The organism is Gordonibacter sp. 28C (assembly GCF_003339845.1).
Classification (GTDB): domain Bacteria; phylum Actinomycetota; class Coriobacteriia; order Coriobacteriales; family Eggerthellaceae; genus Gordonibacter.
Genome location: NZ_PPTR01000003.1, coordinates 113,002 through 170,672, shown reverse-complemented (window position 1 = coordinate 170,672; position 57,671 = coordinate 113,002). Strand labels below are relative to the sequence as shown.

Annotated in this window: 41 protein-coding genes and 1 pseudogene (2 of these 42 only partly in view); 39 read left to right on the top strand and 3 right to left on the bottom strand. The window is 67.2% G+C overall.

Features of this window, described 5'->3' with window-relative positions:
• Positions 1–1,813: the 3' portion of a molybdopterin-dependent oxidoreductase gene (locus C1878_RS04945; protein ID WP_114600588.1), read on the top strand. It extends 578 nt beyond the left edge of the window; only the last 1,813 of its 2,391 coding nucleotides appear in the window; its start codon lies beyond the left edge, outside the window; the stop codon is at positions 1,811–1,813.
• A gap of 9 nt (positions 1,814–1,822) precedes the next feature.
• Positions 1,823–2,152: a hypothetical protein gene (locus tag C1878_RS04940; RefSeq protein WP_114600587.1), complete on the top strand. Its 330-nt coding sequence runs from the start codon at positions 1,823–1,825 to the stop codon at positions 2,150–2,152.
• 83 nt (positions 2,153–2,235) lie between these two features.
• Here the strand turns inward: C1878_RS04940 and C1878_RS04935 are convergent, their stop codons facing one another.
• The gene (locus C1878_RS04935) at positions 2,236–3,192 is read right to left on the bottom strand and encodes a LysR family transcriptional regulator (protein WP_158539722.1); all 957 of its coding nucleotides are present in this window, start codon (positions 3,190–3,192) and stop codon (positions 2,236–2,238) included.
• Positions 3,193–3,615: 423 nt separating this feature from the next.
• On the opposite strand from C1878_RS04935, the gene gatC reads away from it, so the two are divergent.
• The 6 genes and pseudogenes from gatC to C1878_RS04905 all read left to right on the top strand — a co-directional run bounded on the left by gatC (position 3,616) and on the right by C1878_RS04905 (position 10,145).
• Positions 3,616–3,927 (top strand): Asp-tRNA(Asn)/Glu-tRNA(Gln) amidotransferase subunit GatC, encoded by a 312-nt coding sequence (gene gatC / locus C1878_RS04930; RefSeq protein WP_114600585.1) that lies wholly within the window; start codon positions 3,616–3,618, stop codon positions 3,925–3,927.
• Positions 3,927–5,426, top strand: coding sequence for an Asp-tRNA(Asn)/Glu-tRNA(Gln) amidotransferase subunit GatA (gene gatA, locus C1878_RS04925; RefSeq protein WP_114600584.1), 1,500 nt, complete (start codon positions 3,927–3,929; stop codon positions 5,424–5,426). Before gatC ends, gatA begins: the two co-directional genes overlap by 1 nt.
• 2 nt (positions 5,427–5,428) lie before the next feature.
• On the top strand, positions 5,429–7,006 hold the full coding sequence (gene gatB / locus C1878_RS04920) for an Asp-tRNA(Asn)/Glu-tRNA(Gln) amidotransferase subunit GatB (RefSeq protein ID WP_114600583.1): 1,578 nt from the start codon (positions 5,429–5,431) through the stop codon (positions 7,004–7,006).
• A gap of 210 nt (positions 7,007–7,216) precedes the next feature.
• Positions 7,217–8,731: pseudogene (locus tag C1878_RS04915) on the top strand (alanine/glycine:cation symporter family protein).
• Positions 8,732–8,814: 83 nt separating this feature from the next.
• Positions 8,815–9,087: a DUF2427 domain-containing protein gene (locus C1878_RS04910; RefSeq protein WP_114600582.1), complete on the top strand. Its 273-nt coding sequence runs from the start codon at positions 8,815–8,817 to the stop codon at positions 9,085–9,087.
• A 137-nt stretch (positions 9,088–9,224) separates the two neighbouring features.
• Positions 9,225–10,145, top strand: a complete 921-nt coding sequence (locus C1878_RS04905) for a DUF2797 domain-containing protein (protein WP_241963611.1) — start codon at positions 9,225–9,227, stop codon at positions 10,143–10,145.
• A gap of 41 nt (positions 10,146–10,186) precedes the next feature.
• Here C1878_RS04905 and C1878_RS04900 read toward each other — a convergent pair whose 3' ends face one another.
• Positions 10,187–11,770 (bottom strand): LuxR C-terminal-related transcriptional regulator, encoded by a 1,584-nt coding sequence (locus tag C1878_RS04900; RefSeq protein WP_114600581.1) that lies wholly within the window; start codon positions 11,768–11,770, stop codon positions 10,187–10,189.
• A 341-nt stretch (positions 11,771–12,111) separates the two neighbouring features.
• On the opposite strand from C1878_RS04900, the gene C1878_RS04895 reads away from it, so the two are divergent.
• The 18 genes from C1878_RS04895 to C1878_RS04810 all read left to right on the top strand — a co-directional run bounded on the left by C1878_RS04895 (position 12,112) and on the right by C1878_RS04810 (position 33,677).
• Complete coding sequence (locus C1878_RS04895; protein WP_158539721.1) at positions 12,112–14,262, top strand: molybdopterin-dependent oxidoreductase; 2,151 nt, start codon at positions 12,112–12,114, stop codon at positions 14,260–14,262.
• Positions 14,263–14,266: 4 nt separating this feature from the next.
• Positions 14,267–14,809, top strand: a complete 543-nt coding sequence (locus C1878_RS04890) for a 4Fe-4S dicluster domain-containing protein (RefSeq protein ID WP_114600579.1) — start codon at positions 14,267–14,269, stop codon at positions 14,807–14,809.
• 7 nt (positions 14,810–14,816) lie between these two features.
• Positions 14,817–15,698: an NrfD/PsrC family molybdoenzyme membrane anchor subunit gene (gene nrfD / locus C1878_RS04885; protein ID WP_114600578.1), complete on the top strand. Its 882-nt coding sequence runs from the start codon at positions 14,817–14,819 to the stop codon at positions 15,696–15,698.
• 1,259 nt (positions 15,699–16,957) lie between these two features.
• Positions 16,958–18,694 carry an ATP phosphoribosyltransferase regulatory subunit gene (gene hisZ, locus C1878_RS04880; protein ID WP_114600577.1) on the top strand — a complete coding sequence of 579 codons (1,737 nt, stop codon included), beginning with the start codon at positions 16,958–16,960 and terminating at the stop codon, positions 18,692–18,694.
• Between the two features lie 3 nt (positions 18,695–18,697).
• Positions 18,698–20,029 carry a histidinol dehydrogenase gene (hisD, locus tag C1878_RS04875; protein ID WP_114600576.1) on the top strand — a complete coding sequence of 444 codons (1,332 nt, stop codon included), beginning with the start codon at positions 18,698–18,700 and terminating at the stop codon, positions 20,027–20,029.
• Positions 20,022–21,098: a histidinol-phosphate transaminase gene (gene hisC / locus C1878_RS04870; RefSeq protein WP_114600575.1), complete on the top strand. Its 1,077-nt coding sequence runs from the start codon at positions 20,022–20,024 to the stop codon at positions 21,096–21,098. Before hisD ends, hisC begins: the two co-directional genes overlap by 8 nt.
• Before the next feature lie 155 nt (positions 21,099–21,253).
• Positions 21,254–21,847, top strand: coding sequence for an imidazoleglycerol-phosphate dehydratase HisB (gene hisB, locus C1878_RS04865; RefSeq protein ID WP_114600574.1), 594 nt, complete (start codon positions 21,254–21,256; stop codon positions 21,845–21,847).
• A gap of 184 nt (positions 21,848–22,031) precedes the next feature.
• Positions 22,032–22,865: an imidazole glycerol phosphate synthase subunit HisH gene (locus C1878_RS04860; RefSeq protein WP_114600573.1), complete on the top strand. Its 834-nt coding sequence runs from the start codon at positions 22,032–22,034 to the stop codon at positions 22,863–22,865.
• 5 nt (positions 22,866–22,870) lie between these two features.
• The gene (hisA, locus tag C1878_RS04855) at positions 22,871–23,659 is read left to right on the top strand and encodes a 1-(5-phosphoribosyl)-5-[(5-phosphoribosylamino)methylideneamino]imidazole-4-carboxamide isomerase (protein ID WP_114600775.1); all 789 of its coding nucleotides are present in this window, start codon (positions 22,871–22,873) and stop codon (positions 23,657–23,659) included.
• Positions 23,653–24,417, top strand: a complete 765-nt coding sequence (hisF, locus tag C1878_RS04850) for an imidazole glycerol phosphate synthase subunit HisF (RefSeq protein WP_114600572.1) — start codon at positions 23,653–23,655, stop codon at positions 24,415–24,417. Before hisA ends, hisF begins: the two co-directional genes overlap by 7 nt.
• Before the next feature lie 147 nt (positions 24,418–24,564).
• Complete coding sequence (locus tag C1878_RS04845) at positions 24,565–25,560, top strand: YhcG family protein (protein WP_114600571.1); 996 nt, start codon at positions 24,565–24,567, stop codon at positions 25,558–25,560.
• A gap of 47 nt (positions 25,561–25,607) precedes the next feature.
• Positions 25,608–25,925, top strand: a complete 318-nt coding sequence (gene hisI / locus C1878_RS04840) for a phosphoribosyl-AMP cyclohydrolase (protein ID WP_114600570.1) — start codon at positions 25,608–25,610, stop codon at positions 25,923–25,925.
• A 257-nt stretch (positions 25,926–26,182) separates the two neighbouring features.
• The gene (gene fsa, locus C1878_RS04835; protein ID WP_114600569.1) at positions 26,183–26,845 is read left to right on the top strand and encodes a fructose-6-phosphate aldolase; all 663 of its coding nucleotides are present in this window, start codon (positions 26,183–26,185) and stop codon (positions 26,843–26,845) included.
• Positions 26,842–28,557, top strand: coding sequence for a transcription termination factor Rho (gene rho, locus C1878_RS04830; RefSeq protein WP_114600568.1), 1,716 nt, complete (start codon positions 26,842–26,844; stop codon positions 28,555–28,557). Before fsa ends, rho begins: the two co-directional genes overlap by 4 nt.
• A 145-nt stretch (positions 28,558–28,702) precedes the next feature.
• Positions 28,703–29,758 carry a signal peptide peptidase SppA gene (gene sppA, locus C1878_RS04825; RefSeq protein WP_114600567.1) on the top strand — a complete coding sequence of 352 codons (1,056 nt, stop codon included), beginning with the start codon at positions 28,703–28,705 and terminating at the stop codon, positions 29,756–29,758.
• Positions 29,739–31,793 carry a methionine--tRNA ligase gene (locus C1878_RS04820; protein ID WP_114600566.1) on the top strand — a complete coding sequence of 685 codons (2,055 nt, stop codon included), beginning with the start codon at positions 29,739–29,741 and terminating at the stop codon, positions 31,791–31,793. The genes sppA and C1878_RS04820 overlap by 20 nt, the downstream gene beginning before the upstream one ends.
• 48 nt (positions 31,794–31,841) lie before the next feature.
• Positions 31,842–32,318, top strand: coding sequence for a ribonuclease HI (gene rnhA, locus C1878_RS04815; RefSeq protein WP_114600565.1), 477 nt, complete (start codon positions 31,842–31,844; stop codon positions 32,316–32,318).
• A gap of 228 nt (positions 32,319–32,546) precedes the next feature.
• On the top strand, positions 32,547–33,677 hold the full coding sequence (locus tag C1878_RS04810) for an NlpC/P60 family protein (RefSeq protein ID WP_114600564.1): 1,131 nt from the start codon (positions 32,547–32,549) through the stop codon (positions 33,675–33,677).
• 426 nt (positions 33,678–34,103) lie between these two features.
• Here C1878_RS04810 and yihA read toward each other — a convergent pair whose 3' ends face one another.
• Positions 34,104–34,685: a ribosome biogenesis GTP-binding protein YihA/YsxC gene (gene yihA / locus C1878_RS04805; RefSeq protein ID WP_114600563.1), complete on the bottom strand. Its 582-nt coding sequence runs from the start codon at positions 34,683–34,685 to the stop codon at positions 34,104–34,106.
• Between the two features lie 242 nt (positions 34,686–34,927).
• On the opposite strand from yihA, the gene C1878_RS04800 reads away from it, so the two are divergent.
• From C1878_RS04800 to lgt, 13 genes are all read left to right on the top strand, one after another.
• The gene (locus C1878_RS04800; protein WP_241963610.1) at positions 34,928–35,554 is read left to right on the top strand and encodes a YbaN family protein; all 627 of its coding nucleotides are present in this window, start codon (positions 34,928–34,930) and stop codon (positions 35,552–35,554) included.
• Between the two features lie 7 nt (positions 35,555–35,561).
• Positions 35,562–39,092, top strand: coding sequence for a thiol reductant ABC exporter subunit CydC (cydC, locus tag C1878_RS04795; protein WP_114600562.1), 3,531 nt, complete (start codon positions 35,562–35,564; stop codon positions 39,090–39,092).
• Between the two features lie 481 nt (positions 39,093–39,573).
• A complete protein-coding gene (rpsB, locus tag C1878_RS04785) occupies positions 39,574–40,374 on the top strand; it encodes a 30S ribosomal protein S2 (RefSeq protein WP_114600560.1) in 801 nt (266 codons plus the stop codon).
• 138 nt (positions 40,375–40,512) lie between these two features.
• Positions 40,513–41,373, top strand: coding sequence for a translation elongation factor Ts (tsf, locus tag C1878_RS04780; protein ID WP_114600559.1), 861 nt, complete (start codon positions 40,513–40,515; stop codon positions 41,371–41,373).
• 387 nt (positions 41,374–41,760) lie between these two features.
• Positions 41,761–43,050 carry a UDP-N-acetylglucosamine 1-carboxyvinyltransferase gene (gene murA, locus C1878_RS04775; protein WP_114600558.1) on the top strand — a complete coding sequence of 430 codons (1,290 nt, stop codon included), beginning with the start codon at positions 41,761–41,763 and terminating at the stop codon, positions 43,048–43,050.
• A 99-nt stretch (positions 43,051–43,149) separates the two neighbouring features.
• Positions 43,150–44,565 (top strand): LCP family protein, encoded by a 1,416-nt coding sequence (locus C1878_RS04770; protein ID WP_241963609.1) that lies wholly within the window; start codon positions 43,150–43,152, stop codon positions 44,563–44,565.
• A gap of 130 nt (positions 44,566–44,695) precedes the next feature.
• Positions 44,696–44,932, top strand: coding sequence for a NifU family protein (locus C1878_RS04765; protein WP_114600556.1), 237 nt, complete (start codon positions 44,696–44,698; stop codon positions 44,930–44,932).
• A gap of 15 nt (positions 44,933–44,947) precedes the next feature.
• Positions 44,948–45,238, top strand: a complete 291-nt coding sequence (locus C1878_RS04760; RefSeq protein WP_114600555.1) for a hypothetical protein — start codon at positions 44,948–44,950, stop codon at positions 45,236–45,238.
• Between the two features lie 154 nt (positions 45,239–45,392).
• Entirely contained in the window at positions 45,393–46,283 is an 891-nt protein-coding gene (gene pdxS / locus C1878_RS04755) for a pyridoxal 5'-phosphate synthase lyase subunit PdxS (protein WP_114600554.1), read from the top strand.
• 10 nt (positions 46,284–46,293) lie between these two features.
• On the top strand, positions 46,294–46,884 hold the full coding sequence (gene pdxT, locus C1878_RS04750) for a pyridoxal 5'-phosphate synthase glutaminase subunit PdxT (protein WP_114600553.1): 591 nt from the start codon (positions 46,294–46,296) through the stop codon (positions 46,882–46,884).
• Positions 46,885–47,172: 288 nt separating this feature from the next.
• The gene (locus tag C1878_RS04745; RefSeq protein ID WP_114600552.1) at positions 47,173–56,472 is read left to right on the top strand and encodes a YDG domain-containing protein; all 9,300 of its coding nucleotides are present in this window, start codon (positions 47,173–47,175) and stop codon (positions 56,470–56,472) included.
• A 233-nt stretch (positions 56,473–56,705) separates the two neighbouring features.
• Positions 56,706–56,927, top strand: coding sequence for a UDP-N-acetylmuramoylalanyl-D-glutamate--2,6-diaminopimelate ligase (locus C1878_RS04740; protein ID WP_114600551.1), 222 nt, complete (start codon positions 56,706–56,708; stop codon positions 56,925–56,927).
• An 83-nt stretch (positions 56,928–57,010) separates the two neighbouring features.
• A protein-coding gene (gene lgt / locus C1878_RS04735; protein WP_114600550.1) for a prolipoprotein diacylglyceryl transferase crosses the window boundary here: on the top strand, positions 57,011–57,671 show its 5' portion. The gene runs 179 nt beyond the window's last position; only the first 661 of its 840 coding nucleotides appear in the window; its start codon is at positions 57,011–57,013; its stop codon lies beyond the right edge, outside the window.

Below are 57,671 nucleotides of genomic sequence, written 5' to 3'. Positions count from 1 at the left end.
CAAGCTTATCGTGGTAGATCCGGTGTTTCGGGATATAGCTTCCAAGGCCGACGTGTTTCTGCAGATACGCCCCGGCACCGATTCGGCGCTCGCCCTGTGCCTGAGCAACCTCGTTATCCAGAACAAGGAGTACGGCGAAGAGCTGCTGACCGAATGGACGAACGCGCCCTTCCTCGTGAACCCTGACGAGGATCGCCTGCTGCGCGATTTCGACCTGGATGCGTCCGCCGACGAAGCGGCCGACCATTACGTGGTTTGGGACACCGCGAGCAACGACGTGGCCGTGTGGCGCCCCGAGACGAAGTCCTATGACAGGGAGAACGTTCGGCCGGCGCTCGAAGGCTCCTTCGCGGTCACCATGGCCGATGGCTCCCAGCGCACGTGCCGCACCGCGTTTCAGGAGTACGCCGATTACCTGAGGGAGTTCACACCGGAGTTCACCGCGAAGATCACCTGGATTCCGGAAGAGCGCATCCGCGAAGCCTACGACATCATCGTCAGCAACAAGCCGTGCATCCTCTCACCTTATCTGGGTGCGTGCATGATGAGCAGCAACGCCCTGCAAAGCGGGCGCGCCATCACCATTCTCCAGATACTGCTCGATCCTCCGGTCGATTTGCCGGGAGGCATCTTCTTCAACCCCATCTGGGACGTCACGTTCGATCCGAAGATCACCATGGCCGATCAGGTTCCGGGAAACCATTTGCGGCTCGGCTACGACAAGTATCCCATGTACACGCAGGTGTACGCGAGCTCGAACTGGCCCGCTTCGGTATGGGAGGCCATAGAAACCGAGAAGCCGTGGCCGGTGAAGGGCATCTTCTGCGTCGCAACCGATCTTCTGGGATGCTACGAGGACCCTCAGAGAATACGAGAGGCGCTGCTCAACGACAACCTGGAGATGCTCACCGTCATGGACTACTGGATGACGCCCACCGCCCAGCTGGCCGACATCGTGCTGCCTGCGGCGCATTGGTCGGAACGCGACATGGGCGACGAAGAAGTGATCCCGGATCCCTGCATCGTGACCATCCCCCAGATTGCCGTCGATCCGCCGGGCGAGGCGAAAGACGACTGGTTCTTCTGGCGAGAGGTGGGCAAGCGCTTGAAGCCGGAGTGGTGGCCGTGGGATTCAACGGAAGAGATGTACCTTGAGCGCCTGAAGTGGTTCTACGATTGGCCCGAGGACGGAACGTGGGAGGAGGCCGTCGAGCGAGCCTACATCCAGCCGAAGAACGCGGGTGAGAGCCGCATCTACGAACAGCACAAGAAGGGGCTCATCGAGTTCAAAACCGCCTCGAAAAAGATAGAGATATACTCCGAAGCCATGCCGGTGTACGGCTACAACGCCCCGTACCCGACCTATGCGGAGCCGGAGGAGGGACCCGTCTCGACGCCTGAAGTCTACCAGGAGTACCCCTTCGTGCTGACCACCGGTTGTCGCGACTACCCGTTCTACCACAGCGCCTGGACGAACATCGCCCGCCAGCGCGTGCTGGAGCCGTGGCCCTACGTCGAGATGAACGACCTTGACGCGCGCGAGCTCCAGATATCCGAGGGGGAGTGGGTGTACGTGGAGTCGCCACGGGGGCGCATGAAGGCAAAGGCTCGACCGAGCAAGGCGGTGCTCAAAGGCGTGCTCAGCCTTCCGCGGCAAAACTACAAGGACGAATGCAAGGAGCTCAACCTGCCGGGCTTCGATTGGGACCAGGCGAATCCGAACGTGCTGATACCTGCCGACGGGTCCGATCCGGGGTTCGGGTGCACGCCGATGCGCGGCACGCTCGCTCGTGTTGTCAAGGCAACGGTATAGGAGGTCATCATGGGAAAAACTATCGGCATGCTCGTCGACCTCGACTTTTGCGTCGGGTGCTACGCCTGTCAGAGCGCTTGCAGCGATCATTGGGACCTGCCTGTGGGGAGCTCCTACCTCAAGGTGATGAACTGTAAGCCCGAGGAGGTGGATGGCCGTCTCAAAATGTTCCTCTGTCCGATTCCCTACAGCTTGGACCGCTGCGCCCAGTGCGTCGAGTTCGGGGAGGGCGCCTCGTGCGCCAAGATATGCATCGGCAAGGCGCTGGCCGTAGGGGAGGCGGGCGAGCTGGCCGAGCGGGCGGCTTCGCTCGGACGCCGCACCTGCCTGTTCCGGTAACCTTCGAACCTGCATAGAGACCTTAGGCCGCGACGCGATGGTTGCGGCCTTTTCGCGTGTCGGCCGCTTTCGCCGGGTGCCGTCTAGGAGTCGTCTTCCTGCTTGTAGCGAACGAGGGGGAAGTCGAGCTCCACGGTCTTCAGCAGGAAGTCCTTTATTTTCAGGATTTCCGACGAATCGTCGGTCGCCGCCTTGTTGTAGACGAAGTAGATGGGCGTGCGGATGCTTTTCTCGAGCGGGAGGATGGCTATGTCGGGGGTGCGGTTGTAGTGGAAGCAGAACGTGTTCGAGAATCCTATGGCGTTGAACTGCTTCAGGCCGTCGGCCATGATGTCGTAGCTGTTCGTGCGAAGCAAGGTGCTTTCAAGCTCGTCGCTGTTGCTTCCCGTCAAAAACAGCAACATCTTCTCCAAAACAGGATCGTCGTGCATGACGAGGGGCGCTTGCTGAAGATCGCGCGCCGACACCGTTTCGCGTTGAGCGTAGGCGGAGTTCTTGCCCACCTTCGCCATGAGCCGCACGTCCATGATGGGCTCCATTTCGAGTGGAAGGGCGGAGAACGTGCCCTTGATCGTCTCCGGTATGCTCATCAGGGCGAAGGTGCTCTCGGACGGATAAAGGCACAGCTTCGAGGCTATCTGGTCGTGATGGAGCTCTTGGATCGAGAAGAGGCTGTTGGGAAACGCTTGCTGCAGGTTCTTGCTGAGCGGCGGCCAGACGTTGAAGGCCACGTTCAGCGTCATGAGGATGTTGATGCGGCAATCCCATGCCGTGCGTTTCGGCGCGTAGCAGGATATGCTTTCCTGCAGATGGTTGTGTGCGGCGATGACCCCCTCGGCTTCTTCGAGGAACACCTCCCCCGCCTTCGTCAAGCTGATAGAGTTCCCCTTGCGCTCGAAAAGGGCGATCCCGTACCCGTTCTCGATGCATTGGATGGCCCGGCTGAGCCCTTGCTGGGATATGTTGTAACTGTGAGCGGCGCCGGATATCGATCCCTGCCTGGCTGCTTCGGCGAAGTAGTAGAGATACTCGATGTTCATTGACGTCCCCCCAGACGTTTCCCCTTGCGCGGGTGCTCGCATGCTCCAAGCGCTTTGAAAGAGGATCGATCGGATGCTCGCCGTTCTTTATGCTCGGGGAGGTCGTTGCGAGCAGCGACGTTCCTCGAGTCTCGGGTTCGGATAACCATGATCGAAAGGATAAGGAAGGTGCGCATCTGCTCGACGTTCTTGATCATAGCATTCTCGAAGCGTGCAGCCAACCGTCAATGCCATAGTTTTGGAATACGTTTCCGCGAGCGCCCCGCTCGCCCGTAAGCGCGTTTTCTATCATGCCCGGCGCAGGGCGGAGACGGCGCCGGACGCCGCTGTTGTGTCCGCGAAGATGGCCGGTTTCATCCTTTTTCGGTTCTTTCGGATGGTACCATAGGCGCTGTCGGAAAACGGAGAAGAAAGAGCCACCCCATGACCCAACACGTAACCGAGCACGATGTGCGCGATATCGCCGAGTACACGCGCATCGGCCTCACGGACGAGGAGGTCGCGCGGATGACGGGCGACCTGAACGCCATCATCGACAGCCTGAGTCCCATCACCGAATACGACCTGGAGGGCGTGGAGCCCACGTTCCACCCCATCGGCGGCCTGTCCAACGTCATGCGCGAGGACGCGGAGGAGCCCTCCTTCACGCAGGGGGTCGCGCTCGAGAACGCGCCGAAGCAGCAGGACGGCTGCTTCCTCATCCCATCGATCCTGGGCGAAGGAGGCGATCGTTGATGGCCGCCTCTCCAGCGTTCGGCACGATGGGCGCCCGCGTCATCCGCGCCGGCCTCGCCGCCAAGGAGTTCTCCGCCCGCGAGATCGCGGAATCCTCGCTCGCGCGCATCGACGTCGCGAACAAGGACCTGCACGCCTTCCTCGAAACCACCGAGCAGCTGGCGCTCGAGCAGGCCGCCAAGGTCGACGCGGCCGTGGCCGCCGGCGAGCTGGACGCGTGCGGCCCCCTGGCCGGCGTGCCCGTGGCGTTCAAGGACAACATGAACCTGGAGGGCACGCACACCACGTGCTCGTCGAAGATGCTCGAGAACTACGTGTCGCCGTTCACGGCCACGTGCGTGGCCCGCACCATCGAGGCGGGCGGCATCCCGCTCGGCAAGCTCAACATGGACGAGTTCGCGTTCGGTTCCTCCACGGAGACGAGCGCCTTCGGCCCCACGAAGAACCCGTGGGACCTCTCCCGCGTGCCCGGCGGCTCGTCGGGCGGCAGCGCCGCGGCGGTGGCCGCCGGCCTGGCCACGGTCACGCTCGGCAGCGACACGGGCGGTTCCATCCGCCAGCCCGGCAGCTTCTGCGGCACGGTGGCCGTGAAACCCACCTACGGCGTTGTCAGCCGTTACGGCGTGGTGGCGTTCGGCAGCTCGCTCGACCAGGTGGGCCCGTTCACGCGCTCGGTGGAGGACGCGGCGCTGGCCATGAACGCCATCGCCGGCCGCGACGTGCTCGACTGCACGAGCCAGAACGTCGACACCGACTTCACGGCGAACCTGGCCGAGGGCGTGCGCGGCATGCGCATCGGCGTCGTGCCCGCGTTCATGGAGGCCCAGGGCCTCACGCCCGAGGTGAAGGCCAAGGTGGAGGAGGCCGCCGAGCACCTGCGCGCGCTGGGCGCCGAGCTCGTGGAGGTGGACCTGCCCAACGCGCAGGCCGCCATGAGCGCCTACTACGTGCTGGGCCCATGCGAGGCGTTCAGCAACCTGGCCCGCTTCGATTCCGTGCGCTACGGCTACTGCGATCCGGGCCACAAGGACCTGGGAAGCCAGTACGAGGCCAGCCGCGCCGCGGGTTTCGGCCCCGAGACGCGCCGCCGCGTGATGCTCGGCAGCTACCTGTTGTCCGCCGGCGTGTACGACAAGTACTACTACCCGGCGCAGCAGGTGCGCACGCTCATCACGCAGGACTACGCGCGCGCCTACGAGCAGGTGGACTGCATCCTGGCCCCCGTGTCGCCGCGCACGTCGTTCAGGTTCGGCGAGGTGAGCGACCCCACGGACATGTACCTGTCGGACATGTTCACCATCTCCATCAACATCGCGGGCAACGGCGGCATGAGCCTGCCGGTGGGCCTGGGCGCCGACACGCACCTGCCGGTGGGCGTGCAGCTCATCTCGCCGGCGTTCAAGGACGAGAACATGCTGCGCGCTGCCGCCGCGTTGGAAACGGTGTACGGCCCGGCTCCGATCGCCCCCGCCTACGCCGACGGAAAGGCAGGTGAGTAGCCATGCGGAAGCTCGAAGAGGTGCTCAAGGATTGGGAGGCCGTCATCGGCCTGGAGATCCACGCCGAGCTCACCACGCTCGACACCAAGATGTTCTGCGGCTGCAAGCTGGAGTTCGGCGCCGAGCCGAACACGCACACGTGCCCCGTGTGCCTCGGCATGCCCGGCGCGCTGCCCGTGCCCAACCGCGCGGCCATCGAGTCCATCGTGCTGGCGGGCCTGGCCACGAACTGCGACATCGAGAAGCACTCGATGTTCTACCGCAAGACCTACATGTACCCCGACATGTCGAAGAACTACCAGACCACGCAGGGCCCCGTGGCGTTCTGCATGCGCGGCCACCTCGACCTCGACGTGGACGGCGCGGCCGCCAAGGAGCGCATCGACCTGGACGGCCTGGACGTGGGCGAGAGCCGGGGCAACGCCACGCGCACCGAGACCGGCTACACCGCGCACGTGGGCATCACGCGCATCCACATGGAGGAGGACGCGGGCAAGATGGTGCACATCGGCGGCGGCGAGGGCCGCATCGCCGGCGCCACGCACTCGCTGGTGGACTACAACCGCGCGGGCACCCCGCTCACCGAGCTGGTCACCGATCCCGACCTACGCACGCCCGAGGAGGCGCGCCTGTTCATGCAGAAGCTGCGCCAGATCTACCTGGCGCTCGGCATCTCCGACTGTTCGATGGAGGAAGGCTCCATGCGCTGCGACGGCAACGTGAGCCTGCGCCGCCGCGGCGCCAAGGAGTTCGGCGTGAAGACCGAGCTCAAGAACATGAACAGCTTCAAGAACCTCCACGACGGCCTGGCCTACGAGATCTGCCGCCAGGCGGAGGTGCTCGAGGAGGGCGGCCAGATCTTCCAGGAGACGAGGCACTGGGACCCCTCGGCCAAGCGCACCATCGTGATGCGCGTGAAGGAGACGGCCGACGACTACCGCCTGTTCCCCGACCCCGACCTCGCGCCCTACGACCTCACCGACGAGTGGATCGAATCCGTGCGCGCGAAGCTCCCCGAGCTGCCCGACCAGAAGGCGGCCCGCTTCGAGGACGCGTTCGGCCTCACGCCCTACGACGCGCGCCACTTGGTCGAGCATCGCGCGACCGCCGACTTCTTCGAGGCGTGCATGGAGCTGGCCGGCGCCGACGCGGCCAAGCTGGCGAAGCCCGTGGCGAACCTCGTCATCAACGACGTGACCGCCTACCTCAACGCGCACGAGGGCGCCCAGCTGGCGGACACGCCGCTCACGCCCGCGCGCGCCGTGGCGCTCGTGCGCCTGACGGCGGCCGACGCCATCTCGTCCAAGCAGGCCAAGGAGGTGTTCGCGGCCATCCTCGACGAGGACAAGGACCCGGACGCCATCGTGCGCGAGCGCGGCATGGAGCAGGTGTCCGACACCGGCGCCATCGAGGCCGTGGTCGACGCCGTGCTGGCCGCCAACCCCGACAAGGTGGAGCAGTACCGGGGCGGCAAGACGGGCCTCATCGGGTTCTTCGTGGGCCAGTGCATGAAGGAGATGCGCGGCCAAGGCAACCCGAAGGTCATAAACGAGCTTCTGGCGAGCAAGCTGTCGTCCTAGACGAAACGCAAGCCTCGGCTGTCATCCTGGGCGAAACGCAAGCTCTCGGTTGTCATCCTGAGCGAGCGTAAGCGAGTCGAAGGATCCCGCGCGGCGTCAGCCGTGACGTTCCCGGCTGACGCCGCGCGGGATCCTTCGACTCCGGCGGCTCCGCCGCCTGCGCTCAGGATGACAGACGGATGGCGGGGGAACAAGAACGGAAAGGGATCAATGGACTTCAACGCAACGCTCATCGCTGTCACCGGCGAGGTCGACGGCTTTCTGTACACGTACATCCTGCTGCTGTTGCTGGTGATCGTGGGCGTGCACTTCACCGTGCGCACGAAGGCCGTGCAGCTGCGCTACCTCAAGGACATGTTCTCGCAGCTCACCGAGAAGAAGCACGTGCAGGGCGAGCGCTCCATCTCGTCGTTCCAGGCGCTCATGGTGTCCACGGCCTCGCGCGTGGGCACGGGCAACATCGCGGGCGTGGCAACCGCCATCGCCACGGGCGGCCCGGGCGCGGTGTTCTGGATGGGGCTCATGGCCATCGTCGGCGCGGCGTCGGCGTTCGTCGAGTCCACGCTCGCGTAGATCTGGAAGGTGCGCGGCAAAGAAGGGGAGTTCCGCGGAGGACCAGCGTACTACATCCAGCAGGCGTTGGGGAAGCGCTGGCTGGGCATTTTGTTCGCCGTGCTGCTCATCCTGTGCTTCGCGTTCGGGTTCAACGGGCTTCAGGCATTCAACGCGGCATCGTCGCTCGAGTACTACATTCCCGATTACGCCACGAACGGTGCGGCCGTGGCCTGCGGTATCGTGCTGGCCGTCATGACCGCGTTCGTCATCTTCGGCGGTGCGAAGCGCATCAGCGTCATCACGTCCATCATCGTGCCCGTCATGGCCTTCGCCTACATCGCCATCGCGGTGTGGACCACCGTCACCAACATCGCCGAGCTGCCCGCGGTGTTCTCGATGGTGTTCGCGTCGGCGTTCGACTTCCCGTCGATCTTCGGTGGGTTCGCGGGCTCGGTGGTCATGCTGGGCATCAAACGCGGCCTGTACTCCAACGAGGCCGGCATGGGCTCGGCGCCGAACGCCGCCGCCACGGCGTCGGTGTCGCATCCCTGCAAGCAGGGCCTCGTGCAGAGCTTGTCCGTGTACATCGACACGCTGCTCATCTGCACGTGCTCGGCCATGATGGTGCTCGTGTTCTACGTGCAGGATCCGCAGGCGGCCGCGGCGCTCAACGGCATGCCGCTCGTTCAGATGGCCGTGAACAACTCGGTAGGCGAGGTCGGCATCCACTTCATCACGTTCGCCATCTTCGCCTTCGCGTTCTCCAGCCTCATCGGCAACTACTTTTACGCCGAGAACAACCTGCGCTTCATCAAGGGCGACAGCAAGGCGCTTTTGCTGGCGTTTCGCCTGGTGTGCCTCGCGGTCGTCTTCTACGGCGCGGTGAACAGCTTCGATTTGGCGTGGAACCTGGCCGACATATTCATGGGCCTTATGGCCATCGTGAACCTCGTCGCCATCGTGCTCCTGGGCAAGTGGGCGCTCAAGGTGCTCGACGACTACACGGCGCAGCGCAAAGCCGGGAAGGACCCGGTGTTCGTGGCCGCTAGCATCGAGGGGTTGCCCCCTACCGAGTGCTGGCATCTCGAGCATCTCGAGGAGTACGGCAGGGCGCCGGTGCAGGAGTACCTCGACGACCAGATCGACGTGGAGTACTCCGGGCTGCGGTAACGGCGTGACGGTTTGAGCCTGCGGACCGCAGGCGTGGTACGATAGGGGAAACAAAGGCGATTCGCTCGACGAAAGGAAGCGGCATGGCCGACGACAACCGACGCCCGGGGGACTGGCAGCGCAGGGACCTGCGCCAGGACGCGAACGATCTGATGGAGGAGCCCAACCAGAAGAAGTGGTACAAGCAGACGTTTTGGATCATCTTCTTCCTGGTGGTCTTCTGGCCGGTTGGCATCGTGCTGGCGTGGAGGAGCGATTGGCATATCGCGGCGAAGATCGCCGCGAGCGTGTTCGTGGTCGTGGCCGTGTACTTCTCCTACAACATGTCGATGGCCGTGCAGGCGATGGGGCGCTAGCTCCGAGAACTCCCCCGGTTTGCACCTCCTGTGGGATTTCCGGCTTTTCGCCCGGAGCCCCTCGCGTATATGCCCCTTGTGCGCTATCATTCGCTTCGAAAAAATGACGAGGCGTATGAGAGTAAAACGAGGATAACATGATGACGAATTCGAACGACGTGCGCGCAGCCGTGCTCGCGGGGCACGGCTGTGATGAAAAGGGCCCCTACCTGCTGGTGAACGACCGCGTGCGCAACGTGCAGGAGCGCTTCGACGTGCGCGGGCGCACGTTCTCGCTGCGCCGCCTGCCCACGCGCCGCTGCGTGGGACGCCACGACCTGGAGACGCACCAGAAGGTGCCGTGCCCGCTCGACGTGGAGCTCCTGCCCGACGCGAAGGACACGGTCTGCCCGGCGTGCCAGGAGGCCACGGGCTTCAATCCCTCGTTCTACAACACGGATTTCATCTCGCCCCAGCAGCGCGCCTACAACGCCGAGCCGCACATCGCGTACCTGGCGTACTTCTCGCCAGGGCACGTGAAGGCCGGCATCACGGGCGCCTCGCGCGGCATCCGCCGCCTGTTGGAGCAGGGCGCGCGGGCCGGGCGCATCGTCGGCCGGTTCGACGACGCCTACGCGGCACGCGAGCTGGAGGCGGCGCTGTGCGCGCAGCCCGGCATCGCCGAGACCATGCGCGCGGCGAAGAAGACCGACCTGCTGGCGAACGAGCGCTACGACGCGGCCGAGGCGTTCGCCGTGCTCGAACGCGAAGCTGCCCGCCTGGCGCAGGTGGAGGCCGTGGCTCGCGCCGGATTTGCGCCCGAGCCGTCGCAGGACTTCTCGCCCTTCTACTTCGGCGGCCCGTCGCCCTCGTGCGACGACCTGCAGCAGCCGGACGGCCCGGACGACGTGTGCGGCGGCAGGTGCGTCGGCATGGTGGGCAGCGCCATCGTGTTCGAGCAGGGCGGCACGAACTTCGCGGTGTGTCTGAAGGACTGGGAGTCCCACGAGATCGAGCTCTTGGAGAACGAAGTGGCCTGCGCCTACGACTTCGCCCCCCAGCAGATGTCGCTGCTGTAGCGGCGGCGGTCGCGCGCGATCGGAAGCTCGCCGGGTCCCGCTCAGCCGACGTAGCGCTCGATGTAGTTGAGGATGGCCTGGCGAGAGTGCAGGTCGGTCTTGCTGTAGATGCGCATGACGTACGTGTGCACGGTGCCGGGCGAGAGCAAGAGTTCGCCCGCGATCTTGTCCTGCGTGTGCCCGAGTGCGTAAAGCGCCAGCACCTCCGCCTCGCGGTCGGACAGCAGGAACTGCTCCTGCATGCGGCTCGCGTGGCTTTGCATGATGGCCAGCCGCATGGCCGTGGAGGTGTCCGCCGGCTCCTCGAGGCCGAATGCGCGCTGTACCGCGTGGCTCAAAGAGCGCTCGCGGTCCTCGGGCCGCGGCGCCGGGGCGCGCAGATGCGGCAGGCGCAGGAACAGGAACTGGGCGCACAGCAACAGCAGCGCCGCCGCGATGGCGGTGGTCGCCGCGGCCTGGTTTATGGCGCCGAGCAGGATCGGCATGCCCACGTTCGTCAGCGCGCGCGGCAGCAGAAACGCGATCAGGCCGCCGCCCACGTAGTAGTACGGATCCCGCTGCCCGAAGTTCATGAAAGCGAGCGCCACGTACCAGGTGTAGGCCAAAAGCAGCACGTCCAACACGTAGGTGAAGCTCAGCCCGATATCAAGGTTGCCGGGGAAGAAGCTGCACGCCAACAGCGCGAGCACGGCCAGGTTCTGCATGACCAGCCAGATTCCCGCCGTCATGACATCGCTGTTCTCGTCGAGCGCCACGTACAGCAGCACCGCCGCCACTATTATGGTCAGCACGAAGTACACGCCCAGCGTGGCCGGCGTGTAGGGGATGGGCACTCCCAGGGGAAACACGCGGATGACGGCTTTTGCCAGCGCGAGTATCCAGATTCCCACGGCGGTGACGATGAGAAGGCGCTTGTCGTCCGCCATCGACCGGGCGAGGCCGAAGTACCCGGTGGAGCCCGTGTCGGAATCCGCCTGCCCCTCCCCGCCGCGCCGCATCCGCGGCAGGGCGAGACGAAGCGCCTCCTGGTCCGGGGGGCGCCGTTGGAGGCGGTGCAGGCAGAGCGCCTGCGCACCGCCCACGGCGGCCAGAAGCGCGTAGGTCGCGCCGCTCGGCAAGAACGCCGCGGCGCAGATGAGCGGCTCGCTGACGATGACGGCTCCGAACACGACGACCGCCGCCGCGGCGGCCGACAGCCCGCGGGCGCCGCGCAGCCAAAAACCCAGGGCGCCGAGGGACGCGGCCTCCAAGACCGTGACCGCGACGAGGCGCGCCGCGGTCACGTCGACGAGCGCGGCCTCGAGCAGGCCGAGCGCGACGGCCGCGAGCGCCTGCGCCACGATGCACCAGACAGCACCCAAACGCACGGTCGAGGAGCGCAGGTGCTCGCTCCGCCGCGCAAGGAGCAGCATGCACAACGCCATGGCCGCGACGGCCGCGAACACCGGCCCGTTCGAGGCGAGCGGGCCGGACAGGCTCAGCGCGCTCTCGTTCACCGCCACGTTGAAGCAGGTGTTGGCGAGCGCGAGCCCTATCGTAACCGGCAGCGTCGCCCGCGCGATGCTCGCGAGCTTGGCGACCCTTCGCTCGGAAGCGTCGCGTTCGAGCGGTGCAGCGTCTGTCATGGTGTACCCTCCCTGCCGGCCCGCACGCGCGACAGCCGCGCGCCGAGCTTGCGGGCCGGGCGTGCGCTCCCGCGCAGAATGGAAGCGGAAGTCCCAGTATACAAGCTTGCCCTCCCCTCGAACCCCCTTTGTTTTTTATACCGCACCGCCTGCGGGCCTTGTACCCGTTTTGAGGGTAACTTTGCGGTTCGCGCCCAAGCTACCGGCAAACAGGGTACGCCCCCTTCCTTCGCCGCCGTATGCTCGGCCGTGCGCGGTTGCCGTGCAAGGGATCGGTCGGCGCGCCGCTTGGCGGCGATCGCCGGGGCGGATCTTGTTCAAGAAGGGAAGGGAGAATCGGTATGGCGATGACGGTTTCAAGGCGAAGCTTCCTCGCTGCGGGCGCGGGCGCGGTGGCGCTCGCCTCTGCGGGAGGGCTTGCGGGAACGGGGCCCGCTTTTGCGGCGGAGGGTTCCAAGGACGGTGCCGCCAACGACGAGCGCGTCACCACGTTGTGCGCCGGTTGCGGGAACAAGTGCGGCATGGCCGCGTACGTGAGGGACGGGAAACTCAGACGGGTGGAGGGCCTCGCGTCCCATCCGTTCACGGGAGGTTACCTCTGCGGGCGCGGCCAAGGGTACCCCGACGTCGCCTACGCGCAGGATCGCGTGCAGACCCCGCTCAAAGCCGACGGGGCGGGTGGGTTCGATCCGGTGTCGTGGGACGAGGCGGTGGCCGACATAGCCCGGCATATGAAGGACGCGGGTCCGCAGAAGGCCGGCTGGTTCCAAGACGGCCGCGGCACGGACAAGTACTACACCCAGCGTCTCATGACCGCGTTCGGCTCGGCCAACTTCTACGACGAGGGCGCGCTTTCCGACGTGGACATATCCACGGTCATCATGGCGGTGCTAGGCGCGTTCCCGGCGCCGAGCGCGGCGGAGTCGAAGTTCATCGTGCTCTTGGACAAGTCGTCCTACGAGGGCGTTCGTCCGGGCGAGATCGAGGAGATCATCAAGGCCCGCGACAACGGCGCGAAGGTGTACGCGGTCGATCCGCGCCTGTGCTCCTTCGGCTCGCTCGCGAGCGAGTGGGTGCCGGTGAAGCCGGGTTCCGAGCTGGCTTTCCTGCTGGGCGTTTCGTCCTTCCTCGTGCAGAACGACCTGTACGACCGCGCGTTCGTGGAGGCGAACGGCCACGGGTTCGAAGACTACGCCCGCGCCCTCGAGGCGTACCCGCTCTCGTGGGCGAGCGAGAAGACGGGCGTCGCGGCCGACAAGCTCGAAGAGGTGGCCCGCGCGCTGGCCGAAGCCGCGCCGCAGAGCTACGTCGACTTGCAGTGGGCGGGCACGCTGGGCACCGGCTACGCGAACAGCGCCGAGGAGATCCGCGCCCTGCTTTTGCTGAACGCGCTGCTGGGCAACTTCAACCAGCCGGGCGGGCTCGTGTTTCCCGTGTCGCCCTGGCTCGGCCCCGACGCCCTCGACGCGTCGGTGTTCGTGCCCACGGCCAAGGTGACGACCCCTCCGGCAGGCGAGGGCGACTTCTCCCTGACGCACGCCACCAGCTGCCAAGCGGGCCTGCGGGCCGGGCTCGAGGCCGCGGTGTTCTGCGAATGCGACCCGCTCACCGACTGGCCCGATTCCGAAGGCACGGCGGCGGCGCTCGAAGCCATCCCGTTCAAGGCCGCCATCGCCACTGCGATGACGCCCACGGCGAAGGCGTCGGACTACGTGCTGCCCGCGCTCACGTACCTCGAGCGTCCCGGCATCGTGGACACGGCCACGGCGGTGACTTCGGTGGCCACGCTGCGCAACAAGGTGATCGAACCGGCAGTGCCCGAGGCGAAGGCGGTGTACGAGATCGTGGTCGCCCTGGCCAAGCCGCTGGGACTCGATACGTATTTCTCGTTCTCGCTCGACGACTACAACGAGGCGCTGTGCAAGGCCTACGGCGTGTCGTACGACGCCCTGCGCAAGGAGAGCGTGGCCGAGATGCCCAAGTGCACGCTCGCGTACGGCACGATGCCGTTCATGATGTCGGCTTCGAAGAAGATCGAGTTCTCCTGCGACGCGTTCGCGGCCGCCGGGCGCAGCGCCACCCCCGCGTGGGTGGAGCCCGCCGTGCAGCCGAGCGGCGACAGGGTGCGCCTCATCACGGGCGACCAGTTCACCCAGGTGCGCTCCTACACGCTCGGGTCCGACCAGCTGCGCCAAGACGCGCTCGACAACGGCATGGACCGTTTGTGGGTGAACCCCGCGGTTGCCGACAAGGCCGGCATCGCCGACGGCGACCGCGTCAAGGTGACGTCCGAGACGGGCCAGACCGTGGCCACGGCGAAGGTGACGGAGAAGGTGCACCCCGAAGCCGTGTACCTGCCGCCTCACTACGGACGCGCCGACCTCGGGTTCGGCGCGAGCCTGCAGAACCTCGTTCCGTGCCAGTACGAACCCGGCACCGGCGCGGCCATGCTCAACGAAGTGCTCGTGACTTTGCAAAAGGAAGGTGCGTGATCCTATGACGCGATACGGAATGCTGGTCGACACCCGGAAATGCGTGGGCTGCCATGCGTGCCGCATGGCCTGCCAGCACCAGAACAACCTGCCGGCCGACGTGTCGTTCATCACGTTCCACGATCGGGAGAGCGGGGCGTTCCCCTCGGTGCGCACCGAGACGGTGCCCACCCAGTGCATGCAGTGCGACGACGCGCCCTGCGCGGCGGTGTGCCCCACCAAAGCGACGTACGTCGACGAGAACCAGACGGTCCGCGTGGACCGCGACCGCTGCATCGGCTGCCGGTACTGCATCGCGGCCTGCCCTTACGGGGCGCGATCGGTCGACCCCGCCACGGGCGTCGTCGACAAGTGCCGGCTGTGCGTGGCCAAGGCCGATCCGGCGAAGCACCCCACCAACTGCGTGAACGCGTGCCCGGCGGGCGTGCGCGTCTTCGGCGATCTGGACGATCCGAGCTCCGAGGTGTCGAAAGCCATCGCCGCTGCGAACGCCCAGCCGCTCGCGAGCAATCTGCTGTCCCATGCCAAGTTCTATTTCGTGAGGTGATGATGACATGTCGTTCGAACCTGTATGGGGCGCCCCCATTATCTGGTACCTGTTCCTTGCCGGCCTCGGCGCCGGGGCCTTCGTGACGGCCGCGTTCTTGGCGTGGCGCCACCCCGACGCGCCCAACATGCGGCGCGTGGCGTACCTTATCGCGCCCATCGCGGTTGCCGTGGGGCTCGTGCTGCTCATGTTCGACGCGGAGGCCGGTCTGCACGACCCGCTGCGCTTCGCGTTGCTGCTGTCAAACGGCGTTTCCGTCATGACCTGGGGCGTGGTGTTCCTGTCCGTGTTCATGGCCGTGTCCGTCGTCGCGCTCGTGCTCAACGTGGCGAAGCGCGCGGTGCCGGCATGGCTCAACGTCGCGGGCGTGGTCGTGAGCGTGTGCGTGGCGGTGTACACCGGCGCGCTCTTGGGCGTGTGCCGCCCGTTCCCCCTGTGGAACAACGCGCTGCTGCCCGTGCTGTTCTTGGTGTCCGCGCTGTCCAGCGGCGCGGCGTCGGTGCTGCTCGTGTCGGTGTTCCTCCACGCCGAGGAGTTCAACCGCGTGGGGGTGCTGAAGAAGTTCCACTTCTGCCTGCCCGTCATCGAGCTGGTGCTGGTGGCGTCGCTTCTGTTCGTGACCAGCTACAACTCCGATGCGGGGTGGATGTCGGCCGCGTCGCTTTTGGCCGGCTCCTACGCGCTGCCGTTCTGGCTCGGGCTCGTGGCCGTGGGCCTGGTGCTGCCGACGGCGCTCGAGACGTGGCTTCTGTTCTTCAGCCCGAAGGAGTTCGAGGAGAGCCGCGGGGCCCACTACATCAGCGCCGCGTCGGACGTCGGCGTGGTGGTGGGCGGCTTCATGCTCCGCTTCCTCGTGGTGTCGGCGGCGCTGCCCATATTGTTCCTGTAGCGGGCGACGGCGCGGCTGCGTTCGACGCGGCCGCGCCCGCCTGCGAAACGCTCCCTGCCGAGCGGTGGGGGCGGAGTCCTCGTCCTACGAAAAGGGGCCGTGGCGGAAAACCCGCCACGGCCCCTTGCCCTTCTCGGCCGTATTTTGCCGCGCTTCGGAATTCTGCGTTAAACAGCATTGACATAGCCCAGGTCAGCTTGGCCCGCAAAGCTTCCGCCGACGCTTCGGAAGGCTCCTTCGCCCAATAAGAAGGCCTCCCATCTCGTCCGATCCCAAAAGACCGGATTCAAAACGTAGCGTTCGTCGGCACGTGCCAAGGGCGGTTTAACAGAGAACTTCGGAGTTTTGGCCGCTTTTCAGGATCTCGTCATTTCGGAGCGCTCGGAGCGCGCTCGCGCGACGTCTTCTCTCACTTTCTACGACCTCCCAGATTAAGGCAGCACGCGAGAAAGCGCGCGGCGAAGTGGGCTCGGAAGATGGCGAGTGTCTTGGGTAAATGGCCGAGGTCCGGCGCTTCCGCTGCTGGATCAAAATCGGCGCAAGCCCGTTCAAAGTCGCGAGGCGCCAGATCGCCATCGAGCGCTTTGCGGAGGCGCGTCGACGGTGGCTTAACGGCGGAGGTGGACCGTTTGGCACAGTAATGACGGATTCTCGCGTTCGGCCCGCCCTGCGAGGGACGCGCCCGTTCCGCCCGAGCACCGCGACCAGGGGAAACTCCCGGGGAAGGCGGGGCAAGGTGCTCCGTCGGCGTGCTTTCGCCTCCGAGCATGCAGAGAATCTGTCATTATTGTGCCACGGACCCGCCTCCGGACTCTTCGATTGGCGCGAGACCGCCGTTCGCCCTCGTCCCGAGCGCCCTCGTCCGCAAGCGCCCTCGTCCGCAAGCGCCCGAACATAGATGCGCGCCATCGGCAGCTGGACAGGGAGCTGGCGTTCGCAAAAGACGGCGTCGAAGAGGCGCGCTGCGAGGAAAGCAACCCGAGGGGACTCCGGGAGAAGTGGGGAAGGCGTGGAGGCGCGCGAACCTGATCGCGAAGTATTGCTTTATCACTCTACTGTGCTAAAGTATAGCGACGCGATGCGGAACGGCGCGCGAGCCGCCGCCGGAAGGCGGGGCGGTGCTATCATCGAATCGCGCGCATCGCACCCTGCGCGTGCGCGGCACTCTGCGCGCGCCGCAACGACACGCAACGTCGACGCGGCTCGCTGCCGCGGGGATCGCCGCGGAACAAGACCACGAGGGAAAGAAGCTCGAACCTATGAATTTCGTCACACCGGCCGGTTTTCGGGACGTGCTCACCGAAGAGGCGCAGCGGCGCGAACGCATCGTCCGCGCCGTGCAGGAGCGCTTCGCCGCGCGCGGCTACGCCCCCATCGAAACGCCCACGCTCGAGGTCATGGACGTGATGCGCGCGGGCGGCAGGCTGCCCGGCTCGGCGTTCAGGTTCTTCGACTCGCAAGGCGACCTTCTGGCCATGCGCCCGGACGTCACCTTGCAGGTGGCTCGCATGGTGGCCACGCGCCTGGCGGACCGTCCGGGGCCGTTCAGGTTCCGCTACATGCAGCGCGTGTTCCGCGAGGCCGAGGTGGAGATGCAGGCCAAGGCGCGCGAGCTCACGCAGATGGGCATCGAGTGCATCGGAGAGGAGGGCCCCGAGGCCGACGCCGAGGTCGTGGACCTTCTGGCGGAGGCCCTGGACGTGGCGGGCGCGCGCGGCTACACGCTGGCCCTGGCCACGGTGGGCGTGCTGCGGGCCTTGCTCGACGCGAGCGGCGCGCCCGCGTGGTGGAAGGAGCGCGTGCTCGACGCCTACCACGCGTCGAACTTCGTGGAGCTCGATCGCCTGACAGCCTCCGACGGCGCCGCGATCCTCGGCGACGCCTCCGACGACGTCCAAGGGGAGCGCGCCGCCGTGCCGCCCGTGTTCGCAACCGCCATCCGCGCGTTGCCGCGCATCCGCGGCGGCCGCGAAGCCATCGACGAGGTGCGTGCCCTCGTGGCGCCGCTCGGGTGCGAGGACGGTCTCGACGCGTTTGCGCGCACGTACGATTTGCTGGAAGAGGCGGGCCTCGGCGAGCGCATCCTGGTGGACTTCTCGGTCATGAGCTCGTTCGACTACTACACGGGCATCGTGTTCGAGGCGTACGCTCCCGGCCTGGGCACGCCGCTCGGCAGCGGCGGCCGCTACGACAACATGATCGCCGCCTACGGCACGAGCCGTCCCGCCGCCGGGTTCGCGTTCTTCTTGGAGCAGGCGATGGCGGCATCTTCCGTTCCGGCGGCTTGCCAGCCGCCGGAACGACTCGACGCTGCGGCTTCGGCCAGCCTGCGACCCCTGCGCATCGCGGTTCCCAAGGGCTCGCTCAACGGCGACACCATCGCGGCGCTCGCCGCGGCGGGGCTCGACGTGAGCGGCCTCGCCGATCCCGGCCGCCAGCTCATCATCAAGAACCCGGGCGTGGAATACGTCATCGTGCGGCCCACCGACGCGCCCGCGTTCGTGGCGCTGGGCGCGGCCGACTGCGGCATCTGCGGCAAGGACTCGCTCTTGGAGGCCGACCCGGACGTCGTGGAGCTGGTGGACCTGGGGTTCGGCGCGTGCCGCTTCGTCGTGGCCGAGCCGGCCGCCGCCGCCGGGGCCGCCGACGAACGCTACCGCGAGCTCGGCTCCATCCGCGTGGCCACGAAGTACCCCGGCATCACGCAGGCCCATTACGCGCGCAAGGGCATGCAGGTGGAGATCGTGAAACTCCACGGAAACATAGAGCTGGCACCATTGACGGGCATGGCCGAGCGCATCGTGGACATCACGGCCACCGGCACCACGCTGCGCGAGAACGACCTCGTGGTGGTCGAAGAGGTGCTGTCGTCGACCGCTCGGTTCTTCGCGAACGCCTGCGCGTTCCGCACCGACGCGCGTATCGTACAATTGACCCAGGCGCTCGCGCGGACCTCCCCGGTCGCGCAGGCGCAGGCGAGCAAGGATAAGGAGTAGCCCATGCGTCGTGTCATACTCGAGCCCGGCGAGGTTTTCTCGAACAAGCACCTCAAGCGCACCGGCGCGTTCAACGCCGCCGCGCTCACGGCGGCCACCGCCATCATCGAGGACGTGCGCGAGCGCGGCGACGCGGCCCTGCGCGAGTACACGGAGAAGTTCGACGGGGTGCGCCTCGATGACTTCCGCGTGCCGCAGCTGGCCGTCGACGAGGCCGCGGCCTACGTGGACGACAAGACGGCGAAGGCGCTGCGCCAGGCCGCCGACCAGATCCGCGACTTCCACGAGCGCCAGCGCCAGCAGAGCTGGTTCACCGTGCGCGAGGACGGCGCGCTCGTGGGCTCGAAAGTGGAGCCGCTGGAGTCCGTGGGCATCTACGTGCCCGGCGGACGCGCGCTCTACCCCTCCACCGTGCTCATGAACGCCCTGCCCGCCGCCGTGGCCGGCGTGCCGCGCATCGTGTGCGTGACGCCGCCCGCGAAGACGGGGAAGCTCGACCCGGCCATTCTCTACGCGTGCCGTTTGGCGGGCGTCACCGAGATCTACGCGGTGGGCGGCGCGCAGGCCGTGGCGGCGCTGGCCTACGGCACCGACACCGTCGAGCCCGTGGCGAAGATCACCGGACCCGGCAACGCCTACGTGGCGGCCGCGAAGAAAGTCGTGTCGGGCGATGTGGGCATCGACATGATAGCCGGTCCTTCCGAGGTGTGCGTCGTGGCCGACGCCACGGCCGATCCGGCGCTCGTGGCCATCGACCTCATGGCCCAAGCCGAGCACGACCCGCTGGCCTCCTGCTACTTGGTCACGTTCGACGCCGCCTACGCCGACGAGGTGGAGCGAGCTGTCGAGCGCCATCTGGAATCTTCCACCCGCGCCGAGATCACCGCCGCGTCGCTGGCCGACCAAGGGCTCGTCGTGGTGTGCGACAGCATCCCGCAAGCTCTCGAAGCCGTGAACGTGATCGCACCCGAGCACCTGGAGCTGCACCTCGACCACGCGTTCGACCTGCTGGGCGCCATCCGCAACGCGGGCGCCATCTTCCTGGGCGCCTGGACGCCGGAGGCCGTGGGCGATTACGTGGCCGGCCCGAACCACACGCTGCCCACGGGCGGCACGGCCCGTTACGCCTCGCCGCTTTCGGTGGACGAGTTCGTGAAGAAGTCGAGCGTCATCCAGTACTCGCCGGCCGCGCTCGCGCGCGACGCCGACGCCGTCACCACCATCGCGCGCCACGAGGGCCTGTGGGCCCACGCCATGAGCGTGGAGATGCGTCAGAACCTGCTGCGTACGGGCAACGTGTTCGGCGACGAGGGCGAAGGCGGTTCGAATGCGTAGCGTGTGCGCGCCGGCCCCCCAGCTGGCCGGCCTGGAGCCCTACGATCCGAAGTACCTGCCCGCAGACGCGTTCCTCTCGGCCAACGAGAACCCGCACGACGTGGACAAGGACGTGCGCCACGAGATCATGCGCGAGGTGAAGCGCGTGAACCTGAACCGCTACCCGGACCCGCTGGCCAACGACCTGCGCGATATGATAGCCGAGGCGAACGGGCTGGACCGCGACCAGGTGCTCGTGGGCAACGGCGGCGACGAGCTCTTGTTCGACCTGGCGCTCGCGTGGGGCGGGCCGGGCCGCACGTTTTTGAACATGCCCCCCACGTTCTCGGTGTATGAAGCCAACGCGCGCCTCACGAACACGACCGTGGCGAACGTGCCGCGCACCGCCGACTTCCGCATCGACGAGGAGGCCGTGCTCGCGCGCGCAGCCGAAGGCGGCATCGACTACCTTATAGTCACCAGCCCCAACAACCCCACGGGCGAGCTGGCGGGCGAGGAGTTCATTTGCAAGCTGCTCGACGCCACCGACGCGCTCGTCATGGTGGACGAGGCGTATTTCGAGTTCTCGCGCCTGACGATGCGCCCGTACCTGGCGCAGCACAAGAACCTGGTCATCCTGCGCACGTTCTCCAAGGCGTTCTCGCTCGCGGGCGTGCGCATGGGCTACATCCTGGGGGACGCCGAGGTGGTGCGCGAGTTCGTGAAGGTGCGCCAGCCGTACTCGGTCGACGCCGTGTCGCAGGCCGTCGCGCGCGTCGTGTACGCGAACCGCGCGAAGTTCGAGCCGGGCATACGCGCCATCATCGACGAGCGTGCGCGCGTCATCGACGGCCTGAAGCGCATCCCGGGCGTGAAGCCGTACCCGTCCGACGCGAACTACGTGCTGTTCCGCATGGAGAACGCGGGCCAGATATGGGAGATGCTCTACGGGCGCGGCGTGCTCGTGCGCGACTTTTCGCGCGCGCCGTACCTGGAGAACTGCCTGCGCGCGAGCATCGGCTCGGCCGAAGAGAACGACGCGTTCCTGCGCGCGCTGCGGGACGCGGTGATGGGCAAGTGCGACTTGTAGGTTGTCATCCTGAGCGAGCGAAGCGCCCAGGTTGTCATCCTGAGCGAAGGCGGCGCAGCCGCCGCAGTCGAAGGATCCCCCGCGGCGTCAGCCGGGAGGCTCCGGGAGGCAGCCTCGACGTTGCCGGACCTGTGGATATAGAAGAAAGGCAAGCCATGAACCAACGAACCGCCGATGTACGGCGCACGACGAACGAGACGGACATCGCGCTTTCCGTGAACCTCGACGGCACGGGCGAGGTGGACGTGGAGACGGGCATCGGGTTCTTCGACCACATGCTCGCGGCGTTCGCCCGCCACGGCCTGTTCGACCTGAAGGTGCGGGTGCAGGGCGACCTCGAAGTTGACGGGCACCACACGGTGGAGGACACCGGTATCGTGCTGGGGCAGGCGTTCGCGCAGGCGCTCGGCGACAAGCGCGGCATCCGGCGCTTCGGCTCGCTCGCGCTGCCCATGGACGAGGCGCTCGTGCTGGCCGCCTGCGACCTGTCGGGCCGCGGCCAGCTTCACTGGGCGCTCGACGTGCCGCCGGTGATGATAGGCGCGTTCGACGCGACGCTCGCCAAGGAGTTCTTCATCGCGTTCGCCGGATGCGCGGGCGCGACGCTGCATGTGCGCGGCTTGGCCGGCGAGAACGCGCATCACATCGTGGAGGCGTCGTTCAAGGCTGCAGCCCGCGCCCTGCGCGAGGCCGTGGAGCCCGACGCCCGCTTGGGCGACGCGCTGCCGTCCACGAAAGGCGCGCTGTAGGTTCCGTCCGCCTGACGGCGACCGGAACGGCTCGACGCTGCGAAGCGTCGATGCGCCCGATCTCGCGGCGATGCCGGGAGCTTGCGTGCAGAAGCACGCGGCGTCTCCGCCATCTCCGCGGTCTCGAGTACTTCGACGCTTCTCGCTGACTTTATTGGAAACGTAAGATGGGAATGTTTGCAAGATGATCGCCGTCGTGGACTATCACAAGGGCAACCTGAAGAGCGTGGAGCGCGGCTTGATTGCGGCCGGCGGGGACGCGTTCGTCACCGACGACGCGGCCGCCATCGCGCGCGCCGACGCCGTGGTGCTGCCGGGCGTGGGCGCCTTCGCCGACGCGTCCGCCACCATGCGCGATCTGGGGCAGATGGAGGCCGTGCGCGACCGCATCGCGGCCGGGGCGCCGTTTCTGGGCATCTGCCTGGGGATGCACCTTCTGTTCGAGGAGGGCACCGAGGGGGCGCCCGACGAGGACGACGAAACGTCCACACACAACGCCCCCGGCCTCGCCGTCCTCCCCGGCGTCGTGGCCGCCATGCCCCGCACCGACGCCGAGGGGCGCGCGTACAAGGTGCCCCACGTGGGATGGAACACCCTCGCCCCGCCGGCCTACCCCGCCGAAGGGTCGGTATCGGGCGCGCTGCCAGCTTCGGTGGGCAGCGGGGGGGCCGTCGACCTCCACCAAGCGAGTTCCGCACGAGCCGGACAGCCCTGTGGGCTGTCCGTGCGAGCAGGACTGCCCGAGCGACTGGAGGTCGACGGCCCCCCCGCGGTGCAGGTCGACTTCAACTGTCCGCTGTTCGCAGGCATTCCGGCGGGGGAGTACTTCTACTTCACTCACAGCTACATCGCGCCGTCCGGGCCGTTCGTCGTGGCGGAGACCGCGCACAGCGTGACGTTCCCCTGCGCCGTGCAGTACCGCGACACGGCGTTCGGCGTGCAGTTCCACCCCGAGAAGAGCTCCGACGCGGGCGCGGCCGTGCTGCGCAACTTCGTTTCCATCGTGAAAGGGGCGTGATCGCCGTGCATCTCCTGCCCGCCATCGACATCTTGGACGGAAAAGCCGTTCGCCTGGCCAAAGGCGACTACGATCGGGTGACGGTCTACCACGACGACCCCGCCGCCCAAGCGCAGCTGTTCGAAGAACAGGGCGCCACGTGGCTGCACGTGGTCGACCTGGACGGCGCGCGCTCGGGCAGCCCCGACAATATCGCCATCATCGAGCGTATCTTGGCGAAGACGCTGCTCAAGGTGGAGGTGGGCGGCGGCATCCGCTCCATGGACACCGTGCAGCGGCTCTACGACGCGGGCGTGTCGCGCGTCGTGCTGGGCACGAGCCTCGTGTCCGACCCTTCCTTCGCCGAGGCCGCCATCGCGCGCTTCAAGGATCTGCTGGTTGCCGGCATCGACGCCAAGGGCGGCGAGGTGGCCGTGGCCGGTTGGCGCGAAGGCTCGGGCGTGGCGGCCGAGGAGCTGGCGCGCCACGTGGCCGATCTGGGCTTCCGCCACCTCGTGTACACCGACATCGCGCGCGACGGCATGCAGACGGGCATCGACCCGGCGGCCTACGAGCGCATGGCGGCCGCGTTCGGCCATCCCGTCACCGCGTCGGGCGGCGTGGCGGGCCTGGCCGACATCGAGGCGCTCGGCCGGGTGGCCGACTGCATCGAGGGCGTCATCGCCGGTCGCGCCGTGTACGAGGGTGCGCTCTCGGTGGCCGACGGCGTGCGCGCCTGCGACGAGGCCACCCGCGCCGCCGACCGCGCCCGCGCGCAGGCCGACCCGTGCGGAAAGGGAGGCGCTCGATGCTAGCCAAACGAGTGATCCCCTGCATGGACGTCAAGGACGGGCGCGTGGTCAAGGGCGTCAACTTCGTGAACCTGCGCGACGCGGGCGATCCCATCGAGCTCGCCCAGCGCTACGACGAGGAGCGCGCCGACGAGGTCATCTTCCTGGACATCACGGCCACGAGCGACGACCGCGCCACCACGGTCGACCTGGCCAGTCGCGCGAGCGAGCAGCTGCACCTGCCGTACTGCGTGGGCGGCGGCTTCCGCAGCGTGGCCGACATCCGCACGATGATAGCCGCCGGTGCCGACAAGGTGTCGGTGAACTCGGCCGCCGTGGCGAATCCCGATCTCATCACGCAGGCAGCCGCCGCGTTCGGCACCCAGGCCATCCTCGTGGCCGTGGACGCCAAGCAGGTGGCGGGCAACCCGAACAAGTGGGAGGTTTACACCCACGGCGGTCGCACGGCCACCGGCATCGACGCCGTGGCGTGGGCCGCCGAGGCGGCCCGGCGCGGGGCGGGGGAGATCCTGCTCACCAGCATGGACCGCGACGGCAGCCGCGACGGCTTCGACTGCGCGCTCACCCGCGCCGTCGCGCGCACGGTGAACATCCCGGTCATCGCCTCGGGCGGCGTCGGCAAGCTGGAACATTTCGCCCAAGGCGTCATCGAGGGCGAGGCCGATGCCGTGTTGGCCGCCAGCGTGTTCCACTTCGGCGAGCTCACCGTCCGCCAAGTGAAGGAGCACATGCGCGCGCAGGGCATCCCGGTGCGGTTGTAGTGCCTCTCGTGTGCCTGTGAAAAAGGAACATTTGTTCTTGATTATGAAGCAGGAAGAATCTATACTATGTAGCAGGTTGGTGCATGCCTAACCGCTATTGGGACAGCCTCGTACCGTACTCGCACGCGAGAAAGAGGAGGCTGCATCATGCTTGCCAACAATGACGACTATAGGGATGCTTTTTGGCACATCAAGCAAGAAATCGCCGTATCCCAACAGCGCGCCGTCATGGGCGCCAACGCCGAGATGGTCCGCCTCTATTGGCGCGTCGGCTCGGTGTTGAATGATAATTCCCAGTACGGAAGAACGTTCATAGAATCTCTTGCAAAAGATTTACGACAGGCGTTTCCAGGAATCAAAGGTTTCTCTGCTCGCAGCATGTGGTACATGCAGAAATTCGCGAATGAAGTTGACGCGGAATTCTGCAGCAGCTGCTGCAGAATTCCCTGGGGACACGCAATGTACCTTCTCGACAAGACAAAACCGGGTGCCGAACGCGAATGGTACGTTCAAGCTACCATCGAAAGCGGTTGGAGCCGTGCGGTTCTCGTGCACCAAATCGAGACCAGGCTCTACGAGCGGCAAGTGCTTTCCGGAAAGGTGAGCAACTTCGAGAGGACGTTGCCGCCGCCGGAGAGCGAGCTTGCACAGCAGGTGCTCAAAGACCCCTATGTTTTCGACTTCATCACGGCAAGACGGGGGGCTGTCGAGCACGAGGTGGAAGAAAGGATGATGGAGAACCTCACCAAGCTCTTGCTTGAGCTTGGCACGGGGTTCGCGTTCGTCGGAAGACAGTACCATCTTGCGGTGGGCGAGCAGGATTTCTATATCGACCTGTTGTTCTACAACATCAAGCTGCGAAGCTACGTGGTCGTCGAATTGAAGAACGCCTCGTTCAAGCCCGAATACGCTGGCAAACTCAACTTCTACCTTTCGGCGGTTGACGATTTGCTGCGCACCGAGCACGACAACCACAGCATTGGATTGCTTTTGTGCAAGATGAAGGACAACGTGGTTGCCGAGTACGCTCTGCGCGACATCAACAAGCCGATGGGCGTCAGCGAGTATCGGCTTGCCGAGGTGCTGCCGGAGGACTTCGCCGATTTGCTGCCCTCGCCGGAAGACATCGAGAAACGGTTGTAAACTGAAATTCTGCAACGTCTGTTGCGCAATTGAGTGAGGAACAGCTTATGAACATACCCGACCTGACCTACAACGCCGACGGCCTCGTTCCCTGCATCGTGCAGGATGCGGACACGCTCGAGGTGCTCATGATGGCGTGGATGAACGCGGAATCGCTGGCGCTCACGCTCGAGCGCGGGGAGACGGTGTTCTGGAGCCGCAGCCGCCAGGAACTGTGGCACAAGGGCGCCACCTCGGGAAACGTGCAGAAACTCGTGGAGCTGCGCTACGACTGCGACGCCGACACGCTGCTCGCGCTTGTTCATCCGGCGGGCCCCGCCTGCCATACGGGCGAGAGGAGCTGTTTTTTTCGCACGGTGGGCTGAGGACGTCCCGCGCGGAAGGCCGGCCCTCTGTCGCGCGGGGCATCTGGCGACGAAGCGTGCTCCAACTTCCATCGCAAATCCACGATATGCGCCTTGATGTGCTTGAACGATCGAGGATCATGCGTTAACATGATCAAAGTTCTGAATATCTTACCCCGTTGGAAAGCCATCTAACATTCAGATTCCCACTTCAGGCATACACGCGTGCGTTCGCGCGCGTTTCAAAGCGATATATCCATAGGTATAAGGAGGACTAGGTGAAATTCTTTCTGGACACCGCCGATCTCGCCGAGATCGAGGAGGCGGCCAGCTGGGGCGTGCTCGCGGGCGTGACCACGAACCCGACGCTCTACGCGCGCACGGGCGGCAAGCTCGCCGATTTCCACAGCCACATCAAGCGCATCTGCGAGCTGGTGGACGGCCCCGTGTCCGCCGAGAGCGTGGCCATGACGCGCGAAGAGATGGTGCGCGACGGCCGCGAACTGGCCGCGCTCGCCGACAACGTGGTGGTGAAGCTGCCCACCACGATCGAGGGTTTGGCCGCCACGAAGCAGCTGGCAAGCGAAGGCGTTCCCGTGAACATGACGCTGTGCTTCAGCGTGCCGCAGGCCATCATGGCCGCCCGCGCCGGCGCCCGCTACATCAGCCCGTTCGTGGGTCGCTTCGACGACATCTCCGAAGACGGCCTGGGCCAGCTGAACGACGTCGTGACGGCTGTGAACAACTACGACTTCGGCCACGACGTCGAGATCATCGCGGCATCCGTGCGCAGCGCGAACCACGTGACGCAGGCCGCCCTCATGGGCGCCGACATCGCCACCGTGCCGTTTGCGGCGCTGAAGAAGTGCGTGCAGCATCCGCTCACCGACCGCGGCCTCGACGCCTTCATGAAGGACTGGGAGAAAGTGCAGAACGCATGAGCGATAACGAAACAGCTTCCATGACCGCCGAGGCTCCCGCGCCGGCGAGCAAGCCCACCCGCCGCCGCTCCACGAGCGTGAACGCGAAAGCCGCCGCGGCGAAGGAGCCGGCCGCCAAGATCTCCGAGACGCAGGCCGAAGGCGGCGCCCCTGCGACGCGGGCAGCCAGGACTCCGCGCAAGTCCGTGAAGGCGGGCGGCACGGCCGCCCCGCAGCAGGGCCCCGGCACCGCCAAGCGCCCGGGTCAGAACTCCAGCGGCCGCAACAACGCGGGCTCCAGCCAAAGCGGCGGCAACCGCCAAAAGCAGAACGGCAACCAGCGCCAAAACGCTTCCGGCGGCAAGCAGGGCAACAACAGCAACAACAATAACAACAACCGCCGCCAGCGTCGGCCGCACGACAACAACCGCGGCCCCCGCGAGGTGCAGCCCAGCGTGTCGCGCGACGACCTGACGAAGCTCAAGGTGGCCGAGCTGCGCGAGAAGGCGGCCGAACTGGGCGTGGACGCCGCGGGCCTGAAGAAGGCCGAGCTCGTGGAGGCCGTGTTCGAGGCCAGCGTGAAGGCCGAGGGCTTCATCGAGGTGTCGGGCATCCTTGACATCCTGGCCGACGGCTACGGCTTTCTGCGCACGCAGGGCTACCTGCCCAGCGAGTCGGACTGCTACGTGGGACTTTCCACCATACGCCGCAACGGTCTGCGCAAGGGCGACCTTGTAACCGGCCAGACGCGCCCCGCGCGCGAGAACGAGAAGTACGCCGCCATCCAGAAGGTCACGGCCGTGAACGGCACGCCCATCGAAGAGTGCGGCAACCGCGTGCGCTTCGGCGACCTCACGCCGGTGTACCCCGACGAGTGCTTCCATATGGAGCACGGCAAGAGCACCGTCACGGCGCGCGTCATCGACCTGGTTTCGCCCATCGGCAAGGGCCAGCGCGGCCTGATCGTGAGCCCCCCGAAGGCCGGCAAGACCACCGTGCTGAAGGACATCGCGGCGGCCATCAGCGCGAACAACCCCGAGGTGCACCTCATGTGCCTGCTCGTGGACGAGCGTCCCGAGGAGGTCACCGACATGGAGCGCTCCATCAAGGGCGAGGTCGTGTCCTCCACGTTCGACATGCCCACGGAGAACCACATCGCCGTGGCCGAGCTCGTCATCGAGCGCGCGAAGCGGCTCGTTGAATGCGGCAAGGACGTCGTCGTGCTGCTGGACTCTCTCACGCGCCTCGCGCGCGCCTACAACCTGGCGCAGCCCGCGTCGGGCCGCATCCTGTCCGGCGGCGTGGACTCCACGGCGCTCTATCCGCCGAAGCGCTTTCTGGGCGCCGCACGCAACATCGAGCACGGCGGCAGCCTCACCATCCTCGCCTCGGCTCTCATCGACACCGGCTCCAAAATGGACGAGGTCATCTTCGAGGAGTTCAAGGGCACGGGCAACATGGAGCTCAAGCTCGACCGCAACCTGGCCGATCGCCGCATCTTCCCGGCCATCGACCCGGTGGCGTCCGGCACCCGCAAGGAGGAGCTGCTGCTCGACCCGCAGGAGGCCCCGCTCATCTGGGCCGTGCGCCGCATCCTGTCGAACACGAACAACACCGAGCGCGCCATGGACATGCTCATCAAGTCGCTCAAGCAGACCGACACGAACCAGGAGTTCCTGCTGCGCACGGCCAAGAAGGCCCAGCACAGCAAGGGCGACGCCATAGAGATCTAGCGAGCCGGCAAACAGCCGTCAAGCGGCCGTCAGGCCGGTTCGGCCTGCACAAGCTTATAATGGAACCGCTGTGGGAACCGCATCCGTCTGGTGCGGTTCCCTGGCGCATGAGGTAGTATGATCCCAACCCAAACGAGGAGGGAACATGTCCCAGGACAGCAATTGGCAACAGCAGGTGTGGCAGCAGCCCGCCCAGCCGGGCGCGCCGACGCCCCAGCCGCAAGCGTATCCGCCGTACTACCAGCCCCAGCCGCCTAAGAAGAGCCGCGGCTGGATCGTCGCGCTCGTGGCGGTGCTGTGCGTGTTCGGCATCATCGCGCTGGGCATGTGGTCGTGCACCTCGGCCGTGTCCTCGTCGTTCGGCACGCTGGGTGCGCTGGGCACCTCCTCGTACACGTCCGACGCCGACTACCTCACCTCCGACGCCATCGGCGTCATCGACGTGGACGGCACCATCCAGTACGACGGCACCACGTGCAGCCCCGAGGGCCTGAAGGCGCAGCTCGACCGCGCCGAGCAGAACAACCACATCAAGGCCGTGGTGCTGCGCGTCAACTCCGGCGGCGGCACGGCCACGGCCGGCGAGGAGATGGCCGACTACGTGCGCGGCTTCAGCAAGCCCGTCGTGGTTTCGAGCGCGTCCATGAACGCGAGCGCCGCCTACGAGATATCCAGCCAGGCCGACTACATCTACACGGCCAAGACCACGGCCATCGGAGCCATCGGCACGGCCCTGCAGATCACCGACCTGTCGGGCCTCATGGAGAAGCTGGGCATATCCATCGAGAACGTCACGTCGTCGGACAGCAAGGATTCCAGCTACGGCACGCGCGCGCTCACCGACGAGGAGCGCGCCTACTACCAGAACATGGTCAACCAGATCAACGAGACGTTCATCCAGACGGTCGCCGAGGGCCGCGGCATGAGCACCGACGAGGTGCGCGCGCTGGCCACCGGCATGACGTTCACCGGCATGGAGGCCGTGGAGAACGGCCTGGCCGACGAGATCGGCACGAAGGAGGACGCCGTGGCGAAGGCCGCCGCGCTCGCCGGCGTGTCCACCACCAAGACGGTCGCCCTGCAGAACCCCACGTCGAGCCTGAACGACCTGCTGAACCTGATGTCGTCCAGCCGCGTGTCGGCCGACGACTTGTCCCAAGCCCTGAAGGAGCTGGAAAACGATGGCAGCCTCGCCCGATAACGTACAACACCTGAGCGCCGCGCCCGCCGAGGAGCGCGTCGCCTGGCCGAAGCGCGCCGTGGTGACGGCCGGCATGCCCTACGGCAACAAGCCCCTGCACTTCGGCCACATCGCCGGCGTGTTCGTGCCGGCCGACTGCTTCGCGCGCTTCCTGCGCGACCGCATCGGGCCCGAGAACGTGCGCTTCATCAGCGGCACGGACTGCTTCGGCTCGCCCATCAACGAAGGCTACCGCAAGCTCGTGGAGGCCGGCGAGTTCGACGGCACCATCGAGGAGTACGTGCGGCGCAACCACGACGCCCAGAAGGCAACGCTCGACGCCTACGGCATCAGCCTGTCCATCTACGAGGGGTCCGGCATGGGCCACTCCGGCGACGTGCACCAGCTCATCAGCGAGAAGTTCATCGAGAAGCTGCACGAGAACGGGCACTTGCACAAGCGCGCCACGCTGCAGTTCTACGACGTCGAGGCCGGCACGTTCCTGAACGGCCGCCAGGTGGTCGGCCGCTGCCCCGTGCAGGGCTGCAAGTCCGAGCACGCCTACGCCGACGAGTGCGACCTGGGGCACAGCTACGCGCCCGAGGACCTCATCGCGCCGAAGTCGTCGCTCACGGGCACCGTGCCCGAGATGCGCCCGGTGGAGAACTGGTACTTCGACCTGCCCGCCTTCGGCGACTTCCTGCGCGAGCGCACGGCCGAGCTCGAGGCCGACCCGAACGTCCGCCCCATCGTGCCGCAGGCCGTCAAGGAGTTCCTGGCGCCCCCCGTCGTCTACATCAAGAACGACGCGCGCGAGGCCTACGAGGCCGTGGCCGCCGACCTGCCGGCCCACGAGGTGCGCGAACCCGAGAAGGGCAAGCAGAGCTTCGAGATAGAGTTCAAGACCATCGACGACCGCGACGCGGCGCGCGACGTGCTGGGAGGGGCGGGCATCCGCTTCCGCACCGGCAAGGCGCTCGTGCCGTTCCGCATCACGGGCAACATCGAATGGGGCGTGAAGGCGCCGGTCATCGACGGCGTGGAGGGCCTCACCGTGTGGTGCTGGCCGGAGAGCCTGTGGGCACCCATGTCGTTCACCATGGCCGTGAACGACCAGATGGGGCTGCCGCGCGGCAGCTGGCGCGACTGGTGGTGCTCGGAGGACGCCGAGGTCTACCAGTTCATCGGCCAGGACAACCTGTACTTCTACGGCGTGGCGCAGCCGGCGCTCATCGAGGCGCTGCGACCCGGCGACATCCTCGCCCCCGGCGTGACGGACAACCCCATCCGCCAGACGCGGCTCGTGGCCAACCACCACATCCTGTTCGGCGACAAGAAGGCGTCGTCGTCGGGTTCCGTGAAGCCGCCCACGGCCGACGAGCTTTTGGACTTCTACACGGTCGAGCAGCTGCGCGCGCACTTCCTGGCGCTCGGCCTGGACCAGAAGTCCGTGGGCTTCAAGCCCAAGCCGTTTCTGGCCACCGAGGAGGAGCTGGCCGACCCGCGCGTGGCCGACCCGGTGCTCAAGGAGGGCGCGCTGCTCACCAACGTGTTCAACCGCCTGGCCCGCAGCTGCTTCTACGAGGCGCAGAAGAACTTCGAGGGCTACCTGCCGCTCGGCCGTCCCACGGAAGCCGCGCTCGCGCGCGCGAACGAGACGCTCGCGGCTTACGACCGGCTCATGCTGAAGGTGGAGCTGCACTCCGTCATGTCGCTCATGGACGAGTTCATCCGCTTCGCGAACAAACACTGGTCCGACGGCATCCGCGCGGCCGAGCTCGAGGACGACGACGAGTTGCGCCGCCAGGTGCTCGTGGACTCGTTCTACCTGCTGCGCGTGGCCACGCTGCTCATGCACCCCATCGTGCCGGCGGGCACCGAGAAGATATGCGACTACCTGAGCTTCGACTTCGACGACTTCTTCAGCTGGAACTACGATCTGGAGAACGTGGACGAGCTGTGCAGCGCCGGAGAGATCGACGAGCGCCGCCACCGCATCCGCGATCTGCCGCCCCGGTTCGACTTCTTCGAGAAGCATCCCTCGCAGTACAAGTAATCCGAAGGCGCCGCGCACGCGGCGCCTTCCTCTCTCGAAAGGAAACGCATGCAGGTAGAGATCTTCACCGACGGCTCGGCGCGGGGCAATCCGGGGCCGGGCGGGTACGGTGCGGTGATGCGTTTCGTGGACAGCGCCGGCAACGTGCACGAGAAGGAGCTCTCCCAAGGCTACGAGCACACGACGAACAACCGCATGGAGCTCATGGCCGCGATCGCGGGGCTCGAGGCGCTCAAGCGGCCGTGCGACGTCACGCTGTACTCCGACTCGCAGTACGTGGTGAACGCCTTCAACCAGCACTGGGTGGAGGGCTGGCTCAAACGCGGTTGGAAGAACTCCCAGAAACAGCCCGTGAAGAACGACGATCTGTGGAAGCGCCTGCTCGCGGCCAAGAAGCCGCACAAGGTGGAGTTCGTGTGGGTGAAGGGCCACGCCGGGCATCCCGAGAACGAGCGCTGCGACGAGCTGGCCACCGCCGCCGCCGACGGGGAAGGGCGCATCGCGGACGAGGGGTTCGCCGGCTAGGGCCGCCCGCGCGGGGCCGAAGGGCGCCGGCCGCGAACGCCCGGCGCGGGGGGCATGCGATGCGCGCGGGCGACGGAAAAGCGGGTCGGGCCTTTCTGCGGCCTTCCGACCGGCCGTTTTCCTGTGAGGTTCCTGTATCGATATGGTTGAACCTTGGAAACGCCCCGGTCATGTCTGATAGACTGTTGCGCAATGTAAAAAAGCGATAAAGCAGGTGGAGGCCCCCACATGCAGCACAGTGCAACGCAGACGCGCGCCAAGGGCGCGCTGGCCGGTTTTCTCGCGGCGACGCTCGCCGCATCCCTCATGATCCCCTCGCTCGCGTTCGCCGAGCCCACGTCCGCCGAGAAGCAAGCCGAGGCCAGCGCCGCGCTCGCGTCGCTGAACTCCATGCAGGAGAAGCTGGACCAGGCGGCGGTCGTTTACGACGAAGCGCTCAAGGCCCAGCAAGAGGCCGAGGCGAGCCGCGACGAGGCGCAGGCGCGCATCGACGAGGCGAGCGACCAGATCAACGACCTGCAAGGACGTTTGGGCATGCGTGCCCGCAGCATGTACCGCACCGGCAGCAGCACGATGCTCGATCTGCTGCTGGGTGCCACGTCGTTCGACGCGTTCGCCACGAACTGGGATCTGCTCAACCTGATGAACAACAACGACGCCGACCTTGTGCAGCAGACGAAAGATTTGCGTGCCGAGGTGCAGGAGCAAGAGGCCGTGCTGGCCGAGCAGGAGCGCGTCGCCACGGAGAAGGCGAACGAGGCCAAGCGCATGCAGGATGAGGCGGCGAGCACCATGAACGCCATGCAGGCCACCTACGACAGCCTGAGCGCCGAGGCCGCCGCGTTGCTCGAGCAGGAGCGCGCCGCTCAGCAGGCCGCCCAGGCCGCGCAGGCGCAGGCCGTGGTCGATGCGTCCGCTGCGCAGGCGACGAACAACGGTGGCGGCAATGGCGGCAACGGCGGCAACGGCGGCGGCAACTCCGGCGGCAACGGCGGTGGTTCCGGCTACACGCCGCCCGCGTACGACGAGGCCATTGCCGGCACGGTCGTGGGCCGCGCCTACAGCCAGCTCGGCAAGCCTTACGGCTACGACGATCCCAGCTACGGGGCGGGACCGACCATGTACGACTGCTCCGGCTTCGTGGCGTTCTGCCTGTCGGGAAGCTACTCGCGCATGGGCAGCACGCTGACGTTCATGAATTGGCCCCAAGTGAGCGATCCCCAGCCGGGCGATGTCTGTGTCAGTCCGAGCCACTGCGGGATATACATCGGCGGTAACCAGATGATCCACTCCGCCACGTACGGCGTGGGCGTCATCCAGGGTCCCGTGCAGGGCGACATGATCATCGTGCGTCCGTAGCGCCCGCTTCCGCGTGGGGGCCGGCGCGGTGAAGAGACCTCGACGGCTCTGACGACATACGAAGAACGAGCACCGGCGATCCTGCGATTCGCCGGTGCTCGTCGTTTAGGGACCCTTCTTTTCGGCGGTTATTAACCGATGCCCTTCACGATCTCGCCGCCGCTAATTTGCGAATGCGCGTCCGAGCCCTGTTTCCGAGCAGAATTGACGGTTGTGAACGAAGGTTGGTTGGAATCGCGCGAGCCGGGCATTGTTTTCCCTGTTCGCATTTTCCGCCAGTCCGCAGCGCATCCCTCGGAGGCGTCGCATGGAGCCGGATGACGTTCCCAACCGTCAATTCTGCTCGGAAACAGGGTCCTGACATGCATTTGGCCACGCCGGTGTCGCATGGGTTCGCAAACCGACCGTGCTGCCATCGCGCGCCGCTTAGCTCACGGCTTCCTTGATGATGCGGCGCAGCTCGTCGATGCCGTCGCCCTTCGCGGACGACGTCACCACCATCGGCGCATCCTGGCCCAGTTCCAGCTGGCGCTTGAGCGCGGCCTTCTGCTTGTTCTGCTGCTGGCGGGAGAGCTTGTCGGCCTTCGTCAGCGCCACGACGAAGGGCAGGTCCGCCTCGCGTAGAAACCGTATCATGTTCTCGTCCAAATCCGACGCCTCGTGCCGGATGTCCACGAGCGCCACCACGAGCGCGAAGTCGCGGTCTTGGTTGAAGTAGCCCTCGATGAGCTCCGACCAGCGCTCCTTCTCCGATTTCGACACCTTGGCGTAGCCGTATCCCGGCAGGTCCACGAAACGCACGCCGTCGCCGTCGAAGAAGTTGATGGTGGCCGTCTTGCCGGGCGTCTGCGACACCTTCGCCAACCCCTTGCGGTTGAACAGCTTGTTCAGCAGGGACGACTTACCCACGTTCGACCGCCCCGAGAACGCCACCTCGGGCATCGTGGACGGCTCCAACTGGGCCGACGTGCCGAACGATCGCTCGAACGAGACGTTGTTGAAGTTCATGCTGCGCTCCTAACCGTTGGGGTGGCGTGCGCGAAGGCTCCGCCCGCCCTTCCATGGTACCGGAACCCTGGCGGCTGCGCGGCGAGAACCGGGTCCTCGCCGCGGTTTTTCCACGCTGACGCGCAGCGCGCCTCGCATGACTAGAAATTACCCATGGTTTACTTTTTGATCTGGTTTCGCTATCATGCCAATAAGTTACCCATAGTAAACTATGGAGTGGGCGGATCGAAACGGAGGATTGGATGAAGAATACCGAAGCCGCGCGCGCGAACATGGTACCGCAAGGGATCGACGGGGCCGGGGACCTGTCGTCCGGGCCGGGTGCCGAATCGACCCGGCGCGCGGGGGAAGGTGCCTGCGATGCCCAGGGTATCGGCTCGGCGTGCGAAACCGGGTTGCGCAGCGGCAAGGCCGTGCGCGTTCTGTGGGCGGCGGGCGGGTTCGCCGCGTTCGGACTCGGCGCGCTCGGCGCCGTGCTGCCCATTTTGCCGACCACCCCGTTTCTGCTCGTGGCGGCGTTTTGCTTCGCGCGCAGCTCCGAACGCTCGCGCACGTGGTTCCGCAGAACGAAGCTGTACCGCACGGTGCTCGAAGGCTACGTGGCCAAGCGGACGATGAGCGTGAAGGCGAAGCTCGCCCTGCTCGTTCCCATCACGGCCGTGCTGGCCGTGTCGTTCGCGCTCATGAGCTCGGTGCCCGCAGGCCGCGCCGTCGTGGCCGTCGTGTGGGTGGCCCACGTCGTTTACTTCGGCTTCGTCGTGAAGACCGACCGGGCGGGTGCGGCCTCCCCTGGGCTCGTCGAGGAGCGCGCTGCGGCCGAGCGCGTGCGCGCCGTCGCGAAGCTGAACTCCGACGGGGAAGGGGCGTAGGCGCGCCATGTTCGACAAGAGACTGCTCGCCCTCGTGCCGTCGGCGCTCAAGTACATCGTCGCCGACGTCGTGTTCCAGTGGGTCGGCCTTCTGGCCAACATCGCGTTGTTCCTCCTTATCGGCTCGTTTATGCAAAACCTGGTTGCGGGGACGGCCGACGTTTCGACCTCGGTGGAGCTTGCCGGTGCGGCCGCGCTGGCCGTGACCGTGCGCATGGTCTGCCAGACGCTCGCGCAGCGCATGGGCCTTGCCGCGAGCGAGGCTGCCAAGCGCGCCGTGCGCCGAGAGGTGTACGACAAGCTCGTGCGGCTGGGTCCGTCGTACCGCGAGCGCGTCTCAACGAGCGAGGCCGTGCAGATCAGCGTGGAGGGTACCGAGCAGCTGGAGAGCTATTTCGGATCGTACGTGCCGCAGCTGTTTTACGCGGTGCTGGCCCCGCTCACGCTGTTCGCCTGCCTGGCGCCGTTGTCGTTGCCGCCGGCTGTGGCGCTGCTCGCGTGCGTGCCGTTCATCCCGGCGTCCATCATGGCCATCCAGAAAGTGGCCAAGCGCACGATGAGGAACTACTGGGGATCCTACACCGATCTGGGCGGCATGTTCTTGGAGGACATCCAGGGCCTCGCCACCCTCAAGATATACCAAGCCGACGAACGCGCCCACGAGCGCATGAACGCGCAGGCGGAGGGCTTCCGCCGCGCCACCATGCGCCTTCTGCGCATGCAGCTCAACTCCATCACCGTCATGGACCTGTTCGCCTTCGGCGGCGCGGCGGTGGGCATCGCCGTGGTGCTTGGGCAGTACGCGGCGGGCGCGGTGGCGTTCGGCGCGGCGTTCTCCATCGTGTTCCTGTCGGCGGAGTTCTTCCTGCCGCTGCGCACGCTGGGCTCGTTCTTCCACACGGCCATGAACGGCATGGCGGCCGCCGACAGGATGTTCGCCATCTTGGACGTGCCGGAGGGGTGCGACGGCGCGCGCTCCGTGAACCCGGCGCGCGCCGGCGTTCGCTGCCGGGGCGTGGGCTACTCGTTCGACGGTGAGCGCGCGGTGCTCGCGGACGTGGACTTCGAGGCGCCGGTCGGCAGCTTCGTGGGCGTGGCGGGCGAGAGCGGGTCGGGCAAGTCGACGCTCGCCGGCATCGTCACCGGCGCGAACGCCGCCTACGAGGGCACGGTGGAGGTGGGCGGCATCGACCTGCGCGACGTCTCGCGCGCGTCGCTGCGCGAGACGGTGACAGCCGTGTCGTTCAACAGCTACCTGTTCAAGGGCACGGTGCGTTCGAACCTGCTGCTGGCAAGGCCGACGGCAACCGACGACGAACTGTGGGGCGCGCTTTCGCGCTGCCGCCTGGACGCCTTCGTGCGCGAGGCGGGCGGTTTGGACGCGCCCGTGGCCGAGGCGGGGCGGAACCTGTCGGGCGGGCAGCGGCAGCGCTTGGCCATGGCCCGGGCGCTGCTGCACGACGCGCCCGTGTACCTGCTTGACGAAGCCACGTCGAACATCGATGCCGAGAGCGAGAACGCCATCATCGAGCTCGCGCACGAGCTGGCCCGCACGAAGACGGTCGTCATGATCTCCCACCGGCTGTCCGCCCTGCGCGGGGCCGACCGCATCTACGTGCTGGAGGACGGCCGCGTGGCCGAGTCCGGCACGCACGACGAGCTGGCCTCGGCGGGCGGAGCCTACGCACGCCTCTGGTCGCAGCAGGCAGAGCTCGAGGCGTTCGGCCGCGGAGGCGCGGCGGCGGTCCAGGAGGGCTCGGCGGCGGCGGAGCGCGCGTGCTCGCCGAGCGCCGTCGCGACGGGGTCCGGCGCCGGATCCCCCGATGCCGCCGATCCGCCGCCCTCGGACGTCGGGGCCGCCACGGCGGCCGACGCCGCGCCTCGACGCTCCCATCTGTCGGTCATGCTGCGCCTGGTGAAGCTCACCCGCCCGCTTGCTCCCGTCATGGCGGTGGCCGTGGCTTTGGGCGTGGCGGGCTTCGCGGCGGCCATCTTCCTCACCGTGTTCGCCGCCTACGCGCTGCTCGATCTGGCCGGCATGCCGCAGCCCGTCGCGGCCGTCGCGGCAACCGCGGCGCTGGGCGTGTGCGGCGTCGCGCGCGGGCCGTTGCGCTACGGAGAGCAGCTGTGCAACCACTACCTGGCGTTTCGCATCCTGGCGCTCGTGCGCGACCGGGTGTTCGGGGCGCTTAGGCGCCTGGCCCCCGCGAAGCTGGAAGGCCGCGACAAGGGCGACCTCGTGTCGCTCGTCACGTCCGACGTGGAGCTTCTGGAGGTGTTCTACGCGCATACCCTGTCGCCGGCGGCCATCGCGCTGGTCGTCTCGGCGGGCATGACGGCGTTCATCGGGTTCCAGTCGCCCGTGCTGGGTGCGCTCGCGCTGGCGTCGTACCTGATCGTGGGTGTGGCCGTTCCCTTCGCGGCATCGAAGGCCAGCGGGCGGGCGGGGCGCGTCGTGCGCGACCGCATCGGCGACATGAACGCGTTCGTGCTGGACAGCCTGCGCGGTTTGGCCGAGACGCTGCAGTACGGCCGCGCGGCCGACCGCGCCCGCGAGCTGGACGAGCGCATGGCCGACCTGGCCGGCGTCGAGCGGCGCCTCAAGGGCGGCACCGCGCTGTTCATGGCGCTGGTGGGTGCCGTCGTTGTCGTGTGCGACGTCGTCATGCTGCTGGCCTCTGCGGCCCTCGTGGGGCAAGGGGCCATCGACGCCGGCGCCGCCGTTCTGGCGACCTCGGCGCTCATGTCGTCGTTCGGTCCGGTCATAGCCGTGGCGAACCTGGGCTCGACGTTGCAGCAGACGCTGGCTTCGGGTGCGCGCGTCATCGACCTTCTGGACGAGCGCCCGCAGACCGAGGAGGTGTCCGACGGCGAGGATCTGGGCGGCTTCGAAGGCGCGGCCGCACGTCGCGTGGACTTCTCCTACGGCGGCGCGCGCGTGCTCGAACAGGTGGACGTGCGCATCGAGCCGGGCGAGATCGTGCGCGTGGCGGGACGCAGCGGTGCGGGCAAGTCGACGCTGCTGAAGCTGTTCATGCGCTTCTGGGATGCCGAGAAGGGCGTCGTTGAAGTGTCGAGACGCGACGTGCGGCGCGTCAACACCGCCAGCCTGCGCGAGGCGGAAAGCTTCATGACCCAGGAAACGCACCTGTTCGAGGGCACCATCCGCGAAAACCTCGTGCTCGCGCGCCCGGACGCGACCGACGAGCAGCTGGCCGAGGCCTGCGCGAAGGCATCGCTTGCGGGCTTCGTCGAGCGCCTGCCGCAGGGCCTCGACACACCGGTGGGCGAGCTGGGCGAAACGCTTTCGGGTGGCGAGCGCCAGCGCATCGGCCTGGCTCGCGCGTTCTTGCACGACGCCCCCTTCATGTTGCTTGACGAGCCCACGAGCAACCTCGACAGCCTGAACGAGGCCGCCGTGCTGCGCGCGCTGGCCGACAACCGCGCCGGCAAGACCGTGCTCATCGTCAGTCACCGCGCCTCGGCGGCCGCCATAGCCGACCGCACCTACTCCGTGGAGCGCGGCCGCGTGTCGTAGGCCGCGTGCCTTTTGACCGCGAGCGGGCGATGCGGGCCCCGCGTCGCTTCCGGCTTGGCGACGGGAGGAGGGGCTTCGAAACGCACGCTTTTCATCGCAATGTTGCGTTGAGGGTACGGCGCGCGGCGCTCCCTCGCTTCGCTCCATGCGTTTTCGCAGGTCGGCATTCGCCGGGGCGCGCCTTCGGGCTCGAAGGCGCCTCGAATACGCAGCATTCCGGCAAAAAAAGTGCAGAAAGCGCTTGCCGTCGCCGCACATGGCCGGCGCGGCGACATGCTAGCGGCGTTCGGCGCGCTGCGGCGGCAAGTGCGGTTTTTCCACGGCGGAGCGCGCGAGGGGTTGCAATCGAGGGGCGCTGTGGTAAGATTCAACAGTTTCTAATTACACATGCTCGTGCGACCCGTTCCGCCAGTGGCCAACCGAAAAAGGCTGCGGACACCGGGGATGACCGCGGGCAGAGGACTAACGAATGGAGAGAGCAATGACGAAAGTCAGCATTCAGACGCTGCTCGACGCGGGCAGCCACTTCGGCCATCAGACGCGCCGTTGGAACCCCAAGATGAAGCCCTACATCTTCGGCAGCCGCGGCGACATCTACATCATCGACCTCAAGCAGACGCTCTACGGCTTGGACGCGGCCTACACGTTCGTGTCCGAGATCGCCCGCAAGGGCGGCACCGTGCTGTTCGTGGGCACGAAGAAGCAGGCCCAGGAGGCCGTGGCCGACGCCGCCAACAAGTGCGGCATGCCCTACGTGAACGCCCGCTGGCTCGGCGGCATGCTCACCAACTTCGTCACCATCCGCTCCCGTGTGACCCGCATGGAAGAGCTGGAGGCCATGGAGGCCGACGGCCGCATGGCGGTGCTGCCGAAGAAGGAGCAGATCCTGCTGCGCAAGGAGCTGGGCAAGCTGCAGACGAACCTCAACGGCATCCGCAACATGAAGCGCACGCCGGACGCCATCTTCGTCATCGACACGAACCGCGAGGCCATCGCCATCCATGAGGCCCGCCGCCTGAACATCCCCGTCGTGGGCACGCTCGACACGAACTGCGATCCGGACGACGTCGATTTCGGCATCCCCGCGAACGACGACGCCATCCGCTCCGTGCGCCTGCTGGCCGACTTCGTGGCCGATGCCGTGACCGCGGGCGTGGGCGTGCCGGTGACGGCCGCCGAGATCGCCGCCCCGGCCGCCCCCGAGGCCGCTGCTCCGGCCCCCGAGGCCGCTCCCGCCGCCGCCCCGGTTGCCGAGGCTGCCCCCGCTCCCGCCGCCGAATAGGCTGCTGAGGCGAACCTGCGCTTCGCCGTCGCGACCCGCAGGATTTTTGAACGCAAGAGACGCGCCCTCATCCCGGTTCGGCCTGAGGGCGTTTCCACCCGGTGCCGCCGCGCGGCGCCGTAGAGAGAAAGGATCAACGTGGCTGACATCACCGCATCCATGGTCAAGGAGCTCCGCGAGATGACCGGCGCCGGCATGATGGAGTGCAAGAAGGCGCTCGTCGAGGCCGAGGGCGACCTGGACAAGGCCGTCGACGTGCTGCGCACCCGCGGTCTGGCCGCCGTCGCCAAGAAGGCCGGCCGCGCCACCAACGAGGGCACGGTCATGGCCATCGTCTCGGACGACGCCAAGACGGGCGCCGTCGTCGAGCTGAACTGCGAGACCGATTTCGTGGGCATGAACGACAAGTTCAAGGCCTACGCCGAGAAGATCGCGAACGCCGCGATGGCCGCCAAGCCGGCCGACCTCGACGCGCTCAAGGCCGCCGACGCCGAGGGCGAGACGGTGGAGGCCGTGGTCACCGACGCCATCCACACGCTCGGCGAGAACATCCAGCTCGCCCGCTTCGCGGTGGTGGAGGGCGGCGCCGTGTCGTCCTACATCCACGGCGGCGGCAAGATCGGCGTGCTCGTGCAGTTCGACGTGGAGGGCGTCGACCCCGCGTCCGACGGCTTCAAGCAGTACGGCCGCGACGTGGCCATGCAGGTGGCCGCCGCCGCTCCGGTCGCCGCGACCCGCGACTCCGTGGATCCGGCCATCGTCGAGCATGAGAAGTCCATCTACATGGCTCAGGCCGCCGAGTCCGGCAAGCCCGAGGCCATCCAGGAGAAGATGGCCGTGGGCCGCTTGGAGAAGTTCTTCAAGGAGAGCACCCTCACCGAGCAGGCCTACGTGAAGAACCCGGACCAGACCGTGGCCGAGTACACGGCCGAGGTCGCCAAGAACCTGGGCGGCGAGATCAAGATCGTCGACTTCAAGCGCTTCGTGCTTGGCGAATAGATACGTTCCGCCGTCCTGACGGCCGGCGGAACTGCTCGACGCTGCGAAGCCCCCTCGCACCGATCCTCGGCCCTTTCTCGCTTGCCCTCGCGTGCCAAAGCACGCTCGGCCGCGAGACGGGCCGATTATCGGCACGAGGGGGCTTCTCGCTGTCTTACTAGCGCCAACCTAGGCGGTTGTTTTCGCGCTCCGCGCGAACGGCGCTCTGGAGAGCGCTGTACGGGCTCTCCCCGCCGTTCCCTCCTTCTGCTTTCGTTGTGAAGGCCCGCTTCGCGCGGGCCTTCGGTTCCTATAATGGACGGATGACGAGACTGCCGCGCCGCGAGGGCGGCGCGCGACGATAGACGAGTGAATGCCCGGCCGCGTGTTCGGGCGCGAAGGATACCCATGGCTGAAGAAATCATCATCGTGCAGGGCACGGGCGTGCTGGCCGGCGAGGTGCCCGTCTCGGGCGCGAAGAACTCGGCGCTCAAGCTCATGGCCGCCGCCCTGCTGGGGCGCGGCACCACCGCCCTCCACAACGTTCCGCTCATCTCGGACATCACCATCATGGCCGAGGTGCTGCGCTGCCTGAACGCCCGCGTGAAGCGCGAGGGGCACACGCTCGTCGTGGACACCGAGCCCGTGGACAAGTGGGAGACCCCTTACGAGCTGGTGTCGAAGATGCGCGCGAGCATCGCCGTGCTCGGCCCGCTCATCGGACGGTTCGGCCAGGCGCGCGTGGCCATGCCCGGCGGCTGCCAGATAGGCGCCCGCAAGATCGACATGCACCTGGTGGGGCTGGAGGCCCTGGGAGTGGAGTTCGTGGTCGACCACGGCTTTCTGGAGGCCACGACGCCGCACGGGCTGACCGGCGGCCACGTGGTGCTCGACTTCCCCAGCGTGGGCGCCACCGAGAACCTGCTCATGGCGGCCGTGACGGCCGAGGGCACCACCACCGTCGAGAACGCGGCGCGCGAGCCCGAGATCGTCGATCTCGCGAACATGCTCAACGCCATGGGCGCGCGCGTGAGCGGCGGCGGCTCGTCGCTCATCGAGGTGGAGGGCGTGCCGCTCGAGGCGATGCACCCCTGCGAGCACACCACGGTGGGAGACCGCATAGAGGCCGGCACGTTCCTCACCGGCGGCGCGCTCATGGGCGGCCCGGTGACGGTGCGCGGCATCGACCCCGCCTACCTGCGCATGGCGCTCATGAAGCTGGAGGCCATGGGCTGCGACGTCGAAGTGGGCCTGGACTGGATCACCGTGCGCCGCGAAGGGCCGCTCGCCCCCATCGACCTGCAGACGCTGCCGCACCCCGGCTTCCCGACCGACTTGCAGGCTCAGTTCATGCTGCTGGCGGCGCGCGCCGAGGGCACGTCGGTCATCACGGAGAACGTGTTCGAGAACCGCTTCATGTTCGCCAGCGAGCTCATGCGCATGGGCGCCGACATCGTCATCGAGGACCATCACGCCCTCGTGCGCGGCGTGGACGGCCTGCAGGGCGCCGACGTGTCGTCCACCGACCTGCGCGCCGGCGCGGCGCTCGTGCTGGCGGGCGTGTCGGCGGAGGGCGAGACGCGCGTGCACAACATCGCGCACATCGACCGCGGCTACGAGAACTACGTGGGCAAGCTCTCCGCGCTCGGCGCCGACGTCGTGCGCGCCGCGACGGACGACGCGCTGCCCGCGTGCTAGCGGGGTAGGGCGCCCATGTTCGGCCGGAAAAAGGGGTTCACCGCAACCCAATCGAAACTCACGTCCCATCGCATGAGGTCGGCGACGCTCGGAACGCACGTGCCGCGGCGCATCCGCCCGGCGTCCGCGCGCATGAACGCCGACGCCGTGGGATTCTCCAGCACGCGCAAGAAGAAGCGCGCCGCGCGCGGCGTCGTGGACACGCTGCTGCCCTCCACGGCCACCCGCGAAAGTTCGTCGGATTACAGCCGCCGCGTGGGGCGCCGCGAGTTCACGCAGGAGATACAGCGCAGGGCGCGCATACGCCGCATCGTCGTGCTCGCCGTCGCCGTGGTGGCGGTGGCCGCCATCGCCGGCGGCGTGGGGCTGGCCACGTTCTTCGGCTCGGTGGACGGGAAGATGGGCTTGGGCGACTCCGACGCGAAGACCGCGCTGACCGCGCCGAAGGAGGCGGGCGCCTGGTACGCGCTCTTGGCCGCCGACCTGGGGGCGGCGTCGGCCGCCCAGGAAGAGGAGGGCCCCGACGCGCTCGTGCTCGCGCGCGTGGACGAGGGGTCGCGCGCGGTCACGCTCGTCTCGATACCCGCCAACCTGCGGGTGGCGCTCAAGGACGGCAAGATGCACCCCCTGCGCGAGGCCGCCGCCCAAGGCGACGCGGCGCTCGTGACGGCCGTGGCCGGGTTCGCGGGCGTGGACATAGCCCACTACGTGAAGACCGACGCGGCCGGCATCGCCGATCTCGTGGACCGCCTGGGCGGCATCGAGGTGAACGTCGAGCAGGAGGTGGACGACCCTGCGGCGGGCGACACCTACCTCGCCCCGGGCGTGCAGACGCTCGACGGGGCGGCGGCCGTCACCTTCCTGCGCGCCCAGAACTTCACGAACGGCATCGACGACCAGGCCAAGAACCAGCGCGCGTTCCTGGCGTCGCTCGCCGCGCGCATGCTGGAGGATACCGGGGCGCTGTCCTTCGCCTCGCTGCTGGACGCCGTGGGGGGAGACTTCGGCACCGACGTGTCGGCTTTGGACGCCATCAAGCTCGCCGGCGCGCTGGGCGGCCTCGACGCCTCGGCGGTGCAAGGGGCGCTCGTGCCCGGCTACGAGACCACGCGCGACGACGTGCGCTACTACGTGTCGTCGAGCGATGCGTGGACGGAGATGATGGGGCTGGTCGACAAAGGCCAGCCGCCCGTGGTGGACGAGGCCGCCCATCCGCAGGTCGACCGGGGCGGCTTCAAGGTGGAGGTGCGCAACGGCGCGGGCATCACCGGAGGCGCGGCCCAGGTGGGCGAGCTGCTGAGCGCGGAGGGCTTCGTCGTGTCCGGCACGGGCAACGCCGACAGCGCCGAGTTCCCCGAGACGCTCGTCGTCTACGACGGCGCCGAGCACGAGGCGCAGGCCGACGAGGTGGTGGCGGCGCTCGGCACGGGCCGCACGATCGTGGGCGCGGGCTACTACGAGTACGAATCCGACGTGCTGGTCATCATCGGCCGGGACTGGAAGCCGGTGGCGTAGCGCCGGGTCCTCCCGCGCGGCGACCGCGCGCCGCGCCGCGCGCGTGCAATTTGTGGGCGTGCGCGGCTTCGGTGCCGCGCTATGGTAGAATCGGCACCCAAGACACATCATTTCGACGAAGGAGATATCAATGGTGGAGAAAACCGATGTCGCTGCCGTGCTGGAGCTCATCCGTCCGAGCCTGCAGGCCGACGGCGGCGATGTGAAGCTGGTCGACGTGGACGCCGACGGCGTGGTCTCGGTGGAGCTGCAGGGCGCCTGCAAGGGCTGCCCGATGTCCGAGATGACGCTGGCCAACGGCGTTGAGCGCATCCTGAAGGAGCGCGTGCCCGGCGTGACGAAGGTCGTTCCCGCGCACGAGGCTTAAGCGAGGGTCGGGGTCATGGCGAACTGTTGGGAGAGGCGCGGCTGCGACGACGAGATGATGTCGCGCTGCCCGCACAACACGCCTGGCGAGCCGTGCCCGGCCGACTGCCACTACGCCGCCTGCGAGCGTTCGACGCACGTGGTGGCCACGGATTTCGCCGTGCTGCTCAACCCCGAGCGGTACTACGACGCGGCCGTGAAGGAGGTGTGCCGCTTCTGCGAGCACTTCTTGGAGAACGGCCCGAACATCGCCGACGCGCCCGCCGGAGAGCAGCGCATCGGCAACCCGAACCGCTTTCTGCTGTAGCGATCGGCCACGGGCGCGCCCGTCGCGTGCTCGTTTCCGGGCTGCTCGGCGCTGCCTTTTCGGGTATCATATCTTGTGCAAGCACTCGCGGCCGTCCGGCCTCAACCGGGCGGCCGCGCTGCACGCAGGACCATCCACGGAACCAGGAGGAAGCATGACCGAGCAGGAAAGCGGCACGCTGAAGGTGAAGACCGGCTTCGCCGAGATGATGAAGGGCGGCGTCATCATGGACGTCGTGAACCCCGAGCAGGCGAAGATCGCCGAGGACGCGGGAGCTGTGGCCGTCATGGCGCTCGAGCGCGTTCCCGCCGACATCCGCGCGCACGGCGGCGTGGCCCGCATGAGCGACCCCACCATGATCGAGAGCATCGTGGAGGCCGTGTCCATCCCCGTCATGGCGAAGTGCCGCATCGGGCATTTCGTGGAGGCGCAGGTGCTGCAGAGCCTGGGCGTGGACTTCATCGACGAGAGCGAGGTGCTCACGCCGGCCGACGACGAGTACCACGTGAACAAGTGGGACTTCGACGTGCCGTTCGTGTGCGGCGCGCGCAACCTGGGCGAGGCCCTGCGCCGCATCGCCGAGGGGGCGGCCATGATCCGCACGAAGGGCGAGCCGGGCACGGGCAACGTGGTGGAGGCCGTGCGCCACATGCGCACCGTGACCACCGACATCGCCCGCATCAAGGGCCTGCGCGACGAGCAGCTGTTCACGGCCGCGAAGGACCTGCAGGCGCCCTACGAGCTGGTGAAGTGGGTGGCCGAGCACGGGTGCCTTCCCGTGGTGAACTTCTCGGCCGGCGGCATCGCCACGCCCGCCGACGCGGCGCTCATGATGCAGCTGGGCTGCGACGGCGTGTTCGTGGGCAGCGGCATCTTCAAGTCGGGCGACCCGGCCAAGCGCGCTCGCGCCATCGTGGAGGCCACGACGAACTACGACGACCCCGACACCATCGCCCGCGTCTCGCGCAACCTGGGCGAGGCCATGGTGGGCATCGAGATCTCGGACATCCCCGAGAACGAGCTCATGGCTGCTCGCGGCTGGTAGGAGGGGCTTCATGTCGGCGAAGCGCATCGGCGTCCTGGCCTTGCAGGGCGCCTTCCGCGAGCATCGGCGGATGCTCGACGGGCTGGGGGCGGACACGCGCCTCGTGCGCTGGCCGGACGAGCTCGAAGGGCTCGACGGTTTGGTGATCCCGGGAGGCGAGTCCACGGCCATCGCGAAGCTGCTTGCCATCCACGGGCTGTACGGGCCGTTGCGCGACGCGCACGCGGGCGGTATGGCCGTGTTCGGCACGTGCGCCGGCGCCATCCTCATGGCGCGCGACATCGAGGGCGCGCGCCCCGACCAGGAGCCGCTCGCGCTCATGGACGCGCGCATCCGCCGCAACGCCTACGGGCGGCAGATCGACTCGTTCGAGACGACGGTGCCGTTCGCCGGCGTGGAAGGCGGGCCGGTGAAAGGCGTGTTCATCCGCGCCCCGCGCTTCGTCGACCTCGGCTGCGGCGTCGAGGTGCTGGCCGCGGCCGACGACGGCGAGCCGCTGGCCGTGCGCGAGGGCCGAGCGCTGGCCGCAGCGTTCCATCCCGAGCTCACCGACGACGCGCGCGTGCACGCGTTCTTCCTGGAGCGCGTCGTAGGTTCGTAAGAGGGGCGCCTTCCCGGGAGGGCAAGTCCCTCCCGGCCTCCGTCCCGAGCGCCGCGCCGAGATCCTACCCTCTGTCACCCCGAGCGGAATGCTGAAGCCCTGTTCTCTGTCATCCTGAGCGGAGCGCGTAGCGCGGAGTCGAAGGATCCCCTGCGGCATCAGCCGTATTCTACCTTGCAGCTCGTCGTGGCTCCCCAACTGTGTAACCGTGTGGTAACATGAGTGCATCTATCTACGAAGGAGCTCCCGCATGTCCGCGCGGGCTCCTGGCGCGAAGGCGGTACGGGCATGGCACGAACGGCGGCAGCATCGGGCGCGCTTGCGGCTCGCAAGGCGAAAATCCTCGCAGGGGGGGGGGTGCTCCTAGCGCTGGCCCTCGGCCTGCTGGCGGGCCTGCCCGCCCAGGCGCACGCTGACACGGTAGGCGCGTTCGATATCGTCGCGACAGAGCCCGGGCAGACGCTCGACAGCGGCGACTACTCCTACGGCGGCAACGTCCTCGAGATAACGTCGGGTAAGGCCGTCACGGTCAGCATGAAGGACGGCGTGTTGGAGACGACGACCGACCGCATCGTGGTGTCCAGCGCGGCGGCGGACGTCACGCTTGCGGGCGTCGCCATCGACGTGAGCAGTAGCGGCGGCTCCTGTGCCTTCGAGATCGAATCCGGCGCTTCGGCGAGCATCACGCTGGCGAAGGGCTCCGACAACTCCCTTGCCAGCGGCAATAGCCGTGCTGGTCTGGAGGTCCCCGAAGGAGCGTCCGTGTCCATCGGCGGCGAAGGCTCCCTCGAAGCGAAGTGCGAGAGCCTCCGCGACAGCACGTCCGGCGCCGGCATCGGCGGCGGCGCGGGCGACTCTGCGGGCAGCATCGAGATAACCGGCGGCACGGTGACCGCCTTGTGCAAGAGCGTCCCCTTCGACGCGCTTGGCGCCGGCATCGGCGGCGGCTATGTCGGTTCCGGCGGCGACATCAAGATTTCCGGCGGCACGGTGACCGCTTCGTGCGAGAGCGTAAACGGCTCCGCGAACGTCGCCGGCATCGGCGGCTATGCCGGCACTAGCATCGGCATCGCGATATCGGGCGGTCGCATCAAGGCGTTGGGCTCCACCGGGATAGATCGTGTGGCGAAGATAACGGGCGGCATGTTCAGCGATGGCGACCTTGGCGCCAACACGGTGTATGGCGTGACTCCTGCTTCTGGCTTCGCCGTGCATGACAGTGGCGACGCAGGCTACCCCTACGCCGTCGCGGGGGCTGCGGGCGACTTCAAGGTTGATGGCGGGACGCGAGGTGTGGACTATTCCTACGACTACCCGACCTCGACGCTCAAGGTCCTGACGGGAATCCCTGTGACGATCTCCATGCGGGACGGCGTCGCACAGACCGAGCGCGACCGCATCGCGGTAACTGGTGCGGCGGCGGACGTCACGCTCGCGGGCGTCAAGATCGACGTGAGCGGCGATCTTGACGAGTACGGTGACCCCCGCCTCAGCGCTTGCGCCTTCGCCATCGGATCTGGCTCCTCGGCGAGTGTTACGTTGGCCGAAGGCTCCGACAGCCTCCTTGTCAGCGGCGGGTATCGCGCCGGTCTGGAAGTTGGAAACGGAGCCTCGGTGACCATCGGTGGCGAAGGTGCCCTCGATGCAAAGTGCTTCGGCGAACGGGCTGCGCTCGGCGCCGGCATTGGTGGCGGCGATGGCGGCTCCGGCGGCATCGTTAAGATAACGGACGGAACGGTGACGGCTTCATGCGAGAGCGTCGACAACTATGGCGGCGCGTTCGGTGCCGGCATCGGCGGCGGCTACAACGGTTCCGGCGGCAGCGTCGAGATAACCGGCGGAACGGTGACGGCTTCGTGCGAGGCTGGCGGTGGCGCGTACGGTACCGGCATCGGCGGCGGCTACTGTGGCTCCGACGGTGCCGTCAAGGTGTCCGGCGGCACGGTGACCGCCTTGTGCGAAGGCATCGGCGTCTCCTACGGTGCCGGTATCGGCGGCGGTATGGCTGGCTCGAACGGCAGCCTTTCGATATCCGGCGGCCGCATCAAGGCGTCGGGCTACGGATCGGGCATCGGCGGCGGCGGTGACTACAGAGGCGATCCTGTCGACGTGTCCATCACGGGCGGTCTGTTCGCCGACGGCGCCCTTGGCGCCGGCACCAGCGCCGGCACCGTTTACAAAGTCGAACCCTCCGCAGGGTGCGTCGTGCGCGACAACCCCTTCGAGGACAAGGGCGACTACCCTTACGCGGTGGCCGCTCCGGCGGGCGACTTCATGGTCACGGGCGGCGCGCAGGGCGTGGATTATTCCTACGCAAACAGCGTTCTCGAGCTGAGGACGGGCACGCCCATGGTCGTCTCCATGAAGGACGGTATCACGCAGACCAAGCGCGACTGCATCGCGGTGCCCGCTGGAACGAACGCGGATGTCACACTCGCGGGCGTCAAGATCGACATGAGCGGCAATGACCGGGCATGCGCGTTCGAGATCAAGTCCGGCGCGACTGCTGACGTTACGCTGGCGGAGGGCTCCAGCAACCTCCTCGTCAGCGACATGAACCGCGCCGGCTTGGAGGTCCCCGACGGGGCATCCGTGGTCATCGGCGGCAAGGGCTCCCTCGAGGCGAAGTGCTTCAGCAAAGACAATGCGCTCGGCGCCGGTATCGGCGGCCGCAATGGCCGCTCCGGCGGCATCGTTAAGATAACGGACGGCACGGTGGCGGCCTCGTGCGAAGGCGCCGGCGACAATGGTAGTGCGTACGGCGCCGGCATAGGCGGCGGTTACCAGGGATCCGGCGGCGGCGTCGAGGTAAACGGCGGCAAGGTGACCGCCTTGTGCAAAGGCACCGGCGCCTCCTTCGGTGCCGGCATCGGCGGCGGCTTAAACGGCTCCGCCAGCAGCGTGAAGATACTGGGCGGCGAGGTGGTCGCTTCGTGCGAGAGCGTCGACCTCTCCTACGGCGCCGGCATCGGCGGCGGATGGAATGGATCCGGCGGCAGCGTCGAGATATCCAACGGCACGGTGACCGCTTTGTGCAAGAGCACCGGCGAGGGCAAGATCGCGTTCGGCACCGGGATTGGCGGTGGTCTCAATGGCTCCGCTGGCAGCGTGAGGATATCCGGCGGCACGGTTACCGCCTCGTGCGAGAGCGACGGCGAATCTGCTGGTGCCGGCATCGGCGGCGGCAGCGACGGCTCCGCCGGCAGCGTCAAGATATCCGGCGGCACGGTGACCGCCTCGTGCGAGAGCGTCGGTAGATCTACTGGCGCTGGTATCGGAAGCGGATTTGGGGGCTCCGGCGGCAGCGTTGGGGTAACCGGTGGCTCGGTGTCCGCCTCGTGCAAGGCTCCCGACGGCAAGGCGCTTGGCGTCGGTATCGGAGACGGTGATGCAAGCACAACGCCCGTTAACGTCTCCATCACGGGCGGTGTGTTCGCCAGCTCGGACGCGGACGTCGACATCGCCGCGGACAAGGTGTGCGGCGCATCCGTGGGGACGCTCAGCGCCCCCCTCGCCGTCATTGCCAACTCCGACCCCGTTACTTCCGTAGCCTACCCTGTGACCGTGTGCGAGAAGAAGGTGTACACGCCTGTCCTCACGTCGAAGGGCGGCTTCGTGTACGACGGCAATTCGCTGAGCGCGGCTGACTTCGATCTGAGCGCTGCATCTCCGGTTCCCATGCAAGGCGAACTGGCCGATGCAGCCGCGTTCGAGAGCAAGGAAGCTTCCGCTTTTGGGTACGGGCCAGAGATGCCCAAGAACGCCGGCTCGTACGACGTGCGGGCGACCTTGGCGAAGATCGTGCGCGAGGAGGACGGTGCCCCTGTCTGTTACGTCGCGAATGGGCCGGCCGATGTGCAGGCGACAATAGCTCCCAAGCCGATCTCGGTCTCGTCGTCTTCCGTGGCTTCGAGAACCTACGACGGCACGACGGACGCGAAGGTGGAGTCGGTGACGTTCGAAAATCTGGTCGACGGAGAATCGCTGACGATGGGCGCGGACTTCACTGCGACCGGTATGTTCGAGGACGCTTTCGCCGACGCGGACAAGAAGGTAGACATCAAGGTGTTACTCTCGACGAGCGGTGCGGCTGCCAACTACGCCCTCGTTCCCGGTGACGTGACCGGCGCGGCGAGCATCGCCAAGGCTAAGCTGACCGTGACGGCGAAGGACTTTATGATCGTCTATGGCGACGAACCCAAGAACGAGGGCGCGTCCTACAGCGGCTTCGTCAACAACGAGGATTCGAACGTCCTCGAGGGCGATCTCGTGTTCTCCTTCGGTAGCTACAAGGCCGGCTCCGCGATCGGGAGCTACCCGATCATCCCCGTGGGCTTGAAGTCGGCGAACTACGATATCGAGTTCAAGGAGGGCAATCTGCAGGTGGTCTCTAGGGTCCTTTCGGCCGCGGTTGCGTCCGGGACGACGAAGACCTACGACGGAACGCCGGATTTCTCCGGCGTGGAACTCGTGCTCGGGAACGTGCATCCGGGCGACGACGTGTCCGCGACCGCCGACGGTACCGTGGACGACGCATCCGCGGCTTCCGACAAGCCTTTTACAGCGACGGCGATCCGTTTGAAAGGCTCCTCCGTGGGTAACTACGAGCTTTCCGGCGATGCCGTGACCGGCGCGGCGTCCATCGCCAAGGCTAAGCTGACCGTGGCGGCGAACAACGCGGGCGTCGCCTACGGCGACGAGCCGAAGAACGAAGGCGTCTCCTACAGCGGCTTCGTCAACAACGAGGACTCGAACATCCTCGAGGGCGATCTCGTGCTCTCCTTCGGGGATTACAAGGCCGGCTCCGCGGTGGGGAACTACCCGATTGACCCCGCAGGTTTGACGGCGGCGAACTACAACATCGATTTTGTGAAGGGCGAGCTGAGGGTTGCCCCCAGGGTCCTCACGGCTGAGGTCGCTCCGGGCATGACGAAGACCTACAACGGCAGCGCCGATTTCTCCGGCGTGGAGCTGAAGCTCGGGAACGTGCATCCGGGCGACGTCGTGTCTGCCACCGCCGACGGCACTGTGGACGACGTATCCGCAGGTACCGGCAAGTCCTTCACAGCGACGGCTGTCGCTTTGGCGGGCGCCGCTGCCGGCAACTACTCGCTCGATCCTGCGACTGTGGCCGGCGCGGTCTCCATCGACCCCAGGCCCATCTCGCTCTCGTCGGCCACTGTAGCCTCCAAGCAGTACGACGGCAATACGGACGCCGAGGTGAAGGCGGTCGAGTTCGGTAACCTCGTCACAGGCGAGGTGCTCGCCCTGGGGACGGATTACTCTGTGACCGGCGCGTTCGATAGCGCTGCAGCCAGCGGCGACAGGGTCGCCCATGTGGCGGTGGCGCTCGAACAGACGCCTATCGCTGCCAACTACGAGCTGACCGCCGGGTCGATCGACGTTGCGTCGTCCATCGACCCCAGGCCCATCTCGGTCTCGTCGGCCACTGTGGCCTCGAAGACCTATGACGGCAAGCCGGACGCGAAGGTGGAAGAGGTGTCGTTTGTCGATCTCGTCCCGGGCGAGTCGCTGGCGATGGGCGCGGACTACTCTGCAACCGGCATTTTCGCGGACAGCTTGGCCGGTACGGGAAAGGCCGTCTGCGTGACGGCGGCGCTCATGCAGACCGACGTTGCCCGCAACTACGAGTTGTCCTCCGATTCGGTCGACGTCGAGGCGGACGTCGCCAAGGCGCTCTTGACCGTGACCGCGAACAACGCGGCCGTCGCCTACGGCGACGATCCCAAGGACAAGGGCGTATCCTATGCCGGCTTCGTCAACAACGAGGGCTCGGACGTCCTGGGTGGTACGCTCTCGTTCTCCTTCGGGGACTACGCCCCGGGCTCGGCGGCGGGGAACTACCCGATCCTCCCAGCGGGCCTGGAGTCGAACAACTACGCGATAACCTTCAAAAAGGGCGAGCTGAAGGTTGCCGCCAGGGTCCTTTCGGCCGAGGTTGCTCCGGACACGATGAAAACCTACGACGGCACGCCGGACTTCGCAGGCGTGAAGTTGAAGCTCGGGAACGTCTTCGCGGACGACGTTGTGTCCGCCACTGCCGACGGGCATGTCGACAACCCCGCTGCCGGCGACGCCAAGGACTTCGCCACGACGGCCGTCCACCTGGCTGGGGCTGATGCGAGTAATTACGAGCTCGATCCTTCCAAGGTGACGGGATCCGTGTCCATAACGAAGGCCCCGCTGACCGTGATCGCGAACAATGCGGCCGTCGCCTACGGCGACGGGCCGAAGGACGAGGGCGTCTTCTACGGTGGCTTCGTCCCCGGCGAGGACTCAAGCGTCCTCAAGGGCGACCTCATATTCTCCTTCGGGGGCTACAAAGCCGGTTCGGCAGTGGGAACCTACCCGATAGCCCCTGCTGGCTTGACGGCGGCGAACTACGATATCGAATTCAAGCCGGGCAAGCTGGAAGTTGCCGCCAGGGTCCTTTCGGCCGAAGTCGCTCCGGACGCGTCCAAGACCTACGATGGCAGCGCCGATTTCTCCGGCGTGGAGCTCGTGCTCGGGAACGTCCATCCGGATGACGACGTGTCCGCCACTGCCGACGGCCATGTCGACAATCCCGCTGCCGGCGACGCCAAGCAGTTCGCCGCTACGACCGTCCACCTGGAAGGCTCCTCCGCGGTCAACTACGTGCTTTCCGTCGACGACGTTGCCGGTGCGGCGTCCATAACGAAGGCCCCGCTGCTTGTGACGGCGAACAACGCGGAGGTCGCTTACGGCGACGATCCCGAGAACGAAGGCGTGTCCTATACCGGCTTTGTCAACAACGAGGGTTCGGATGTCTTGGGCGGAGCGCTCAAGTTCTCCTTCGGGGACTACAAGGCTGGATCCGCAGTGGGGAACTACCCGATCCTCCCCGCGGGCCTTTCGTCCGACAACTACGCCATCGACTTCAAGCAGGGCGAGCTGAAGGTTGCCGCCAGGATTCTTACGGCCGAGATAGCTCCGGGCACGTCCAGGGCCTACGACGGCACGCCGGACTTCACAGGCGCGCCTCTCGTGCTCGGGAACGTTTTCGCGGATGACGACGTGTCCGCCACCGCCGACGGCAACGTCGACACCCCCTCCGTCACCGACTCCAAGGACTTCGCCGCGACGGCCGTCCACCTGGTCGGCTCCTCCGCGACCAACTACGCCCTCGACCCTAGCGCCGTGACCGGCACGGCGTCCATCTCTCCCAGGCAGATCTCGGTCTCGTCGGCCTCCGTGGCTTCGAAAACCTACGACGGCACGACGGACGCGAAGGTGGAGGAGGTGCTGTTCGACAACTTGGTCGAGGGGGAATCGCTGACGATGGGGCAGGACTTCACCGCGACCGGCGCGTTCGAAAGCAGCGCCGCCGGCAAGGGCAAGAAAGCCCTCGTGGAGGTTTCGCTCGTGCCCGAAAGCCCGGTTTGCAAGAACTACTCGCTGGCCGAGGGCGGCTCGTCGGTCGAGGCGACCGGGGACATCGTGCAGTCGGGCACCTCGCTCGACCTTTCGGTCGGTGGCGCGATCGGCGGCCAGGGCTTGTCCTTCTTCTACGGCGAGACCATGAGCTTCACCGTGACGCCGCAGGCGGCGCCCGCTCCCGCGTTCCGCAGCGCTGCGGAGCCGACGCTGCAGCTGTTCGTCGTGGGTGCGGACGGCTCCGAGACCCCTCTGTGCGAGCCGGTCAAGGGGGTGGCCGAGGGCAAGCAGGCGACGGTTTACTACGACACGCGCAAGAAGCTCCTGCCCGTTGGGACGAGCACGGTGCGCGCGAGGGTGTCGGGTCTGGCGAACCTGCAGGACGCCTACGAGGACGTCCAGGTTACCGTGAAGCCCAAGGGGGCCACCCTGTCCTGGTCGGGCCTCGACGACCGCGTGTACGGGGACGGGGCGCAGGCGTCCGCGCAGCTTGTCGGCGCCCTTCCGGGCGACGATGTGCGCGTCGAGGTTTCGGGCGGCGCCGAGACCGAGGCGGGCGGCCCCTATGCCGCGACGGCTTCGCTCGCGGGCGAGGACGCCTCCTTCTACGCCATCGAAGGGTCCGCCGCCGCCGACTACTCGATCGCCAAGGCCCCGGCCTTCGCCGTGAATGCTCCCGTGGATATGAAGCGGCTCCAGCCTGGCGACGAGGCATCCGTCAACGTGGCGGCGCTTCTGCCCGAGGCGGCGCGGGACGCTTCGTTCGAAGTCGTATCCTTCACGAGGGAGGGCCTGGTGTCGGCCGAGGTCGACGCTGCGGGCATCCTGACCCTGACCTCCGACGCGCCTGCGAGCGCGCAGCGCGACGAGGTGGAGGTGCGCCTTTCGAACATGGCCAACTGCGAGGACTCGAAGGTGGTCGTGAACGTTTCCTACGTCGACAAGCCCGTGGCTCAGATCTCGGGCGTGACGGCGGCGGGCGGCCTGGTTTACGACGGCTCGCCGCAGGCCGGCTTTGCGGGCAAGCCCGTCGCGTCCTTCGGTGGCGAAACCTACGAGGGCGACTTCAAGTTGTCCTATGAGGGCGTGGGCGGCACTGCCTACGGCCCGTCGGACGATGCGCCGACGCGGGCGGGGGACTACGTCGCGACCTTCTCGGTGCCCGGGGACGAGCCCTCGTGCGCCGGCTCGGCCTCGCTGGGCTTCTCCATCGGCCGCGCGCCGCTTGCCGTGACGGCGAAGGATGTCACGGCAACCTACGGCGAGGAGGCTACGGACGCGGGTGCTGCGTTCGAGGGCTTCGTCCCTGGCGAGGGTTCGGGCAACCTAACTGGCAGCCTGAAGCTTGCGATCGAGGGGTACGAGGCCGACTCGCCGGCGGGCTCCTACCCGATCGTTCCCTCTGGGTTGTCTTCGGAAGACTACATTATCTCCTTCGTTCCCGGGCGGCTGGAGGTGCTGCCGAGGGCCCTGTCCGCGAAGATCGACGCGGGCGATTCCTCTGCGTCGCGCCCCTACGACGGCACGGCGGCGTTCTTCGGAGTGTCGCTTTTGCTGGAAGGGGTGCTTCCGGGCGACGAGGTGCTTGCAGCCGCCAACGGCTCCGCCTCCGGCGCGCTGGTCGCCGACGACCTGGGCTTCGAGGCGCTGTCCGTGCGCCTTGAGGGCGCGGATGCGGCCAGCTACGCGCTTTCGCCTACGGATGTGGAGGGCCGGGTGTCCATCTCGCGGGCTTCGCTGACGGTGAGGGCGGCGGACGCCTCCATGGTTGCGGGCGAACGACTGCCTGAACTGGGCTTCGACCTTCTTGGCTTGGCCGCTTCCGACGAGGTGCTGGCACCGCCGGCGCTTTCCGTGGAAGGCGACGCGTCCGTTCCCGGGTCCTGCTCGATCGTTCCCTCGGGTATCTCGGTGACCAACCAGGACTGCTACGACGTGGCATACGAGAACGGGACGCTTACGGTGCTCGTCCCTGACGGCGGCGGTCAGCAGCCTGGCGGCGACGGCCCCGGCGACGGGGAAGGGGAGGTTTCCGGCCCCGGCGGCGATTCGGACGCCGGTCTCGCTCCCACGGGCGACCCGCTGGCCGCGGCGCCTCCCGCCGCGGGCGCGCTCGCCCTGCTGGCGGCCGCGGCCCTGGCCGCCTCCGTCCGCCGCCGCGCGCGCAGGTAGCGCGCCGGGCCCCAACCCGCCACCGTCCCGCGCCGGCCGGCGCCCCGCCCCGGAGGAGCCCCCTCTGGGGCGGGACCCTCAGCCCCCGCGCCGCGCGACACTAACCGCCGACGACGCGCGCGTGCACGCCTATTTCCTTGGAAGCGTGGTCGGCGCGTGACGTTTCGCTTCGGGGAAGTCTGCTACAATGAGGTTCGTTGGCGGATCCGGCGAGGCGAAGGAGCGTGGGGCGCATGAGTCAGACCATTACCTGCCCGGCATGCGGCGCGTCCGATCTGGACGTGTGCCGTTACGACTCCATGATGGTCGTGCGCGCCGATCTCGCCATGTTCACGCTGCGCTGCCCGGCATGCGGGGCCAAGGTGTCCAGCATGCAGTCCATACCTTCGCAACTGCGCGAAGAGGTGCGGTTCGCCGCCATAGAGGTGGGCGCCGGAATGGGACGCGATCGTTGATGCCCGGGAGCGTATAATCCAACGAGAACGAAACGAACGTGCCGCCGATCGGGCGGCACGTGCTTGTTTGCGAAAGGGAAGCGATGCTCAACGACCTTTACTGGAACCTCGATCCCATCCTGTTCAGCCTCGGGCCGTTCACGGTGCGGTGGTACGGCGTGGCCTACGTGCTGGGCTTCGTGTGCGCGGCGCTCCTCATCTGGCGTTTGGCGAAGCGCTGGCGCATCCGCGTTGACGCCGACGCGCTGCTCACCATCATGTTCTGCGTCATCATCGGCGTCATCGTGGGCGGTCGTTTGGGCTACGTGCTGTTCTACGGCAACGGTCTGGAGTACTACCTCCACGACCCGCTGGAGATCGTCGCGTTCAACCACGGCGGCATGAGCTTCCACGGCGGGCTCGTGGGCGCGCTGCTCTCCGGCATCGCGGCGGCGAAGCTCACGGGCATCCCGTACCTCACGCTGGCCGACCTGGGCTGCGTGGCGGCTCCCATCGGCCTGTTCTTCGGGCGTCTGGCGAACTTCGTGAACGGCGAGCTGTGGGGAGGTCCCACCGACCTGCCGTGGGGCGTGGTGTTCGGCGGCGCGGCGGGCACCATGCCGCGGCATCCCTCCCAGCTCTACGAGGCCCTGCTGGAGGGCGTGCTCATCTTTATCGTGCTGTTCCTGCTGTCGCGCAAGCGCCCGCCGCGTCCGCGCGGTACGTTCCTGGGCGCGTTCCTCGTCATGTACGGATGTTGTCGGT

Bases quoted from the DNA above. Each gene is read 5' to 3' on its own strand.
- C1878_RS04895 (WP_158539721.1), top strand. From the start codon at position 12,112: ATGGCGATGACGGTTTCAAGGCGAAGCTTCCTCGCTGCGGGCGCGGGC.
- hisF (WP_114600572.1), top strand. From the start codon at position 23,653: ATGCTAGCCAAACGAGTGATCCCCTGCATGGACGTCAAGGACGGGCGC.
- C1878_RS04890 (WP_114600579.1), top strand. From the start codon at position 14,267: ATGACGCGATACGGAATGCTGGTCGACACCCGGAAATGCGTGGGCTGC.
- C1878_RS04935 (WP_158539722.1), bottom strand. From the start codon at position 3,192: ATGAACATCGAGTATCTCTACTACTTCGCCGAAGCAGCCAGGCAGGGA.
- sppA (WP_114600567.1), top strand. From the start codon at position 28,703: ATGTCCCAGGACAGCAATTGGCAACAGCAGGTGTGGCAGCAGCCCGCC.
- C1878_RS04760 (WP_114600555.1), top strand. From the start codon at position 44,948: ATGGCGAACTGTTGGGAGAGGCGCGGCTGCGACGACGAGATGATGTCG.
- C1878_RS04905 (WP_241963611.1), top strand. From the start codon at position 9,225: ATGATGACGAATTCGAACGACGTGCGCGCAGCCGTGCTCGCGGGGCAC.
- C1878_RS04800 (WP_241963610.1), top strand. From the start codon at position 34,928: ATGAAGAATACCGAAGCCGCGCGCGCGAACATGGTACCGCAAGGGATC.
- C1878_RS04910 (WP_114600582.1), top strand. From the start codon at position 8,815: ATGGCCGACGACAACCGACGCCCGGGGGACTGGCAGCGCAGGGACCTG.
- hisD (WP_114600576.1), top strand. From the start codon at position 18,698: ATGCGTCGTGTCATACTCGAGCCCGGCGAGGTTTTCTCGAACAAGCAC.
- C1878_RS04820 (WP_114600566.1), top strand. From the start codon at position 29,739: ATGGCAGCCTCGCCCGATAACGTACAACACCTGAGCGCCGCGCCCGCC.
- rho (WP_114600568.1), top strand. From the start codon at position 26,842: ATGAGCGATAACGAAACAGCTTCCATGACCGCCGAGGCTCCCGCGCCG.
- hisZ (WP_114600577.1), top strand. From the start codon at position 16,958: ATGAATTTCGTCACACCGGCCGGTTTTCGGGACGTGCTCACCGAAGAG.
- nrfD (WP_114600578.1), top strand. From the start codon at position 14,817: ATGTCGTTCGAACCTGTATGGGGCGCCCCCATTATCTGGTACCTGTTC.
- pdxS (WP_114600554.1), top strand. From the start codon at position 45,393: ATGACCGAGCAGGAAAGCGGCACGCTGAAGGTGAAGACCGGCTTCGCC.
- gatA (WP_114600584.1), top strand. From the start codon at position 3,927: ATGGCCGCCTCTCCAGCGTTCGGCACGATGGGCGCCCGCGTCATCCGC.
- murA (WP_114600558.1), top strand. From the start codon at position 41,761: ATGGCTGAAGAAATCATCATCGTGCAGGGCACGGGCGTGCTGGCCGGC.
- pdxT (WP_114600553.1), top strand. From the start codon at position 46,294: ATGTCGGCGAAGCGCATCGGCGTCCTGGCCTTGCAGGGCGCCTTCCGC.
- rpsB (WP_114600560.1), top strand. From the start codon at position 39,574: ATGACGAAAGTCAGCATTCAGACGCTGCTCGACGCGGGCAGCCACTTC.
- C1878_RS04745 (WP_114600552.1), top strand. From the start codon at position 47,173: ATGGCACGAACGGCGGCAGCATCGGGCGCGCTTGCGGCTCGCAAGGCG.
- C1878_RS04940 (WP_114600587.1), top strand. From the start codon at position 1,823: ATGGGAAAAACTATCGGCATGCTCGTCGACCTCGACTTTTGCGTCGGG.
- C1878_RS04740 (WP_114600551.1), top strand. From the start codon at position 56,706: ATGAGTCAGACCATTACCTGCCCGGCATGCGGCGCGTCCGATCTGGAC.
- yihA (WP_114600563.1), bottom strand. From the start codon at position 34,685: ATGAACTTCAACAACGTCTCGTTCGAGCGATCGTTCGGCACGTCGGCC.
- gatC (WP_114600585.1), top strand. From the start codon at position 3,616: ATGACCCAACACGTAACCGAGCACGATGTGCGCGATATCGCCGAGTAC.
- C1878_RS04845 (WP_114600571.1), top strand. From the start codon at position 24,565: ATGCTTGCCAACAATGACGACTATAGGGATGCTTTTTGGCACATCAAG.
- hisI (WP_114600570.1), top strand. From the start codon at position 25,608: ATGAACATACCCGACCTGACCTACAACGCCGACGGCCTCGTTCCCTGC.
- hisB (WP_114600574.1), top strand. From the start codon at position 21,254: ATGAACCAACGAACCGCCGATGTACGGCGCACGACGAACGAGACGGAC.
- C1878_RS04900 (WP_114600581.1), bottom strand. From the start codon at position 11,770: ATGACAGACGCTGCACCGCTCGAACGCGACGCTTCCGAGCGAAGGGTC.
- C1878_RS04765 (WP_114600556.1), top strand. From the start codon at position 44,696: ATGGTGGAGAAAACCGATGTCGCTGCCGTGCTGGAGCTCATCCGTCCG.
- gatB (WP_114600583.1), top strand. From the start codon at position 5,429: ATGCGGAAGCTCGAAGAGGTGCTCAAGGATTGGGAGGCCGTCATCGGC.
- cydC (WP_114600562.1), top strand. From the start codon at position 35,562: ATGTTCGACAAGAGACTGCTCGCCCTCGTGCCGTCGGCGCTCAAGTAC.
- C1878_RS04810 (WP_114600564.1), top strand. From the start codon at position 32,547: ATGCAGCACAGTGCAACGCAGACGCGCGCCAAGGGCGCGCTGGCCGGT.
- hisC (WP_114600575.1), top strand. From the start codon at position 20,022: ATGCGTAGCGTGTGCGCGCCGGCCCCCCAGCTGGCCGGCCTGGAGCCC.
- C1878_RS04860 (WP_114600573.1), top strand. From the start codon at position 22,032: ATGATCGCCGTCGTGGACTATCACAAGGGCAACCTGAAGAGCGTGGAG.
- rnhA (WP_114600565.1), top strand. From the start codon at position 31,842: ATGCAGGTAGAGATCTTCACCGACGGCTCGGCGCGGGGCAATCCGGGG.